We start from the raw sequence: 57,671 nt of genomic DNA, 5'->3' as shown, positions 1-57,671 counted from the left end.
ACGTACGGATGATTGCCGCCACCCACCGTAACCTGAAGGCGATGACCCGAACCGGCGAATTCCGCGAAGACCTCTACTACCGTCTGAACGTCATGCAGATCCGGATTCCGCCGCTTCGGGAGCGCCAGAGTGACATACTCGGCCTGGCCCGGCGCTTCCTCAAGCGGCAAGGAGAGCGAATGGGCAAGCCCGGCCTTAACCTGAGCCCGGAAGCCATGCGAGCGCTGGAACGGCACCGCTGGCCCGGAAACGTCCGGGAACTGGAGAACGCTATTGAACGGTCCACCATTCTGTGCGACGGCGATGTGATCACCCCTTCCCTGCTGGACCTGGACAGTGAGGGCGGCGAAGAACACATCCCCGAAACCCTGGTAGAGGGTAACAACGAACAGGCCCGTACCCGGGAAGTTGACGCTTCCAACGACCTCTCCCTGGAGGATTACTTCCAGCATTTTGTGCTCGAGAACCAGGACCGCATGAGCGAGACAGAACTGGCCCAGAAGCTGGGCATCAGCCGCAAATCGCTGTGGGAGCGCCGGCAGCGTCTGGGTATTCCGCGCAAAAAGTCATCAGGCAACTAGAAAGCCATAATGTGAACCCGCACTCAGTTGTTACCCCATGTTCCTCACGGTAACACTCTTCACAGCGAGAACGTGATCTCAGTAACACTTAGGTAGAATACGGGGTAACACTTATGGGCTAAAAAATTGTAAGGCGCTGTTAATAATAGAAATTCCAAAACTGGCACACGGTCTGCAATCTATTTGGCGCACAACAACAAAAACAAGAGTGACAACGCAGCGCCCAAACAAAAACAAAAAGCTGCAGGAAAACGTTCGGTAACAAAAACAACAACAGAACGTGAGCGAACTGAGTGTTTTGGGTACTTTGCTTTTTAGTGGTCCCACGGCACGTGCGAGTTGTAGATGTAGAGAAGAATCACCTTCCAGGTGACACTGCAGCTACTACAGACCCGCCCGATGTCTCTGACCGCTCTGTGTATTCAAAGCTTTCCGTTTGCGCTGCTCATTGCCCCGAAATTGGGGACATGCAGTGGGGTACAAAAACGAAGAAAAATCCCGGCAAAAACAACAACAATGCAGATCGTCAACGCTTTCAGGGCGGATTCGTGAGAACGGATCCGCCTTTTGATTTTCTGGCCACTGGAAAATCGTCAAATCACTCGCCCGGGAACCCCGAATTGAAGGCAAGCGTGTGCAAATCCTGTTCAAACCGTTAAACTCTCGGTTTTTGCTCATCGCAACCACGGATTTCAATGCCTAAATCAATTTTCACGTTCGTCGAGCAATCGGTCGAGAAGCTCCGTTCCATCATGCCCGGCAACGGAAAGAAGAAAGCCCATACCTACGAGCGTCGGGAAATCCCACGTGACCAGCACACCGTCTCTCGCTCTGTCATCAGCGAGCCGGCCAAAAAGGTTCTGCACCGACTGAACAAGTCGGGTTTCGAAGCCTACCTGGTTGGCGGTGGCGTTCGCGATATCCTCCTGGGCGGCCAGCCCAAGGATTTCGATATTGCCACCAACGCCACGCCCGAGGAGGTCCACGATCTGTTTCGGAACTCACGCCTGATTGGCCGCAGATTCCGTATCGTGCACGTGGTGTTTGGCCGTGAAGTCATTGAGGTCACCACCTTTCGGGGCAACGCCAGCGAAGCCGACAACGACTCGGTGGATGACGACCGCAGGACCAGCGAGCACGGCCTGCTGTTGCGCGATAACGTTTACGGTACCCAGGAAGAGGATGCCCTGCGTCGGGATTTCACCGTAAACGCCCTTTACTACTGCATCCGAGACTTCACGGTTATCGACTTTGCCAACGGCATCGAGGATTTGCGCAACCGTCAGCTGCGCCTGATCGGCGATCCGGAAACCCGGTATCGCGAGGACCCGGTGCGAATGCTTCGTGCCATCCGGTTCGCCGCCAAGCTCGGCTTCGAGATTGAGCCGGAAACCGAGGCCCCCATTCGCGAGCTGGCGTCCCTGCTCAATCATATTCCGCCTGCGCGACTGTTCGATGAAGTTCTCAAACTGTTCTCTGCCGGCCATGGCGAGGCCACCTACGATCTCCTGAAGCATTATGACTTGCTGGCGCCGCTGTTTCCGGAAACGGCCCGAGCGCTGGAGGCCGGCGAACCCGACGAACTGATCCGCCAGGCGCTTCGCAACACCGACGCCAGGATTGCCCAGGGCAAATCGGTAACCCCCTACTTCCTGTTTGCCGCCATGCTCTGGCCGGCACTTCAGGCGGAGTGGCACCGTCGGCAGGATAATGGCGAGCCGGTACAACCCGCACTGCACGGTGCTATTGGCAAGGTGATCGGGCGGCAGGTGCAGGCCACCTCCATCCCCAAACGCTTCTCCGGTCCCATGAAAGAGATCTGGGAGCTGCAGATGCGCCTGCCCCGCCGTCAGGGCAAGAGGGCCTTTGCCACCATGAGCCAGCCCCGCTTCCGCGCCGCCTATGACTTCCTGCTGGTGCGTGAAGCCGCCGGTGAAATCGAGCCGGGCCTGGGCCAGTGGTGGACCGACTTCCAGCAACAGGATGAGCGTGGCCAGGAGCGGATGCTGTCACAACTGAGCAGCGATGCGCCCAAGAAACGCCGTCGCCGCCGCAAGCCGGTCAAGCGCCCCGCCCAGCAATGATGACCGACGTCTTTATCGGGCTGGGCAGCAATCTCAAGGAGCCTGCAGCACAACTGGCCCGGGCGGTCGCCGAACTGGCATCCCTGCCTGACTGTACCCTTGTGGCACAGTCGCCTTTCTATGCCAGTCGTCCGGTCGGCCCCCAGGACCAGCCGGACTTTATCAACGGGGCGGTCTGGCTCAAGACTGCGCTCAGCCCCCACCAGCTTCTGGATCAGTTACAAGCCATCGAACAGGCCCATGGTCGGGAGCGTCTGCAACACTGGGGGCCGCGCACCCTGGATCTGGACATCCTGCTCTTCGGCAACCTGACCCTCAACGACGAACGACTGACCGTGCCTCACCGGGAGCTGGCCAACCGGGACTTTGCCCTGCAGCCGCTGCTGGATCTGAAGCCAGACCTGCATATGCCCGATGGCAAAGCCATCGCCGAACTGCGGCGGCAATGCCCCGACAACCGCTTGCGCAAGCTTCCGCCAGCGGATTACCCTTAACACTTCAATGCCGGCAACCCCGGCCCGGTCTTGGCCCATCCACCCAAAAGGCAAGGATTCTATGGCTGTTACCATCAATACCCTGCGTGAATACAAGCAAAAGGGCGAAGCCTTTGCCGCCCTCACCTCCTACGATGCCACCTTCGCGCAGGTGGTCAGTGAAGCCGGGGTCCCCGTGATCCTCATCGGCGATTCCCTGGGCATGGTGCTGCAGGGCCACGACAGTACCCTGCCAGTCACCATGGACCAGATGGTCTATCACGTAAGCTGCGTGGCCAAGGGCAACCGGGGCTCGCTGATCATGGCGGACATGCCGTTCATGAGCTACGGCACCGTGGAATCTGCCCTGGAGAACGCGGCGGAACTGATGCGCGCTGGCGCCCACATGGTAAAACTCGAGGGCACGGACTGGATGAAAGAAACCATCACTGCGCTCACCGAACGTGCAGTGCCTGTGTGCGCACACCTGGGCCTGACGCCTCAGTTCGTGAACAAGTTCGGTGGCTACAAAGTGCAGGGCCGGGACGAGAAAGCCGCGGAAATGATGATTGAGCACGCCTGCGAGCTGGAGGCCGCCGGCGCCGACGTTATCCTGCTCGAGTGCGTGCCCGCTCCCTTGGCCGCCCGGATCGCTCAGGCGGTCAAGGCGCCGGTGATCGGAATCGGCGCAGGCTCGGACACCGACGGCCAGATTCTGGTGCTGCACGACATGCTCGGTATCAGCACCGGTCGCAAGCCCCGCTTCGTGAAGAACTTCCTGGCAGAAACAGACTCAGTTCAGGAAGCCATCGAGGCCTACGTAAAGGCCGTGGCAGAGCGCACATTCCCCGCTGAGGAGCACACCTTCAAGGCATGAGAACCGTACATTCCCTCAAAGAACTGCGAACCATACTCCGCGGCTATCGCCAGCAGGGCAAGACCATCGGCCTGGTGCCCACCATGGGCAACCTCCACGACGGACACATTTCCCTGGTACGCAAGGCCGCCGAGATGGCCGACGTGGTGGTCACCAGCATCTTCGTGAATCCCATGCAATTCGGGGCCGGCGAAGACCTCGACCGCTACCCCCGAACGCTCGCCGAGGACCAGGACCAGTTGGCCGCTGCCGGCAACACCCTGGTGTTCGCCCCAACCGTGGCCGAAATCTACCCGGAGGGCCTGGCCAAGCAGACCCAGGTGGTTGTCCCGGATGTCAGCGATGGCCACTGTGGCGCCAGCCGTCCAGGGCACTTCGAAGGCGTTGCGACAGTAGTCACCATGCTGTTCAACATGGTGCAACCCGACGTTGCAGTGTTTGGCGAGAAGGACTTCCAGCAACTGGCTGTGATTCGCAAGATGGTGCGTGATCTGATGGTACCCGTTGACGTGATTGGCTCGCCCACCGTGCGCGAAGACGACGGCCTGGCCAAAAGCTCCCGTAACGGCTTCCTCAGCCCGGAGGAAAGGAAAATAGCGCCTGCCGTCTTCCAGACGCTGCAGGCGGTCTGCAAGGAGATCGCCAATGGTCGTACAGACTTCCCGGCGCTGGAAAGCGAAGCTGAAGCTCGGCTCGCCGAAGCCGGCCTTCGTCCGGACTACTTCAACATCGTGAACAGCCAGACGCTCAAGCCGGCAACCCCCGAAGACAGTGACCTCACGCTTCTGGTGGCGGCCTTCCTCGGTACCACCCGACTGATCGACAACCTGTCCCTATCGCGATAGACCAGCAGAAAAGGAAACTCTGATGCCCGCACAGCCTCACGTCCTGACCTCGACACCCGAATGGCAGACACTGGGGGAGCTTCGGGAACGCCTCGAAACCGTTGTCATGAAAGACCTTTTCAGGGACGATCCCGGGCGGGCAAAGCGCTATTTCATCCAGGGGGCCGGTCTGTCCCTGGATTTTTCCAAGAACCGGATCACCGACGGGGTACTGGACGCCTTACTGGCCCTGGCGGACCGCTGCAGCCTTGCAGACCGTCGCGACGCCCTGCTGCGGGGCGACCATGTCAATGTAACCGAGGATCGCCCCGCCCTGCACACGGCCCTGCGCAATCCCGGCAACGATTCCATCCTGGTGAATGGCCAGGATGTGGTGGCGGAAGTCCAGCGTACGCTGGCACGAATGGAAACACTGGTGTCGGGGGTGCTGGACCAAAGCCGCACCGGCTATACCGGCAAACCATTCACCGATGTGGTCAGCATTGGTATCGGCGGCTCGTACCTCGGTCCCAAGCTGGTGGGTGAGGCGCTGCAACCATACGCCCAGGGCGGCCTACGATGCCATTACGTGGCCAACATCGACGGCACGGAAATCTGTGAGACGCTTCGCCAGGCTAACCCGGAAACCACCCTGTTCCTGATCCAGTCCAAGTCCTTCCGGACCCAGGAAACGCTGGAAAACAGCAAGGTCGCCAGGTCATGGTTCCTGAAACAGGCTCAGGATTCCGAAGCCATTTCACGCCACTTCATGGCAGTGACCGCGAATGTGCCGGCGGCCCAGGATTTCGGCATCGACCCGGACAATGTGTTTCCCATGTGGGATTGGGTCGGTGGCCGCTATTCGCTCTGGTCTGCCATCGGGCTGCCCATTGCCCTGACCGTTGGCATGGACAACTTCCGGGAACTGCTGGCCGGTGCCCACGCCATGGATCAGCACTTCCAGGATGCGCCGGCGCGCGAAAACCTGCCGGTGATCATGGCCATGCTGGGCATCTGGTACAACAATTTCTGGGGCGCGGAGACCCACGCCATCCTCCCGTATGATCACTACTTGCGCAGCCTGCCGGACCACCTCCAGCAACTGGACATGGAAAGCAATGGCAAGAGCGTGACCCAGAGCGGTGAAGCGCTGGGCTGGCAAAGCGGTCCGGTGATCTGGGGTGGTGTTGGCGCCAACGGCCAGCACGCCTACCATCAGCTGATTCATCAGGGCACCCGACTGATTCCGGCCGATTTCATCATCCCTCTGACGACGCACAACCCGGTGGCCAACCACCACGCGGACCTGTTCGCCAACTGCCTGAGTCAGTCCCGGGCCATGATGGCCGGCAAGTCGCTGGACGAGGCGACGGCGGAATTACGGGCGGAAGGAATGCCGGAAGCCGAGGTGGCGCGGCTGGCCCCGCACAAGGTCATCCCGGGCAACAAGCCCAGCAACACCCTGACCATGGCGAAGGTTACGCCCCATTCGGTGGGCGCCCTGATTGCGCTCTATGAGCACCGGACCTTCGTGCAGGGGGTTATCTGGGATGTCGATTCCTTCGACCAGTGGGGTGTGGAACTCGGCAAGCAGCTTGGCAAGGGAATCCTGCCGCGACTTCTGGGCGAGGACACTGGCCAACAGGCCAGCGACAGCTCCACGGATCAGTTGATAGCGCTGTTCCGCTCAGCCGGCGGCGCTTGATATTCGACGACCGCGCCAGTGGAAGTCCACCGGCCAGAGCTTCTGGCCCGTGCGGTACTCACGCCAGAGCTCACCGTAGGTCTTGCCGCACACCGGGTGTGCGTCGTTCGGTGCAATGTCGGCAAGCGGCCGCAAGACAAAAGCATTCTTGAGGATCTCGCCCCGCGGCAGCTCCACGCCATCGATCGGCCCGGCCGCGTCGCCGTAGGTCAGAATATCCAGATCCAGGGTTCGGGCGCTGAATTTAGGCACATCACGACGCCGGCCGTTCTCCGCCTCCAACTGCTTGAAGCGCCGCGACAGCTCTGCGACGGACAGCTCGGTATCCACGCCCACTACCAGGTTGAGGAAGGGCGAGCCGTTGAAACCCACCGCCTCGCTGTCGTACACCGGCGATATCACGAGCTCGTCGAACCAGCTGTCCAGCGCCTCAAGGGCAGCCGTTACATAATGTTCGCGGTCCACATTGCTGCCAATGCTCAGGTAAACACGAACTGGGTTCGACACTACCGCACTCCCCGCTCAATACGCACACCCACCGCCGCAGCATCGGGAACGGCGCCTGGCTTGCGAATGGCAAGCCGTAACCAGCCCACACCAAACTCGGCCTGCAAAACCGCGGCAAGCTCTTCGGCAGCACGCTCAAGCAATTGCGGCTGGAGCCGCTTCAGGCAGGCATCCACGCATTCACTGACGGCGCCATAATCCAGGGCGTCGGCGACGTCATCCGAGCAGCCCGGGACCCGGTTATCCCAGGCCATCTCCAGGTCAATAACGAGACTCTGGGCGACTTCCCGTTCCCAGTCGTAGACGCCAACCACGGTCTCCACCACCAGGCCTTCAATAAAAACGGTATCTGCCACGGGGACTCCCGGGTTCTTCCACTGATTGGTGATTGAATAACGCACAACCTGCGGATACTGTGACTTTGCTGGCCGGCGATTTCAGGGCCGGCATTTTCGCACATTTTAACCAGGGACGTCTTTGCTTCCGAGCCTGCCACATGATTCCGAGTGACCCGGTATTGACCGTACTGCTCTGCGCTGCCGCCTACCTGGCCGGCTCGGTGCTGTTCGCCCTGCCTGTGTGTCGAGCCTGGCACCTGCCAGACCCGCGTGCCCAGGGCTCAGGAAATCCAGGCGCCACCAACGTATACCGCACGGGAGGCTGGGCGCCTGCATTGCTTACCCTGGCGCTGGATGCTGCCAAAGGCTGGCTACCGGTCTGGCTGGCCCACGAACTGGGGCTGTCGGTGATGGTGCAGGCGGTGGTTGCCCTGTGCGCGGTGACCGGCCATATGATCCCGGTGTTCTTCCGTTTCAAGGGGGGAAAAGGCGTGGCGACGGCATTGGGGGCCGGTCTCGCCCTGGCACCCTTCACCACCCTGTTAATGGCGGCCATCTGGGCGCTGGTGATCTGGCGTTGGCGAATCTCTGCGCTGGCGTCAATCATTGCAGTGGTCAGCGGCCCCCTCATCAGCGCCCTGATGGAGCCGGAAACACTGCCGCTATTCGGCCTGCTTGCGCTCCTGATTGTGGTTCGCCACCGGAACAACCTGATTCGGCTGGCCCAGGGCCGCGAAGCCGGACTGTGAGCAACGCAAAGTCAATCGACCAGGCCGGATGACCGGGGCTGGCTCAACGGTGGCAAGGTGTTCATTGGCCAGCGAGGTACAGCCACGATGCGCTCTCCGTCCTTCTGGCCCGCCAGCATCCGCTGGGCGCCCGCATAGGCAATCATGGCACCATTATCTGTGCAGAATTCTGGGCGGGCGTAGAATACGCGTGCCCTCAGCTTACCAGTCATGGCTTCCAGCGACGCCCGCAGGCGTTTATTGGCACTTACACCACCGGCAATCACCAGACGCTTGCAGCCGGTTTGCTCCAGTGCGCGGCGACATTTGATCACCAGGGTGTCCACCACCGCCGCCTCGAACGCCAGCGCGATGTCGGCCCGAGTCTGCTCGTCGAGCTCGCCCGAGTCCCGTGCGGCATTAACGGTGTTCAGAGTGAACGTCTTGAGGCCGCTAAAGCTGAAATCCAGACCCGGCCTGTCGGTCATGGGCCTCGGGAAGCGGTAGCGGCCCTCTGTGCCCTTTTCCGCCAGGGCCGCAACACGGGGGCCGCCCGGGTAATCCAGGCCGAGCATCTTGGCGGTTTTGTCAAACGCCTCGCCGGCGGCATCATCCACCGACTCACCCAGCATTTCATACTCGCCGATGCCGTCCACCCGCACCAGTTGAGTGTGGCCGCCCGACACCAGCAAAGCTACGAAAGGAAACGCTGGCGGGTTGTCCTCAAGCATGGGCGCCAGCAAATGTCCTTCCATGTGATGCACCCCGAGGACGGGCACGCCCAGGGCAAAGCCGAGAGCGTGGGCCACAGAACCGCCCACCATCAGCGCGCCAACCAGGCCCGGGCCCGCGGTGTAGGCAATCCCCTCAATGTCGGAGCGGCGCCGGCCGGCATCGGCGAGCACCTGATCGCACAGGGGCAGCAGTTTGCGTACGTGGTCCCGGGAGGCCAACTCGGGGACCACGCCACCGTAGTCGGAGTGCATGTCAATCTGGCTGAACAGCGCATGGCCCAGCAGCCCCTGTTCGGTGTCAAACAGCGCCACGCCGGTTTCGTCACAGGAGGTTTCAATACCAAGAATCAGCATAGTCCGGGCCACATCGGTCGTCAGAAATGAAAACGGCGCGTAGTTTAGCAGAAACCCGAAACCGGCAGGCAGAATCATCGAACAAACATTGACCTCGCCATCTGCCAGGCGCTATTATTGCCGCCCTAAATATGCACTGGTCGAGTTTTAGCCAATCTGACCAGGGATCGAGAACCGTCCTGGCGCGGCCAGGCGGACAACATTGAAACCGAATCTATCAGGTAGGTGATTTCCGAATGCCAGCTGTTAAAGTGAAAGAGAATGAACCGTTTGACGTAGCACTGCGTCGCTTCAAGCGTTCCTGCGAAAAAGCGGGCGTACTTTCTGAAGTACGTCGTCGTGAGCACTACGAAAAGCCCACCGCTGTTCGCAAGCGCAAAGCAGCCGCTGCCGTCAAGCGTCATCTCAAGAAGCTTCAGCGGGAACAGCGCAAGTTCGAGCGTCTGTACTGAGTTCCAGCAGACGCCGCTTGACTGCAAAGCACTGATTGCCTGTTCAGCCGCAGGCTGCACAGAGCGACTCAAAAATGCCGCCGAGGCCTGGCTTCGGCGGCATTTTTGGCTATTGGCCAACCCCGATGACGGCCTGATGTGGAGCCACCATGAGCGGACTGATTCCCCAACCGTTTGTTGAAAACCTGCTGGATCGAATCGACCTGGCAGAGCTGATCGGTTCGCGGATCACCCTCAAAAAGGCCGGCGCCAACTACAAGGCCTGTTGCCCGTTCCACGACGAGAAAACACCCTCGTTCAATGTCCGGCCCGACAAGGGTTTCTATCACTGCTTCGGTTGCGGCGCCCATGGCGATGCCATCAGCTTCGTGCGCGAGTTCGACGGCCTGGGCTTCACCGAAGCCGTGGAGGAGCTGGCCAAGCGAGTCGGCCTGGAAGTGCCCTACGACCGGGCGGCAAAACAGGAAATCCAGCAGGCGCGGACACTGACCGACGCCCTGGATTTCGCAAGCCGCTTCTATCAGTCAGCCCTCAACGGTCAGCAGGGCCGTTTTGCGCAGGACTACCTGAAGGGGCGGGGCCTGGACAGCGCCATCATCGAACGATACCAGGTGGGATTTGCGCCCGGTACCGGCACCGCGCTGTTCGATGCTGCCAGCAAGGACCTCAAAGGCCCGCTGATAGAAACCGGCACCGTATCAGACCGCTACGGACGGCCCCGGGACCTGTTCCGCAATCGGGTCATGTTCCCGATCAGGAACAGCCGGGGACGGACGGTCGCGTTCGGCGGCCGGACCCTTGGGGACGACAAGGCGAAATACATCAACTCTCCGGAGTCGGATGTGTTTCACAAGAGCCGGGAGATCTATGGCCTGTTCGAGGCCAAACAGGCTATCCGGCAGCTCGACAAGCTGCTGGTGGTGGAAGGCTACATGGATGTGATCGCCCTGGCCCAACACGGCATTCACTATGCGGTGGCAACCCTGGGCACGGCCACCAACCAGGACAGCCTGCAGGCGCTGCTCAAGCAGGTACGACATATTGTGTTCTGCTTCGACGGCGACCAGGCCGGTTTCCGGGCGGCTGACAAGGCGATGGAAAACGCACTGGAGTTGATGGCCGATGGGCTGCACCTGCAGTTCCTGATGCTGCCCGAGGGCGAGGACCCGGACACACTGGTGCGCAAGGAGGGCCCGGAGGCATTCCAGCAGCGTATAGACAGCGCCACGCCGCTGTCCCGGTTCCTGTTCGACCGCCAGAGCGAGGGCCTCGACCTCCAGCTGCCGGAGAATCGTGGCGAACTGAGGGCCAGGGTGGAGCCGCTGCTCAACAAGATGCCCCGAAGCACGCTTCGGGACGCCATGTGGCACGAGATGCTCCGCCTGTGCGGAGGCCGCAACCAGTGGCAACAGAGGGAACAGCAGCCTGGGCGTTGGCGGGATCAGCGCCGGGACCGGGTTAGTGAAGAACGCATTGATGTAAAGCTCAGCAAGGACAGCATTCTCTGCCTTGCCCTGCTGGAGGCCCCGGAGCTGGCGACAGAAGTTATTGAACTGGCCCGCAGCTCGCGGCAGTTTGAGCAGTCCAGGGCCTTTGCCGATTGGGTGCTCGCCAACAGCATTACGGACCGCAAGGTTCTGACCCGGGCACTGGCGCTTGACGCCGCCGCTCGCCAGCGGTTTTTCCACCTGTTCGACGGGATTGAACACATTCCGGCGCGGGACAAGACCCTGGCAAACGCCCGGGAAATCCTGGCCCCGGAAAACGAAACCAAGCTGATCCAGCGAAAGCTGGCCATGGTTCGCAGCGGCGAGATTGATTTGAAGAGCCTGTCCGATGACGAGCGACAGGCGCTGAAACGGCAACTTACCCTTAACCGGGCAGAGGATGCCACTTGAAACTTGGCGGGCTGATCACCATCTAACCATTCGGTGGCAGCGCGTCCACGCGACAGCTATAATGGCTGTTTAACTTTTTTCCTCATAAAAGCGAGTTCACAGGGTGTCTATGTCAGGCAATTCGCAAAAATCACGTTTGAAAGACCTCATTGCCCGAGGCAAGGAACAAGGTTACCTGACTTACGCCGAGGTAAACGATCACCTGCCGGAAGACATTGCCGACCCGGATCAGGTCGAAGACATCATCCGAATGATCAATGACATGGGTATCCAGGTGTGCGAAGAAACGCCGGACGCCGATACCCTGCTGATGACCGAGGGCGACTCTACCGCCGACGAAGCTGCTGCCGCCGAAGCCGCTGCTGCCCTGGCCGCGGTGGAAACCGACGCTGGCCGCACAACCGACCCGGTGCGCATGTACATGCGCGAGATGGGTACCGTTGAACTGCTCACCCGCGAAGGCGAGATCGTCATTGCCAAGCGCATCGAGGAAGGCATCCGCGATGTCATGGCTGCCGTTGCCCACTTCCCCGGTACTGCCGGCACGGTCATCCAGGCTTACGAGCGCATTATTGAGAACGAAGGCCGGATCAGCGACATCGTCACCGGCTTCCTCGACCCGGACGACGCCGAACCCTTCATGGGTGAAGACACCAGCGACAGCTCCGATGACACCGACTCGTCCTCTGACGATGACGACGACTCCTCCTCCAGCGAGGAAGAGACCGACAACGGTCCGGATCCGGAAGAGACCCGCCTGCGTTTCGAGCTGCTGCGGGAAAAACTGGATGCCGCCGACAAGGCTCTGGCAAAGCACGGCCGCGCCGACAAGAAGACCCAGGACGCGCTGAACGAACTGGGGCAGGTATTCGCTCCGTTCAAGCTCGCCAACAAAGCCTTCGACGAACTGGTCAACGTGGTGCGTTCCACCAACGACCTGGTCCGGGAGAACGAGCGCGCAATCATGCAGATCTGCGTTCGTGACTGCAAAATGCCGCGCAAGGACTTCATCAAGTCGTTCCCGGGCAACGAAGTTAACCTGGACTGGGCCGACAAGATTGCCAAGGGCAAGAAACCCTACGCCGCCCCCATGGCCGAGCGCGTTGACGAGATTGTGCGCCTGCAGAAGCGCATCCTGAACGTGCAGACCGAAGTTGATCTCGACGTCGCCGACATCAAGGAGATCAACCGCCGGGTCTCCATCGGCGAAGCCAAGGCTCGTCGCGCCAAGAAGGAAATGGTCGAAGCCAACCTGCGTCTGGTCATTTCCATCGCCAAAAAGTACACCAACCGCGGCCTGCAGTTCCTGGACCTGATCCAGGAAGGCAACATCGGCCTGATGAAAGCGGTGGACAAGTTCGAGTACCGTCGCGGGTACAAGTTCTCCACCTACGCCACCTGGTGGATCCGGCAGGCCATCACCCGCTCCATCGCGGACCAGGCGCGCACCATCCGTATTCCGGTGCACATGATCGAGACCATCAACAAGCTCAACCGGATTTCCCGGCAGATGCTGCAGGAGATGGGCCGCGAGCCGACACCGGAAGAGCTCGGTGAGCGCATGGAAATGCCGGAGGACAAGATCCGCAAGGTGCTGAAGATCGCGAAAGAACCGATCTCCATGGAAACCCCGATCGGCGACGACGAAGACAGCCATCTGGGCGACTTCATCGAGGACATCCAGGCCCTTTCCCCGGTGGATTCCGCCACCGCCGAAGGCCTGCGCGAAGCCACCCGCTCGGTTCTGGCCGGCCTGACCGCCCGGGAATCCAAGGTGCTGCGGATGCGTTTTGGCATCGAGATGAACACCGACCACACCCTGGAAGAAGTCGGCAAGCAGTTCGACGTCACCCGGGAACGGATCCGTCAGATCGAAGCCAAGGCCCTGCGCAAACTGCGCCACCCGTCACGCTCCGACCACCTGCGCGGCTTCATTGACGACCAGGGCAACGGATAATACCCACAACAGTAGCGGGCGCCACACCTCACCGGTATAATGGCGCCCGCTTTGTTTCCTACCGGAAACACCTCTCAAGACAGCGTTCGCTGAACGGGCCTATAGCTCAGTTGGTTAGAGCAGGGGACTCATAATCCCTTGGTCGCTGGTTCGAGTCCAGCTGGGCCCACCATATTTTAATAACTCACGATATCCTCAACCTTACCGTTACCGGTTAAATGAAGGTAAACACCTCTACCCCTAAATCCACATTTCCGGCCGCCACCCATTAGAGATTCGGTGCACCAGCAGCGCATGATTCCAACCGGCCAAGGGAGAGATCTTCGCTTCATCCTTGTTGGGAACCCCGATTTGCCAGCTCTTTTCACCATCCCAAAGGCTCCACCTCTCAATTCTTTTGGTTAGTGGTGAAGGAACTCCAGTCCTGAATAATGGAAATACAGAGAGACCTTCCGGAACATTACAGTGAAATGCAACGGAAACTGATTTCCGACGAATGGCGATAGAAACAGGGAAAAAGCAATTGAATCGAACCGCAGTATCAAGGATTTCCACCGGAGACCTGGGCCGCTCGTCGACGAGCACATTAAAGACTCTCAGTAACTCACCGTACTTCGAATGCTTATGAGTAAACAGTCCGTAGCCGATGCCGTTAGGCGTTTCTATTTCTATTAGGTCTCCTCTCCTTGCTATTGCCATCCCATCCTTCCCTTACTTTGAAACACCAATAATCAAAATATGCTCCCCCTTATCAATAGCTTCATTAAGACACTCAGGAGCAAGATGATCATACCGCATGGTCAGCTTGAGATCTGAGTGATCCGGCACTTCCGGAAGAGTCCGAATGTGCTCCACCATTCACAAGGAAGTGACAATCCATTGGTGGCCCTTGCCGAAGTCGAGAGTGCCTGCTGTCACACCTCTCGAACTCCTGCTTGCAAAGCAGCGTCGCGCTCAGGCAATGAAGTGGTTGTCAAGACTCCTCACCTTCTACCAGGCCTCTTGGTTCGGGGAGGCAAATAGGACGCGGCGATGTTGACCATGCCCCCCGACCGATCTTGAGTGAAGGCAGATGTCCTTTTTCGATCTGGCCCCTGACCTGCCCTTCCGTCAGGCCCGTAAGCTGGGCGTAGCGGTCCTGGGTCATGACAGGCGTTGCGATCAGAATGATTTGCTTTTGCTCGTCCACTGTTTTGCACTCTGCTACACTTATTTTCACATTTAGCTGCTCACATCCGAGCAGTTAACTATCATTAAACAGAATACAGGCCTTAAAACGCTCGCAGTCAACAGTATACTGCTAACTTTTTAAGCCTTTAACTGGTGACGACTTAGAATGCGTGAAGAGAAAAAGTCAGAAGAGCAGCAAACTGTTGATGACACAGGCTTCACTGAACGCTTGAGAGAATTAGTGGGCAACGGATCGGCGAGATCCTTCGCACACAAGGCGGGCATGGGGGACAGCACCTTTAGAAATATTCTGAATGGCGCCCTCCCTCGATTGGACAGTTTACTGCGCATCGCAAACGCTGCCGGTGCTTCAGTCGAGTGGCTCGCAACCGGAAAGGAACCAACAAAGTCCGATTCACAGTTTGAAGAGGAGTTTGCACTCATTCCTGGTTACAACGTACAGGTGGCCGCAGGGCATGGCTCCTTTGCTGGAGACGAGTCGCCAACTAGAGAGCTAGCATTCCGGAGGAAATGGCTGAGGTTTCGGGGATTCAATGAGGGGAATCTTGCACTGGTATTCGCCAAAGGCGACTCGATGGAGCCTACTATCTCCGATAATGAAACCGTGATGGTAGATACAAGTGAAAAGAAACTACGAGATGGTCATATTTACGTGATCCGGAATGGCGACCATTTACTCGTAAAGAGGGTTCAGACGCTCTGGAATGACGGAGTGCAACTACTAAGTGATAATAAAGAATATCCACCTCAGGAAATTTCCAGTGCTGATCTGGAAAATCTAGAAGTCATCGGGAAGGTTGTTTGGGTAGGGAAGGATCTTTAATACATGAAAAATCCAGATCACATCTACAAGCTAGCAGAAGAACTAGTCACAAAATATCAAGACAGAAAACTTGCTAATGCAAATGAGGCAACGACAAGGTTTCAAATTATTGACGTTATACTCAATGAAATTCTTGAATGGAACAAGGATGATATAGAAGTAGAAGAAACCCACCACGACGAAAATGGGACTGCGAGATATTGTGACTATATTATCAGGACTGCGAACACCGCAATTATTGTGGAAGCAAAAAAAGTAGGCGTCGCTTTTGATACAGTCCCTCAAAAAAGAAAGCAAAGGTTAAGAGGGGCATGGCTTGAGGGCAATACCGGAGATGCAATTAGGCAGGCCCGACAATATTGTATAGATAAAAATATACAATTTGCAGTTGTTACGAATGGAGGACAATGGATAATTTTTCCAGCATTCAGAGACGACGAAATATCGTTCAAGGATTCCAACGCAATAATATTTGATTCTTTACAGCAAACTCTTGGAGAGGACCTCAATTATTTCACAAGCCTTTTATCTAGAGAGGGAGTGATAAACGGGTACCTTCGAGAGGAGCTCCTGGGTAGGAAAGAGGATCAAATAGAAACTAGGCGATTAAATTCTTTTAAGTTAACCGACATACAGAGACCAGAAAACCCGATATACCCACTTATTGAAGAAGAAATAACACAAGCTTTTTCTGACACTTCAACAGCAGATCGAGAAACCTTGATTAACTGCTACGTACAAACGCCTGACAGAAAAAGATTCGACACCAAAATACAATTCCACATAAACAAAAGGGACTCACTTTTTCGTGTAGCTCCCAAAAACCCAATGAAAAGAAAACAAAGAGGAGCTCTGGATTCAGCATTAAATAAAACCACAAAATCAGCAAAACCTCTGGCGATGTTAATTCTAGGAACAGTAGGCTCTGGGAAATCTACTTTTTTGAAATATACCAGAGAGGTATCAGCCGCCAGTTTTTTTGCAAAGAAACGGAGCGAGGCGTATCCACACTGGATTGACATCAACTTTCTGGAATTCTCTCCGTCCGGAAATGTTTTAGATTTCATTTATGAGTCCATTTATAAATACATTGAGTCAGATGAATTCCTCTCCGATTATGATCTTTGCCAAAAACATGCTTACGAAAAAGATATTGAATCGATGAAGAGAGGCCCTTTAAAAAGGCTGCTCGAGGATGAAACTGAGCTAAACAGGGAAATTGCAAGAAAAATACTCAACGAACAGGAAAAGATTATTCCTTATGTTGAAAAGATATTGGAGTGGAGCGCAACAAAATCACCAGTTTTCCTGGTTGTAGACAACGTAGATCAAATGCCAAATGAAGAATTGCAATCAACCATATTCGCAGATGCAATTGCTCTGGCAAGCAAACTGGGCATAAACCTATTACTAAGCATGAGAGAGTCTACTTATGTGCAGCACAGAAACTCTCCCACCTTCGACGCCTTTGATTTCGATACGCTTCAAATTGACCCGCCAGATATTCACGCAGTTTTATCGAAAAGATTTACGCTTGCTAGCAAACTCTTAGAAAATAAAGAGGGTGAATTTAGAGCAGCTAACGGTGCTATTGTAAAAACCAAAAGTCTTGCTGACTTCATCGATATAGTTCAACGATCGGTATTAGGAACAGAGGTTGGCACACGCATTGAAGTCCTAGCAAACCGTGACATTCGGCTGGCCCTAAGAATGACTCGCTCATTCTTAGAAAGAGGGTACACAGATCCAGGAAAAGCCATGCAGGCTACTGATCAATATACCTTACCCAAGCACGAGGCGTTCCGATCAATTATTCTTGGCAACAGTCCAGTCTATGTCGAGCAACGTTCCGTGATAGGCAATCCATTTGATGCTCGACTTTCTATAAACAGTGCACAAATATTACGAATGTTTGTCTTAAGTGCGTTGGTAAAGTTGAACTCTCAGGACGCTGCAAAGAAGATGGACGGCGAAGAAATCAAATTGAATTTACTCGATATTGGTTATAGCGATGAGATAGCGTTGTCTGTACTTGAGGATCTATGTGACAAAAGGTTCGTTAGCACCTCATCTCACGGCAAGCCAACTCTCTCAAGCAATTTCTTCCCAACAATTCTCGGCGGTTACATTGTAAAAGACTTGCTGTCTGATTTGACTTTCCTTGAATGCATGATGATGGATACATTTATTGATAATTTTGAAACATGGAAAAGTCTTAAAAACAAACAACAGAGGCTAGACAGCGAGCGAAATAAACTGTCACGACTCCATATAAGAATGGAAATGGTAGGAGAATTCTATTCTTATGTAAGGACTCTGTTCGAAAATGTTTCAAGGGAAGCTCACAAGCGAAGCTTACCCTCAGAATGGCTGTCTAATCCGTTTAAGGAACTTGAACATAGTCTCAATCAAAACATTGAAAGAGCAGTAGCATCAGCCAACCGCCTCTACAAGAAGGGGCATAGGAGGTAGGCTATTAACTGACTACTTTTACGACAAGCGCGAAACCTTTGTATGGGAAAGTCAGTGCTCTCCCTGAAAGCACACCACTATGCAGGTGTCGCGCTTGCCAGGCATCCTTGCCGGCGGTGAGTCATGGTAGTCCTGACCGGATGGCTCGATCGCTAGTTTGGCGAAATGAGTGAGTGGTAACAGAAGATAAATCTTTATCAAGCATGAGAGATCGCTTACGACTCTAATTGTTGCGTAAGCATTCCCAGGCCCTTTTGCTGGATAATTCCCTGCGCTCTCCTCTCCACCGATTACCCTGAGAAACCGAATACCCTCCGGCCCTCAGACGGCTATCGATCCAATCGATCCTGGCCACGTAGTTGTCGCACTTCCATTGAAGTAACTCTGCCTGGCGCTTCTTGTGGTATTCCTCCCAGTAGGGTCTGGAGGAAGTCGGCTGAGCTGTTGGTGGTTTGGGAGGTTCAGCCGGTTTCGGGCGCCGGATATTTTCGAGCCTCTTCTGAGTGCGAATGTTCTCTCCCATAGCTATGACGCTCATACCGGATGGAGAAACACGCTGAGCACCGGATTCAGGTTCTTTGTCGGAGAAGTGAGTAATACCGTTCTCGTCCACCCAGCGATAAAGGGTTTGGGCATCAGCCAAGACAGGGAACAAGAGAATAACCAGGGCATAAAGCACAGGACTTCGAGCGACAGGCATGATTCAATCCTTTGAATAATCTGTTAGGAATCCGGAACAGATCCACTTTAAATCAAACGCACATCGACACCTAAGGGGATTACCGCAAAGGTGCAGACGTAAATTCTATCTCGAAGTTCGGGTAAATTAACCGTAAGCCCTTTTCCCTTCGCCATTATCAGGATCGTGATGCTCGTCGTCATCCAGGGACCGCATGTCAGCCGATTTCTCACGCAAGATCCGTCGCTTTTCTGAATCGGCAAACCGCTTGAGCACCTGGCGAATCAGGGGCTGATAACCGATGCCGTTGATCTCCGCGATCATCTTGAAGTCTTCGATCAATGACTTCTGCAGCCGAATGGAAATGGGCTGCAAACCGGCTGCTTCGTTCAATGCAGCGTCATCTACGTTTTTTGAAACGCGAACGAACTCCTCTTCCCGGCCGAGGGAACCGTCTTCCCAAGCTTCCGGGGTACCTTCAATTTTCTTTGCCATGATATATGCTCCCCGCCGCTGTCGTTCTTCTGTTTCTTTCTCTGCGACTTGTCTTAATTAAAATGCGTGCTTGGCGTAGATGGCTTCTTCTATCGGGTTCGGGCCATAGGAGGTTTTCAGCAGTATGTCGCCATTCTTGAGAATGAAAACAACCTTCAGGCGGCGACCGTAGTCCGTTTCTGCGATGAACCATTGGGTCGGAGGATCTGTCTTGTGGTCCTCCCTGGTATCTTCCAGTAGCCCACCCTCACGGTTGGCAAAACACTGCTGAACCTCTTCCAGGCTGACACCGTGCTTTTCAGCCAGTTTCTGCTTCACTGCAGATGAACATTTCAGCGCCATCGTATCCCTCAAGCCTTTTGTATATACAAAGTATATACGCCGCCAGATCACTATTCAACGGCGTCGACGTGTCAACGAAGTGACAACAGGCGCGCGGTTTTATGTGGTGAGCTGTGGTTCTGAATGTAGGTAACTTTCTGTTTTTTAGAATTATTGTGGTTTTCTGTGGTGCTCTGAAAACCCGCTACAAGGCTCTCATAATCCCTTGGTCGCTGGTTCGAGTCCAGCTGGGCCCACCATATCGCCATTACGTACCCGTCGATTTATTTTACACCCCCGCCAATCCCCCCTCTCCTGTCGTGATTCCATACCCATGAAAAGCGGAGAAAATCGGATTCTGGCCGCGCTTTTGCTTTGGTTCCACCGGTACCTGACAATTTCGTTCAGGCTTGGTATGAAGATCTGCGAGGGACGTCGCTATGAATATGAAAACTTTGGCGGCTTTGACAATTGGAATGTTGGGGGCCGGCTCTGCCTTGGCGGTGCCAACCCTGCAACTGGATATTGATGGCGGGACTTACGTCGGGGGCTCAGAAGAAAGCACCGTGACAAACTCGCCGACCTTTGACCTGTGGGCATTCGGTGTCGTGGGCGGTGTCGACACCTCTGTCGACTACTACCTGTCGATCGCTCTGCTGCCACAGACCGAAAATGTCGGGGATCCTGCAGGCCTGGGCAACATCACCGTAAATGGAGTTACCCTGTCGTCACTCGGGCTGTCAGAGTACGGCACACCGCCCGTTGAGACAGTGTCGAATGGCGGTGAGCTGGGTTCTCACGGCGTCTACGACACGTTCTACTATGAGCTCATGTTCAGCTTCGCCGGCTCGCCGACGATTGCTTCGTACAACGTCCAGGACGGCACCGCCGGTCCCGTGGGCGAGGAGCTCTATAAAAAGATATTCCAGATCGATGCTTCATCGCTGGCGTTTGGTTACGGTCTGCACTTCGACCTTTACACCTATGGCGAGACCAATGGCCGCCGTACTGCGATTACCGAATTCGCACCGTTCTCGAAAGACGCGGCCTACTGTACCAGTCTGGAATGCGACCCCGTAGAAGTCGCAGAGCCATCAACAATTGCGCTGTTCGGCATCGGGCTGATGAGCCTCGTAGCAATCCGGAGACGCTCATCGTCCAAGTGATGTCGAAAAAGTTGACACATTTTTAACATTCTCAAAGGTCCCGCTCTCGGGACCTTTTTTTATGCCAATAATGTCAACATCGGTAACAACTTAGGAATATCGCTCCCGCCCCGAACCAGTTCTGGCCCCCTCCTCGCTGGTTTTACAGACGCCATTTCATGTCAAAAAAGCCAACGTCCTAAAAAGACAAGCCGAATACACTAGCCCTGAACCACAATAACCGCCATGCGCCAATCACCCATCGCATGACGTCAGTACAACAACAAAGAAGTACAGGAGTGTATCAATGGCTATGCCTTCCCGGTTCTCAGTACGGGCCCTGTCCGTTGCCATCGTTTCAGTTGCAGCAGGTATTCCGTTTACAGCCACCGCCAGCATGGGCAACCTCGGCACCACCTACGGCGTCATGCCTGTCGATGTCGCGACCGCCCAATCCCTGTCCATGTTTAACGATCAGGTGTCTGCCACCTATTACAATCCGGCCTACCTGACCAAAGACACCCGCGGCGAGCTGACCACCGGCATTCTTCACGCCGAGCAGGAGCTCCGTTCCGCCAACCCCAACGCCAACGGCGATGTACTTTCGAATTCTCCGAGCCAGCACGTGCTGATCGGCATGAAGACTAACCTGGGCTCACTGACCCGTTTCAAGCATCCCCTGTACCTGGGCTTCATTGCCGGCGTTGAAAAGTACGGCAAGGAAATGCTGGCTTTCGACTCGCGCACTACCGAGAGTGGACAGTTCCTGCAATACGGCAAGGAACCGCTGTTCCTGAACGTGGGCGGCGCCACCCAGATCTGGCGAGGCATTTCCGCCGGGGCGTCTGTCCGGGTCACCCTGGACGCACAAGCCCAGCTGGATGCGGTCTCCACCCTGGGCGGCGAAACCAGCCGTGAGCGACTGGCGGTCAACGCAGAGCCCTCGCTGAAAACCATCCTGGGCACCAACATCGATCTCGGCAGCACCTTCTGCCCGGACAGCGACTGTTTCCTGAACGGCTGGGAAACCGCACTGACCTATCGAACCAAGTCTTCGGCTTCTACCTCGGTCAACTCCAACATCATCGTTACCCAGACCATTCCGGAGCCCGGCCTCAGCCTGGCGGTAACCACCATTGACTCCTTCCAGCCCGAGACCATTGGCATCGGCGCCCAGTACAAGGGCGAGAACTGGCGCGTGGGCGGCAGCATCGAACAGCAGAACTGGTCTGAGCTGGAGAAGGAGTTCGCCGCTGACACCATCAAGGATCAGCAGTCCGCAGCCCCGGCCAACCGCATCGGGTTTGATGACATTCTCATTCCGCGCATTGGCGCCGAATATACGCTGAACGAGCACTTTGCGGTTCGCGGCGGCATTGCCTATGAGGAATCCCCGCTGAAAACCACGCGCAATCCTGAAATCAACTATCTGGATACTGACAAGATTGTGGTTGGCCTGGGTATCAGCGCCACCTATAACCGCACGCGTCTGCTGGCGTACCCGGTACGCCTCGATGTTGGCTACCAGTACCAGCAGCTGCAGGAGCGGGATTTCACCCTGGTTGATTTCGAAGGCAACGAGACGCCGGTTACCGCCGACGGCGATGTTCATGTCATCAGCGGTTCCATTACGCTGAAGTTCTGAGGAGGGTTCGCCATGAAATATAACAAGACACTGGCACTGATTCCCGCACTTCTGCTTGCCGCCTGTGGCGGTGAAGAGCAGGCCATGAAACAGAATCTGGGGCCCGGCTCCGTCGTGTACTCCTACCCCTCAGATGGGCAGGAGGGCATCAGCCCGACCGCCGATGTCGTACTCCGTTTCTCTCACGCCATTACCGATGACGAAGCGACCATCCGCGACAAGATTGTGCTGTCTGGCGATGCCGGCGCCGTCGATTACACCGTGACCAAGGTGGATAACGGTCGCAGTCTCAAGCTGTCACCTACAGCCAATCTCAACGTGAGCTCCGGCTACTCCGTTACTTTCTCCACCCCCCTGGTCACCTCAGGATCCAACCCGGTCGGCACGCCCAATGCCCAGGGGCCTGACGGGATCCAGTTCACCACACGGGGCGGTTTCAGCGGCATCGCAGGGCTCGACAACCTGGCCACGGACTTCGCCGTGGCCCGGATGATTCCGGCACCGGACGGCGAGCTGCGCCCCACCGATTTCTCCACCTTCCGACTTCAACTCACCCAGCCAGTGCACCCGGACTGGCGGGCCATGGGCGGACAAATCGTGCTGGAAGACAGCAGCGGCAACGCGGTACCGGCCGAAGTCATTGTTGATCAGCGCCGGATTACCCTCGATCCATGCCTGACGGAAGAGCCGGTCGATTGCGGTTCGAAGGCTGACGAGCTGACTGCCGGCGCAACCTACACCCTGAAGGTGAAGGACCTGCCAAGCCTGACCAGCCCCGGCACCACGCTCAACTTCGAGAAGAGCTTCACCGCCCGGGAAACCGGCCCCACGGTTGTGCTGTTCCAGGAAGTGGTCGACTCTGGCCTGCTATCAGGCCAGGAACCACGAACCTCCAAGCTAAACGGCCAGATCATCAATGGCGTAACCCTCAACTCGGTGCTCCAGGGTAACGCCGGCCCCTCCCAGCAGACCGGCGGCCTGTACGCCGAACTGGCCTACGCACCATCGTTTGAAGCCAGCGAGCCTCTGCCGCTGCGGATTCCCAGGGGTAGCGTGCTGTCGAGCAGCAGCCTTGATGTGAAAATTAACGGCACCGTGCCGGTACTGAACGCCGAGTCGGGCCAACTGCAAACCACGGGCGACATCAAGGTCACCATGATCTCCGACGCCACCGGGTACTTGCTGCCGAACCCCTACACAGACGATCTCAGCGCCCCGCGCCACGTGAAGCTGTTCATGGATGTGTCCATGAACACCGAGAATGCACAGCCCAACGCGTCGCTGACCCAGGATCTGCTCGGCGTTGAACTGAGCGGTATCGCCATCGTCGAAAACGGCATGCTGACGATCGACGCCATTGGCATCGTAGAGCCGGAACTGCTTGGCCAGGAATACACCGACTCCACCATTGCCTTCCGGATTGAAGCGGCCACCGACGCCGATTCCGTGCTGGACGCCGAAGAGCTGCGTACCCTGGACACCACCGGCCCACAGCTGGTGAGCTGGATGCCCGGCCCGGACAGCGCAGCGCCCGGTGATCGCGACCAGATGCAGCGCCCGGGCGATCCGATTGTGCTGAACTTTGACGAGCCGATTGATGAGGATTCCCTGACGGATGGCTTGACCCTGGATGAGGGAGGCACGCCGCTGACCATCTCCGAAGGTACGCTCAAAGCCTACGTGGATGGAACGGCCGTGGTTATTAACCCGACCGGCGGTCTCGAACATGACATTGCCTACTCATTAAATATCAGCGGGAGTTTAACGGATCTGGCGGGTAACTCCGCCATGAGCCAGTCCCTCGACTTTGCACTGCCTGCAATTGACAACGGTGCATCCGGCTTGCCCATTGCGTCTCCTCTGGCACTGACGACCTATCCTGGTTTCCCCTGCGTAACCACAGGTGTCGATCTGGACGCGGGTACCCACGGACAGTGTGTTGATGCCGCACCTGGCGGCCCTCGAGGCCAAGTATTGCCTGTAACAACTCTGCCAGAAGATCGTCCTATCGTCGTCGTGTTCTCCCAATCGATGGATCTGGGAACAATCCGGAAAGGTGAAACCTTCAAGGTGGAAAAAGTAAACAGCGACGGTACTTTCTCCGAAATCGCCGGGCGCCTTGAGAAAAATAACCAGCGAATTCGCTTCTATCCAGATGAGCCATGGCAGGTTGGCACCCATTACCGCTACACCATGGCCTCAGTGGGTAGTCTTGATTGCGCCAGCGCTATTTGCTCCACCAAAGGCTATCCGCTGCAGACGGACTTGCTGGTTGATCCTGAGGACATTGGTGGTCCCAATATGGAGATCTACTTCAAGGGCACAGAATCGACCGGAACTGTGTTCACGCCGCTAAGGAATCTGCCGATTCGGGACGTGAACGCCAACTTTGTGGTCGATTGCGCCACATCAGATCAGAAAAATTGCCTCGAGCCATTCGATCACCTCTCTGACGGAGCAAATGGCTTCTCGCCGTCGGCCAACGCAGCAAAACTGGGCGTTGCCGGCAAACAGGCGACGGCACTTGGAGTTCCTGTCGGAGCCAGTGTTGGGTGCTCTGCCTCCGAGGACTGTCCGAAAAACAAATTCATCTATCAGACTTACGCCTTGAACACTGAAATCATCGGTCCGGAGATTGATGAGGAAACCGGCAAGAAAGGCGTTAGAGTTCTGCTCTATCCCACATTGCTAGCGACAACGTCTGCCAGCGTCTTCCTTGACGGGTTTGGCGAACAATCCACAGGCCCGCAGATCCTTCGAATGACTTATGGGGAATCCACTGAAGACAATTCTCTGGGCCTTGTGGAGGGGATCATCATTGAAGGCGAGGACGGCAGACCAACCTTCAAAACTACCGCAAAACTGACACTCGATGCCCCCAACCTGTCTTTACCCCTGGCTTCTGCACTGTCGCATGATTTGTACAGCAAAGAGTTTGAATTGAATCTCGCTGGACCGATTGTCTTCTTTGACGACGGACGGATGCAGATCGAGCAACGCAACAGCATAGCATCGCCAATTGATGTAAACGTTGAAGTCGAAGTCCCTCTGTTGGGTGGTTTCATCGACTTTTTCCAGTGCATCGATAATGGGAACTCTTTTACTGAATGCCTCAGCGGATCCGGTACTGATAGCGGAGACATCAATATTCCCTTAGAAATTCCGCAACAGGGCGTTTACCTCAATTTCATCTCCAATCCCATAAAGGAGATTCCTGCAGAGCAATAACTATTTAGCTCCACATCGAGGGCCAGTCTACGGACTGGCCTTTTTTCTTCAGAATGGGAGCCAGCCTTTTCACCTGAATCATCAAACCTGTTAATCTGGTTGCACAACGAAACCGCAAACCACAACAACAAGCCATCTGGAGAGCCCCGTCATGGAAAACGGCACCCACTACCGTACCTGTCACCTTTGCGAAGCCATGTGCGGAGTTGCGATCGACGTGAAAGACGGCCGTATTGCCTCAATCAAGGGTGATGACAAGGATCCCTTCAGTCGTGGCCACATCTGCCCCAAGGCCGTTGCCCTGCAGGATCTGCACGAGGATCCGGACCGCCTGCGCAAACCGGTCCGCAAAACCACGGCCGGCTGGCAGGAAATGGAGTGGGACGAGGCCTTCGACCTGGTGGCTGACAAGCTCCACCAGACCCGGAAAGACCACGGCCGGAACAGCATCGGCGTATACCTCGGCAACCCCAACGTTCACAACCACGGCTCTCTGGTAAGCACCATGCCGTTCCTGCGTGCCATCGGCAGCCAGAACCGGTTCTCGGCCACCTCCAACGATCAACTGCCACACATGCTGGCGAGCCTGGAGATGTTCGGCCACCAGATCCTGTTCCCCATTCCCGATATCGACCACACCGATCTGTTCATTTGCATCGGCGCCAACCCCATGGCCTCGAATGGCAGCTTGATGACCGTGCCGGATTTCCGGGGCCGGCTGAAGGCGTTGCAGCAGCGGGGCGGTCGCATGGTGGTGGTGGATCCGAGGCGCACCGAAACCGCCAAACTGGCAGACCAGTTCCACTTCATCCGCCCGGGCTCCGATGCCCTGATGTTGATGGCCATGGTTCACACGCTGTTCGAGGAGGACCTGGTGGACCTCGGGCCCGCAGAACGGCTGGTAAAGGATGTTGACCTGCTCCGCCTGGCCAGCCTGCCCTATACGCCGGAGGCGGTCAGCGAGCATACGGGGCTGGGCGCAGAGGATATCCGCACCCTGGCCCGGGACCTGGCCACAACCCGCAAGGCGGCCCTCTACACCCGCATGGGCACCAGCACGCAGCGCTTTGGCGGCGTAGCCACCTGGCTGGCCTACTGCCTGAACATTCTTACCGGCAAGCTGGACACCCCGGGCGGCGTGCTGTTCACCCAACCGGCCATCGACCTCGTCGAACTGGGGGCGATGTCTGGCCAGAACGGCCATTTTGCCAAGCGTCATAGCCGGGTGCGGAGCCTGCCGGAGTTCGCCGGCGAATACCCGGCCAGCACCATGGCCGATGAAATGCTGGCCCCCGGCGACGGCCAGATCCGCGCTTTCGTGACCGTGGCCGGCAATCCGGTGCTGTCGAGCCCGAACGGCCGCCGACTGGAAGAGGCCCTTGGCGGTCTGGATTTCATGGTCTCTGTGGACTACTACCTGAACGAGACCACGTGCCACGCCGACGTGATATTGCCCCCTACGGCGGCGCTGGAACGCAGCCATTACGACCTGATTTTCAGCATGTTTGCGGTGCGCAATTTTGCCAAGTACAGCGAGGCGCTCTTCGATGCCGGCCCCGACAGCCGTCACGACTGGCAGATTTTACTGGAGCTGGCGCATCGCCTGGAGAAACGTCGCAAGGGCGGCCAACTGCCCCTGCGCTCCGAGTTGGGCTGGCGCGCGTTCAAACAGATTGGTCCAGACCCGATCCTGGACATGTTGCTCAGGGCGGGCCCCTACGGTGCAGACGTCGGCCGGGTCCGTGGGGCCTTGCAACCGGCGATCGACCTGGCCATGGATATTTTGCCCAAACGGCACCCCCTGCGTGGACTGGCCCAGCTCAGCCCGCTGAACCGTCGCTGGCAGGAACTGCCAAAAGGCCTGTCGCTGAAAGCGCTGAAGGACAATCCCAACGGCGTTGACCTGGGCCCCCTGCAACCGTCACTTCCGGACCGCCTGTACACCCGCGACGGCAAGATCAACCTGGCGCCACGACGCTATCTGGAGGATCTGGGTCGCCTGCACGAGGCATTGACCGCCCCGTTCCCCGAGGCGCTGCAGTTGATCGGGCGGCGCCACGTTCGCAGCAACAACTCCTGGATGCACAACAGCCATCGCCTGGTGAAAGGCAAGGACCGCTGCACCCTGATGATCCACCCGAAAGACGCCAGCCGGCTTGGCCTGCAGGCATCCGACTCGGCGCAGATAAGCGCGGAGTCGCGGACAATCACCTTGCCTGTGGAAATCACCGAGGACATCATGCCCGGGGTGGTATCGATACCCCACGGCTGGGGGCACGACCGCGACGGCACCGGCCAGCGGATTGCTGCCGATCACGCCGGTGCCAGCATCAACGACGTACTCAGTGACGATAATGTTGATCCACTGTCCGGTACGTCCGTACTCAACGGGCAAACGGTGAACGTGAAGGTCTGGCGGCCGGAACGTCAACGCAAACGCGCCTGAACCGGGAGGAGTAGCATGCCCCAGTGGCTGCAATGGAGTCTGATCATCGCCGGCCTGGTGGCCATCGTTCTGCTGCTGGTGTTTATCCGCCGCCATGCGTCGCTTATTTCCGAGGGGCGCAAGCGTGACAACAAGGCCCGGGCATTCCAGGCCAGGCGCCGCCAGGAGATGATCGAGAGCGTTCAGGTGATTGCGATGGCCATTGAGGCGGATCAGGTCGAGTACTCGGAGGCGTGCCTCAGGCTCAAGGGGCTTCTGGACCACCTAGAGCCCGAGCTGCTCGACCGTTCACCGTTTCATGTGTTCCAGCAAGTTCATGACCAACTCCAGCACATGCCAACCCACCGGGCGCGACAGGCCACTGACACCCGGTTTGTGGAGAAGATGGACCGCGAGCGCTTCGCGGTGGAAAAGCAGCACGCCGATGAGATTCGAAGGGCGGCCACGGCTCTTCGCCTGCACCGGTTCCCCGCCGAACCGTAACCGGGCCAACATCCACTGGTCATACCGGAATTTTGTAACTTTTTGTAATCCCAAAGCCTCGGGAACCGACATTTATTTCTTTAAAAACAAATCACTGGGGCACGCGCAAAAAATGACACCAGGCTCATGGTGCGTTGCCAGCAACTGTTGACTTTTCTTTTCTCCCGCAGGGTCTAACTTAAAAAGTAGGGCAGCATCCAGATCTCTGCGGCGGACGCAGCCCTACGTTGTTTTCTCCTGATACGTTTGGACGACTCTGCGATAAGCGGGTGAGCTTGCCGGCCATTTGGCCGGCTTTTTTAGGTTCTGATTGCGGGGATTTCGGCTCGGGTTAGCGGTAGCGATCAGGGGTTACTGGTTCATCATGCCGGCCATGGCCATGACACTGTCCTTGCTCAGGACCAGTTCGTCGAATTGCTCCTCCACCTGCTCACGATCGAGGCCAAGCTCGTCATAGAAGGCCTGACTCACCTCTTCTCCGGCACCCAGCGCCACGCCCCTGGCTGTCAGCAGCTGGCGTCCGAGCCACAACAGTCGGGCGTAGACATTCTGAACGCCGCTGTAATCGGGATTTTTCTGATACCGGATGGCCAGGGTCACTTCATCGGGCATGCCCCAGTTTTCCATCAACTGGGCCGCGATCTGCTCTCGGGTTATCCCCAGCAGGTAATGCTCGATCACCGACGAATCAATGTCGGGATTGACTTCCAGGGACCGACACACAAGCTTGAAATGAGGCGGAAACACCTGCGCCAGTACCAGGTGCCCAAAATTGTGCAACAGCCCCGCCAGATACGCGAGACCAAACACCGGGCGCGCTCCCCGAGGCATCATGCTGGCCAGGATACCCGCAGACTGGGCCTGCCAAATGGCCTGCTGCCAGTAGTCCACGTAGCCATCCGGGTGATCCTGAGGCTGTTTCAGTGCTCGGCCAAGGGAAAGCCCCATGGCCAGGTTCATCACCAGATCAAAACCAAGCACACGGGAAACCGCATCATGCACTGACCGGACCTGACCGGCCGCGGCATAAAACGAAGACGAAGCCCAACTGACCACCTGCGCCGCCAGGCTGGGGTCGCTTTCGACGATATCCACCAGGTCTCCCATGACCGCGTTCGGGTTCACCCGAAGATGAATGATTCGCTGTGCGGTTTCAGGCAGTGGGGGCAGTTCGAGTGTATCCTCCAGCCTCTGCTGGATTCTCATGCCGGTGAATTTCTTGATGGCTGAATGGAGCTGGTCCCGGTCACGACCGTGGTCGGTGAGGTTCACGGCGATGGACTCGGGCGGCACCACAAAGCTGAAACGATCCGCCTTGGCAGTCAGCAGTCGAAAATCCTCCGCCGGCATTACCATGGCCAGATTCTGTTCGCCGAGCTCCAGGGCCACCGCCAGCAACTCGTCCACACGCGTGTCTACCACGGTGGGCCAGCCGGTCAGCGAGGGCAATGCCGGCAAGGCCTTGAGCCCCGCCCGTTCCCGCACGCGTACCTGCTCCCGTCGCTTCATCAGGCGCAAATCCCGCCCAAGTCTTTTGTTCAACTGCTCCAGGTCAATCATGTCGTCCTTTCGGCAAATGACCTGGAGGTTGCCCTGCCCATCGCTCAGCAGAACCATTCGAAGCAGTTCGCTGTGAGTGGCCTGGCCCGCATCCCGCAGTGATACTCCGGCCGCGGAATCACCCAGTGCCTGCTGAACCGCAACAGGTAAATCCATAGTTGTCTCCAGAATGTTGCTGTTTTCTGTCGGAAATTCCGTTCCTGATCGGTTTCTTAATGCTCAGTATAGGGCAAACTCACGACCCGGGTATTGATCGAACTCCATTTCCAAACCCAAATTACGCGCCGGAAACAGAAACAGACGACCTCAGACATCACCGTAACGGGTTTTCTCGCCCAACCAGCGCCGCACCAGGGCACGTACCACCTCCGGCTGCGCCATGAGCTCCGGTGCCATCTTCCGGACCGGCTCAATCCAGCCCTTGTCGCGCTCGAAATCCGCCAGCCTGAACTGCATCATACCGGTTTGCCGGGTGCCCAGAACCTCGCCCGGCCCCCGTATCTCAAGATCCTTCTCAGCGATGAAAAAGCCATCCTGACTATCTCTGAGCGCCTGCAGCCGCGCCCGGCCATTCTCAGAGAGCGGCGGATGGTACATCAGCACGCAAAAACTCGCCTGCTCGCCACGGCCCACCCGGCCGCGCAGCTGATGCAGCTGGGCCAGGCCGAGACGCTCCGGGTTCTCGATGATAATCAGTGAGGCATTAGGCACATCCACGCCCACTTCAATCACGGTCGTCGCCACCAGAAGGTCCAGGACCCCGGCCTTGAACTCGTCCATCACGGCCGCCTTTTCCTGAGCCTTGAGACGGCCATGCACAAGGCCGACTTTCAGTTCCGGAAGCCGCTCCGCCAGCTCGCCGGCGGTCACCTCTGCCGCCTGGCACTGCAGCGCTTCGGATTCTTCAATCAGGGTACACACCCAGTAGGCCTGTCGTCCGTCGCGGCAGGCGTTACGAACCCGATCAATGACATCGTCCCGGCGGCTGTCGGGTATTACAATGGTTTCTATAGGCTTACGGCCAGGTGGCAATTCATCGATCACCGATGTGTCGAGGTCGGCATAGGCGCTCATGGCCAGCGTACGGGGAATCGGCGTTGCTGTCATGATCAGTTGGTGCGGCGCCAGTGCTCCTCCCACACCCTTCTCCCGAAGGGCCAGCCTTTGATGAACCCCAAACCGGTGCTGCTCGTCGACAATGACCAACGCCAGACGCTGGAATGCTACCTCATCCTGGAACAGTGCATGGGTACCGATCACCACCGCCGCCTCGCCGGAACTGACAGACGACAGGGCCTCAGTCCTTGCCCTGCCCTTGACCTTGCCTGACAGCCACGCCAGCCGTATGCCCAGCGGCTCCAGCCAGGCGCTGAAATTCTGGAAGTGCTGTTCGGCGAGAATTTCCGTCGGCGCCATCAGAGCCACCTGGGCGCCAGCGCCAATGGCCTGCAGGGCCGCCAGGGCGGCGACCACGGTTTTACCGGAACCGACGTCGCCCTGCACCAGCCGTAGCATGGGCAGCGGCTGGCTAAGGTCCTGCCGGATATCGGCCAGCACGTGGCGCTGGGCGCCGGTGAGCGAAAACGGCAGGGCGTCGAGAAAGCGTTCCGGCAGGTCGCCGGTGGGCAGTAGCGGCAGGGCCTCACGGGCCTGGATCTGTTCACGTACCTGCAGTAGGCTCAACTGGTGCGCCAGCAGTTCCTCCATGACCAACCGCTGCTGGGCCGGATGGCGACCTTGCATCAGCAGGTGCACCGGTGCGTTTGCTGGCGGGGCATGCACCAGTTGCACGGCTTCTGTAATGGCTGGCAACTGGTACTCGGCCAAAAAATTTTCGGGTAGCCAGTCCCTGATCGGATAGCGCTGTAGATAGCCCAGGGCCTGCTGGCACAGGGACCGCACACGGGGCTGCTGAATGCCCTCGGTCAGGGGATAGACCGGTGTCAGGGTGGCCTGACCTTCCGGCGACATGGGCGGCGGGTTAACCTGGTACTCCGGGTGATAGAATTCGTAACCGGCCCGGCCTGGCCGAACCTCGCCGAAACAGCGCACCCTTGCGCCCTCGATCAGCTGATTCTTCTGTGCGGCATTGAAGTGAAAGAACCGCATGACCAGGAACCCGGAATTGTCTCTGAGCGTTACCTGCAGGCTGCGGCGTCGCCCCATCACCAGGTCCGACTTCATCACCTCGCCCTCCACCACAGCCACATCGCCGATGCGCAAGCTGCCCATCGGCACAATCCGGGTCCGATCCTCGTAGCGGTGCGGAAGATGGAACAACAGATCCTGAAGGGAAACTATGCCCAGCTTGGCAAGCTTGTCTGCCAGGGCGCTTCCTACGCCCTTGAGCTGGGTGACCGGGATGTCATCCAGTGACGTCATGGAGAGACTCAGGCGCTTTCGGCCACAGAAGCCGTGTCGGTCTTGGCTTTTTCGATAACCCGGCACTGGCTCGCTGCCAGTGAGAGCACGTCAATCGCCTTGGGCCGGGGGAAGGTTACCCGCCACGCCAGGGCTACCGTACGGAACGGCACCGGCGGGGCAAATGGCCGCACCGCCAGGATATCCTCGTGGTACTGCATGGCGGTGGCCGCCGACAACGGCAACACGGTTATACCGAGACCGGACGCCACCATGTGGCGAATAGTTTCCAGGGAGCTACCCTCGGTCACAAGAGCTGGCGAGCCGGTATCCACGCGATGGGTCACCGCTTCCACCAGCGGTGGACAGGATTCCAGCACCTGGTCACGGAAACAATGACCGGGGCCAAGCAACAAGAGCTGTTCGCGGGCGAGCTCATCGGCGGTTAACTGGCTTTTCTCGGCCAACGGATGGCCCGCTGGCAACAGCACCACAAAAGGCTCGTCATACAGCGGCAGGGTCACTACCTCGGGCTCTTCAAAGGGCAGCGCAATGATTATGGCATCCAAATCCGACTGGCGAAGCTTCTGCCGCAGGTTGGCCGTGTAGTTTTCCTCGATGTACAGCGGCATCTCCGGCGCCGCCCGCCTCAACTCTGGCAGCAAGTGCGGAAACAGGTAGGGACCGATGGTGTAGATAGCACCCACTTTCAAAGGCGAGTTGAGCTGGTTCTTGCCATCCTGAGCCATGTCCCGGATCAGACCAACCTGGTCGAGTACCCGCTGTGCCTGCTCGATGATCCGCTGCCCGGTCTCGGTGACCCGGATGCTGCTCTTGCTGCGCTCAAACAAGGGGATGCCCAGTTCATCCTCGAGCTTTTTCACGGCAACACTGAGGGTTGGCTGGCTGACATGACAGCGCTCCGCGGCCCGGCCAAAATGCCTTTCACGGGCCAGCGTAACGACGTATCGTAACTCGGTGAGAGTCATGGTGAGCTCCGGTCAGATCGATGCGGGTCGAAGTTTCACTTATTTATGAGCTAAAGCATAAGGATTGAAATTGTCTATGGCAATCACTGAACACAGCGAGCGACCCCGAATCCTGATTGCAGGTTGCGGCAAGCTCGGCGGGGCCATCGCCTCCCGGCTGGTGGGCAACGCCGACGTATTCGGCCTGCGCCGGAATCCCGCACAGGTGCCCGCCGGGGTGACCGGTATTGGTGCCGACCTGACCCGACCGGAAACCCTCGTCGGAAGGCTGCCCGGACGCCTGGATATCGTCCTGTACTGCCTGACACCGTCGAGCTATGACGAAGAAGGTTATCGCAATGCCTATGTGACCGGCCTGAAAAACCTGCTCGACGCCCTGAACGGCCAGTCGTTGCGACACCTGTTCTTTATCAGCAGCACCAGCGTATACGCCCAGGATGACGACAGCTGGGTGGATGAATCCAGTGTCACAGAGCCAGCGCGCTTCAGCGGCCAACTGGTACTGGCCGGCGAACAGGTGGCCCTTGAAAGCGGCCATCCGGCCACGGTGATTCGTTTCAGCGGTATCTACGGCCCCACGCGGCAGCGCTTCCTGGAAGAGGTAATTGCCGGGCGAATGGACCCGCAGTCACCGGCGCCGTTCAGCAACCGCATTCATGAGGAAGACGCGGCCGAGGCCGCCGCCTACCTGATCCGGCAGGCGCTTGCTGGCAGACAGCTTGAACCCCGATATATCGCCAGCGACTGTGAGCCCGTGCGGCTCGACGAAGTGGTCCGCTGGGTGCAGCAACAAACGCCATGCGCGGAGCCCACGCCCGATGCCCGCAAAGGCGGCAGGGCGGGCAGCAAACGCTGCTCCAATGCCCGCCTCCTGGCCACCGGCTTCACCTTCCAATTTCCGGATTTCCGGGCAGGTTACCGGCCGATGATCGACAAGCTCACCGGCTGAGAACGAAAAAAGGCGGCCAAAGCCGCCTTTTTTGTCTGCTGGCACCGGAATCTGGTATCAGCTGAGCACCATTACTGCTTCCATTTCAATGGGAACGCCTTTGGGCAGTGCGGCAACACCCACTGCCGCGCGGGCCGGGTATGGCTCCTGGAAGTAAGTCGCCATAATTTCATTCACCGTGGCAAAGTTCGCCAGGTCGGTCATGTAGATATTGAGCTTTACAATATCCTTGAGCTCACCACCTGCCGCCTCACAGACCGCCTTGAGGTTGTCGAACACCTGGCGGGTCTTGGCGGAGAAATCACCGGGCACCACCTCCATGGTTTCGGGCACCAGAGGAATCTGGCCAGACAGGTACACCGTGTCACCGGCTTTTACTGCCTGGGAGTAGGTACCAATCGCCTGGGGGGCATTCTCGGTCTGGATTACGGATTTGTTGGTCATGACCCTAGTATTCCTCGTTTGCAAAACGCCAATCGTCGCCCCTGGGCTGTGCGACTGTCAACCGGGCTTTGGTCGCGGTCAGTGCCGCACCCGACTGATGTGAGTGATGGCTCGGATGTTACGAATCCGCCGCATCACCCGGGCCAGGTGTTTGCGCCCGTTCACGTGAACCACCAGGCTGACAACCCCGAAGCGAGCGTTTTGCTCCTCCACATTGATGCGCTCGATGTTGCCGTCCGCCATGGCCACCGCATTGGCCATCTCGGCGATCACCCCACGCTGGCGCTCAAGCTCAACGCGGAGCTCCACGGAAAACTCGTCGGTAATGTCCTTGGCCCACTTGAGGTTGGTCAAACGGGCCCGCCCCTCATCGTCCTCCGGCAACCGGGAACAGGTGTCTGAGTGAATGACCATACCTCGACCAGAATCCATCACCCCCACCACTGGGTCGCCCGGGATGGGCTTGCAACAGCTGGCAAAGCGCACCAGCAGCCCTTCCGTGCCCCGAATAGTGACCGGACTGTGGTTGCCACCCTCGATATCCCGGGCTTCTCCGCTGGTTTCAGGGGCCTCGGAACCGGTCACCAGTTGCCGCGCCACCAGATACGCCATGCGGTTGCCAAGCCCGATATCGCTGATCAGGTCGTCAAAGCTGTTCACCTGGTTGTGATTGACCACCGCCTGCTTCTGGGCATCACTGATCTCGGAAAGCCGGGTGCCAAAACCCTTCAGGGAGCGCTTCAGTAGTGTGCGGCCAAGTTCCAGGGATTCCGCCCGCTTCTGGCTCTTGAGGACATGGCGGATGCTGCTTCGGGCCTTGCCGGTGACCACGAAGCTCAGCCAGGCCGGGTTCGGGCGGGCACCCGGAGCGGTGATGATCTCGACGGTCTGTCCACTTTGCAGCGGCTGACTCAAGGAGCCCAGATTACGGTTGATCCGGCAGGCCACCGTGGCGTTGCCGATGTCGGTATGGATGGCGTAGGCGAAATCCACCGGCGTCGCGCCGCTGGGCAGCTCCATGATGCGGCCCTTGGGCGTGAACACGTAGATTTCGTCGGGAAACAGATCCACTTTTACGTGCTCGATGAACTCCATGGAGTCATCCGCCCGCTCGCGCATTTCCATCAGTCCTTTCACCCAACGGTCCACCCGCGCCTGATTCACGCTGGTGACGCTGCTTGGCTCGTTCTTGTACATCCAGTGGGCGGCAATACCATTGTTGGCAATGTGCTCCATTTCCTCGGTGCGGATCTGGATTTCAATGTTCACATGCATGCCGAACAGCGTGGTGTGCAAGGACTGGTAGCCGTTGGCCTTCGGCATGGCGATGTAATCCTTGAAGCGGCCCGGCAGCGGCTTGTACAGGCTATGCACCGCGCCCAGGATGCGGTAGCAGTCGTCCTCGGTGTCGGTGATGATCCGGAAGGCATACACATCCATGATCTCGTGGAAGGATTTCTGCTTGAACTTCATCTTGTTGTAGATGCTGTTCAGATGCTTTTCCCGGCCCAGGATCCGGCCAGGAAGCCCCCTCTCTTCAAGCTTTTCCTGCAGCTTGCCGCGGATATCCTCAATGATCTCCCGATGGCTGCCCCGCAGTTTCTCCACCGCCTTGGAGATGTATTTGGAGCGCATGGGGTACAGCGAGGAAAAGCCCAGATCCTCCAGTTCGGTGCAGATGGAATGCATGCCGAGCCGGTTGGCGATGGGGGCATAGATGTCCAGGGTCTCGTTGGCAATACGCTGGCGCTTCTCGTAGGGCATGGGCCCGAGAGTGCGCATGTTGTGAAGACGATCCGCCAGCTTTACCAGGATCACGCGGATGTCCCGGGCCATGGCCAGGGTCATTTTCTGGAAATTTTCAGCCTGGGCTTCCGCCCGGGATCGAAACTCGATCTGGGTCAGCTTGCTGACCCCATCCACCAGTTCCGCGACATCCTCGCCAAACTGCTCGGCCAGGGCATCCTTGGGAATGCCGGTGTCTTCAATCACGTCGTGAAGCATGGCAGCCATCAGGCTCTGATGGTCCAGCCGCAGGTCGGCAAGAATATGGGCAACGGCCAGGGGGTGGGTGATGTAGCGGTCGCCGCTTTTGCGCATCTGGCCCTCGTGGGCCTGTTCGGCGTAATAATAGGCCCGTCGCACCTGATTGATGCGATTGGTATCCAGATAGGAGCTCAGCTCCCTGGCAAGCCCTTCAACCGTCGCCTCTGCCGACACCGCGCCTCCACAAGCTCATAAAATTCAGGGACAAAAAAACCCGAATGCACGCATCCGGGTCCTTCCATAGTCCTTCCAGCAACGCTCTATAGCTACACTATAAAACCGCGGGGACAGATTTCAACGGGTCTCACTTGCGCACAGGTACTTATAGACCTGTTTTGCGCAGATCGCTTACTCGTCGTCTTCTTCCTTGAGCAGATCCCGAGTAATCTTGCCTTCGGCGATTTCGCGCAGGGCAATCACCGTTGGCTTGTCGTTCTCTTCGGCCACCATCGGCTCGGCGCCCTTGGTCGCGAGCTGACGGGCACGCTTGGTAGCCAGCATGACCAGCTGGAAGCGGTTATCAACGTTTTCCAGGCAATCTTCTACGGTAACTCGTGCCATAACTTCCCCGACAAATAAAATGACTGATTCAGCAGACCGCACAGTTTACTGTGGCCGGTGCAATTTGTATACAGGAAAACCCCCTACAGCGCCGGGCCTGAGAGTCCCGCCAGCAGTTCCCGGTGTCTTGTTTGCTGCACTGTCATCCGAAGACGCTGGGCCCGTACAATGGCCAGTAAATCGGCCAGGGCGGTGGCAAAATCGTCGTTGACCACCAGGAAATCAAACTCGACCGCGTGGCGACATTCTTCCCTGGCCTCGGCCAGCCGGCGCTCCACCACGTCCGGCGCGTCAGTTCCGCGTCCGACAAGTCGCTCACGCAGAACTTCCGGCGATGGCGGTACGATAAAAATACAGACGCATTCGGGCATCAACCGGCGCACCTGGGCCGCGCCCTGCCAGTCGATCTCCAGGATGACATCCTGACCTCTGGCCAGAGTCTCCCGGACCCAGATGTGGGAAGTGCCGTAGTAGTTGCCAAACACGTCGGCGTGCTCCAGGAAATCGCCCCGGGCGATCATGGCCTCGAACTCGGTGCGATCGACGAAGTGATAATTCACCCCGTTCTGCTCACCCGCGCGCATCGCCCGGGTGGTGTGAGAAATCGAGACACCCAGTTGGCCATCATTGCGAAGCATCTCCGCCACCAGGCTGGTTTTGCCGGCGCCGGACGGCGCCGAAATCACATAGAGGGTACCCTTCTCAACTGCCTGCTCAACTGCCTGCTCAACTGCCTGACTCATAAGGCGAGAACTCCAAAACTGGCTCCAGCGGCCGCCCCTGCGCCAACCGCTAAAACACGGAATTATACGGACTTTGGCAAATCACCGCACCCCGGGCCGCCGTCAGCTGATACTATTGCCACCACTGACACCGGATCCAGAAACCACGCCATGCGCATCACCATTGACATTACTCTCACCGAACCCGGCAAAGCGATTGATGCCCTGAGCCAGGCTCCGAAACTCCCTAAGGAGCTTTCGAAACAGAAACTCAAGGATGCGATGACCAAAGGGGCCTGCTGGTGGACCCACAAGGGCAAACGGTTGAGACTGCGACGAGCGACCAAAGAGCTTAAGCCTGGCGTTCGACTGGAGCTGTTCTACGATGAGTCAGTCCTGGGCCGGAAACCGGCCGAACCGGTGCTGATCGCGGACTTCGGCCGCTACACCGCGTGGTTCAAGCCCCACGGCGTGCTGGCCCAGGGCTCACAGTGGGGTGACCATTGCAGCCTCCTGCGGATGGCCGAAATCCGGCTGAACAAACCCTGTTTTCTGATCCACCGGCTGGACGCCGACGCTGCCGGGCTGATGCTGATAGCCCACGACCCGAAGGCGGCGGGCGCGCTCTCAAAGCGGTTTAGCGAACGAGCCATGACCAAGCGGTATCGTGCCAGGGTGAGCGGATTACTGGACATACAGGACCAGTCTGTTGATGCGCCGGTCGAAGGTAAGCCCGCACTCAGCCGCGTCTCCACCCTGGAAACCCATCAGAACAACCAGACATCCCTGCTGTCGGTCACCATTGAAACCGGGCGAAAGCACCAGATTCGCCGCCACCTGGCGGGCCTGGGGCACCCCATCATAGGCGATCGCCTCTATGGGCGCCCCGCCAAACAGCCGCTACAGCTGCTGGCCGTTTATCTTGCCTTCGACTGCCCGTTGACCCGGCAGAAACGCGAGATCGAACTGCCAGCGGAGCTGGACACGCTCGAACATAACTGAGGCCCGGGCGAGCCTGCTTCACTCCAGGTTCTGCACCTGCTCACGCATTTGCTCGATCAAGACCTTCAGATCAACCGCGACTCGTGTCACGCCGGCATCAATGCTCTTGCTGCTGAGGGTATTGGCTTCCCGGTTCAGCTCCTGCATCAGGAAATCCAGCCGGCGACCAATGGCCTCGTCGCTTTTGAGAGTGTCAGTTACCTCACCAATATGGGCATCCAGGCGATCCAGCTCCTCGGCAACGTCGCTCTTCTGGGCCAGCATCACCATCTCCTGGGCCACCCGCTCGGCGTCCAGCTCAACGCGGGCTTTCTCGAAACGCTCCCGCAGATTCTTTTCCTGCGCTTCCAGTAGCCCCGGCATTCGCTGGCGCACGTCCGCCACCAGCTCTGCCATGGTGTTCAGACGTTCCTCGAACAATGGCCTCAGCCGCTCACCCTCGCGCTCGCGCACCGAAGCAAGCTCGGCCACGGTTTGCTCAAACAGACCAACGGCGGCCTCTTTGGCAGGACCATAGTCCTGCTCCGGCACCGAGAGCACGCCCGGCCATCGGAGAATATCCAGCGCGTTGATGTGGGCGGGGTTATCGAGCATCTTGTTGATGTGATTCGCGGCTTCGTTGACCGCCTGGGCCATATCCTCACTGACCTCGAAACTCTGGACGCCTTTTTCAGCGGACTGCAGGCGCATGGACACGTCCACCTTGCCGCGCTTCAGATGATTGCGCAGGGCCTCCCGAAACCGGTTTTCAAGCTCCCGGAACGCGTCCGGCAACCGGAAGGAAGGCTCCAGGTAGCGGTGGTTAACCGTCCGGATTTCGCAGGTGAGCGTACCCCACTCCCCCTGGACATCCTTTCGGGCAAACGCTGTCATACTTCGGATCATTTCAGTTCCGCTCCTGTTTGCAACATGCACTCGAGTTTAACAGGCTCTTAACGTCTTCCGCGAACCGGACAAACGGCCCGGACCAACGTGTTATACTCACGGGCCTTTTCGACAAACCACCAACCGGGCCGCGGCCCGGACATTCAATTCAGACTTTCAGGAAATACTATGCGTCCAAGCGGCAGAACGCCCGAGCAACCGAGAGATGTTCGAATCACCCGCAACTACACCCGGCACGCCGAGGGTTCCGTACTGGTGGAATTCGGCGACACCAAGGTTATCTGCACCGCATCCGTCGAAAACAAGGTTCCCCCGTTTCTGCGGGGCGAAGGCAAGGGCTGGATCACCGCGGAATACGGCATGCTGCCACGCTCCACCGGCAGCCGCATGGGCCGGGAAGCCGCTCGCGGTAAACAGGGCGGGCGCACCGTTGAAATCCAGCGACTGATTGGCCGCTCCCTGCGCGCTGCGGTGGATCTCGAGGCCCTGGGTGAGCACACCATCACCGTTGACTGCGACGTCATCCAGGCTGACGGCGGCACCCGCACCGCGGCCATCACCGGCGGCTGTGTGGCACTGGTGGACGCCCTCAACTATCTGGTGGCCGAGAAGCGGCTGAAGAAATCCCCGCTCAAGCAGATGGTCGCGGCTCTGTCCGTTGGCATGTATCAGGGCACACCGGTGGTAGACCTGGATTACCCGGAAGACTCCGAGGCGGAAACCGACATGAACGTGATCATGACCGACCGGGGTGGCTTCATCGAGATCCAGGGAACTGCGGAAGGCGCGCCGTTCGACCAGTCGGAGCTGGACAGCATGCTGACTCTGGCGAAGCAGGGTATTGAGGAGTTGTTCGGGATTCAGAAGGCGGCTCTGGAGGGCTGATTACTGCAGAGCAGGTCGCCCGCGTGCCCGGAGGAGGAGGTTTATCCGGGACACGCTACAAGCACATCCATGTGCGCTCGGCTCCGGCCTTCCCTGGCCGGAGACGGTCCCGGATAAACCTCCTCCTCCGGACCCGCTGCTGTTCGGGACCCCCGTAGGCTCGGGGCGCGTGCGCGGCGACGCTTTTCCAGACTGTTGAGGGCCAAGGATGGCCCGATGCAAGCGCACATGGATGTGCTCGTAGCGTGTCTGGGAAAGCGTTGCCGCGCACGCGCCTTCCCCAAAGCTTAAAAGCCGATTTCTATGTCGTAGTCCATGATCACGGGGGCGTGATCGGAGAAGCGGGTGGCGTCGTCGATCCAGCCGTCGCGAATGGTCTTGCGGATGCCTGGTGTCAGCAGCTGGTAGTCGACACGAATGCCGGCGTTCTTGCGGGAACCTTCGGCCTGCTCGGGCCACCAGGTGAACTGGTTGCTCTGCTTGTTGATCTCGCGGAAGCCATCCACGCAGCCCATTTCATCGAACAAACGATCCAGCCACGCACGTTCGTGGGGCAGGAAGCCCGAGAAGTCCAGCTTGTGATACAGGGGGCTCGCGTCGGTCACGTGATGGGCGGTCTGCAGGTTGGCGCAGAAGATGAACTGGCGGCGCTTGCGCAGGGTCTTCTGCATGTGCAGGCCGAAGGACTCCATGAACTCGTCCTTGTGGTCCAGCACCGTGAGGTCGTCTTCACCGATGGGCTCTTCCTCGCGCCCCAGGGCGCAAGGGGCCAGCACGCAAGCCACCGAGACCTTGTCGAAATCGGCCTGAATGAACCGCCCCTCACGGTCTGCCTGCTCGTTGGCAAAGCCGTACATGATGGCCTTCGGGAAATGCCGGGTGTAGATGCCTACCCCACCGTCCTCGTTCTTCTCGCCATCAATGAAATAGGCCTCGTAGCCCTCGGGAATCAGATTGTAGTCCTCAATCTCGTACGCCCGCATGCGGTGATCCTGCACGCAGACGACATCAGCATCCTGCCGCGCCAGCCAGTCGAAAAAGCCTTTTTCAACGGCCTGGGCGAGGCCATTGACGCTGATTGATACTACCCGCATACGTGTTCCCTGATTCGGTTTGTGTGTATGATACCGTTTTTACGCGCTAATTAAAGACGAACACCCGCCAGAAGCCTTGCCATGCACGACTATCAGCAGACATTTATCGAATTCGCCATCCGCCGGAACGTTTTGCGATTCGGCGAGTTCACGCTCAAGTCTGGCCGTACCAGCCCGTACTTTTTCAACGCAGGCCTGTTCAACACCGGGGACGACCTGCTTCAGCTAAGCAAGGCCTATGCCGCTGCCATAGAACGCAGCGGGCTGGATTATGACATCATTTTCGGCCCTGCCTATAAGGGCATTCCGTTGGCCACCGTCACCGCCATGGCCCTTGCTACAGACGGTAACAGCAAACCCTTTGCCTTTAACCGCAAGGAAAAGAAAGATCATGGTGAGGGCGGCAACATCGTGGGTGCACCTTTGCAGGGCAGAATACTGATTGTTGACGATGTGATTACCGCCGGAACGGCTATTCGGGAATCCATCGACCTGATTCGTGAGGCCGGTGCCGAACCTGCCGGCGTACTGATTGCCCTGGACCGGCAGGAGCGCGGCAACGGTGAATTGTCCGCCATCCAGGAAGTGGAAAAGGAATTCGGGATTCCGGTGGTCAGCATCATCCGCCTGGACCAGGTTCTGGACTACCTGCAGTCCAACACCGGGTTTACAGAGCACGCAAGCAGGGTAGCCAGTTACCGAGACCGTTACGGAGTCTGACTGATGACCAAACGCCTGACTGAACGCTCACTGAAAGCAACGGTGTTGGCGCTGGCCCTGGGAATGTCCTCCCAGGCTGCGGCCAACATGTACCGCTACACGGATGAGAACGGCCAGGTGGTGATCAGCAATACCATTCCCCAGGAAGCCACCAAACGCGGGTACGACATCCTTGGCAACAATGGCCGGGTGATTGAGACCATTCCGCCAGCGCCCACCGAAGAAGAAATCGCCGCCCGGGAGGCGGAAAAGCAACGTCAGAAAGCCCTGGCCGAGCAGAGGGAGCAAGACCGCCTGCTCCTCAAACGGTTTAGCCACCCCGATCAGGCGGTGAAGGCCATGCACCGCAAGATCCGCGAACTTGAGGGGCTTATCCAGCTGAAACGAGGCAATATCTCGGTCATCTCCAGCCAACTGGACGCCGAACAGAGCCGGGCCGCGGACCTGGAAAGGGCCGGACGGGATATTCCCGAGGCAACCCTGGAAAAGATCCGGCGTCTGGAGGCTCAGATTCGGGACATCGAGCGCGAAATTGCTGTTCAAACCCAGGAAATCGAAGCGCTACGGGACGCGTTTGAAGCCGACATCGAACGTCTTGAGGAAATCACTGAACAGGCTCGCACCCTTCCACTCGATCCGGAAGAGGCCACCGAATAAGAGCAAAGGGCCTGCCAGGGCAGTGCGCCCGCCAAGAAATGAATCCTGGAAAGATGAAACACAAAAAAGGGGCTCCGCAAAACGGAGCCCCTTTTTTAGCCTGGCAAACTGTCTTCGACAGCCGCCTCACCTCACTCAGGCAGAAGCAGTGCTCTTCTTGGCTGTAGAGGTGGATTTGCGGGCGGTGGACTTGCGAGCCGCCGGCTTTTTGGCTTCCACAGACTTCTTGGCGTCCTGGGCGGCTTCAGACACGTCTTCTGCTGCTTCAGAAACAGCGTCCGCGCCTTCAGCGGCTTCTTTTTCCAGCTTGGCCACCAGGTCTGCGGCAAAGTTGCCGAAGCGGCTGTTCAGGCTGCGCAGCTGATCGAAGAGGCTGTCGCTGTAGCCGTTGTAACGCTTGCGCAGGGTCTTCACGCTGTATTCGCGCGCTTCAGACTCAAGCTTTTCGGCGTAGTCAAACGGCTTGGCGGCCAGCTTCTTCTGCTGTTCTTCAGCGGCGTTGATGCCCTTCTCTACGATGTCCTGCAGTTGTTCCTGATAGCTCTTGAGCTTACCCATGTTGGTTCTCCTTGATTACCTGAAAATTCCAAGGCCGTATGGGTTGATCCGCACCGACCTTTCTTCAATTTCAGAATCAAAGTTACGGGTAAAAATTAGAATGTTCATACTAAAACCCGAAATCGTCGTTATACGCGGTTTTACGGATTATTCACTTGAACCGCTGATCGCGGCTGGCATAATTGCGCACTGGTTCGAGGCCCGTCTCCCCGTTTTATTCAGGCTCCATACGTTGTCAATCCGTTCGCCGGCCCCGTTGCCGCCCGTATGTGAGTAGTCGATGCTTTACGCTGCAACCATTTATCGCCGTACCGTAGTGTCTGCGCTGACGCTGCTTGCCTGCCTGGCTCTGTCCGGGTGCCAGGAAGATTCGAGAGCCACGAAAACCAGTCCCCAGCGAGCCTCAGAACTGGCTGATTCACGGCTGGACCAGGCGACCGATGGCCTGCTGAACACACTAGGACAGGCCCGCACCCATGCAGGCGGCGCGGCCATTGCTACCAGAGAATTACGTTGGAATGCACCACTGACCAGGGAAGACGGCTCAGCGTTGGCGCCGGGACAGATTGCCGGCTTCCGGATTTACTTCCGGCTGAGGCACCAGGCCAGTTACCAGGTCATTCGCATCGACAGCCCTTCCGTTACCCGGTACGCCCTGGACGGGCTCCCGGCCGGGGCCTACGAATTCACCATTACCACGGTGGACAACGAAGGACTGGAGAGCCGGCGCTCAGAGCCCGTGGCCGTCGATCTCATCTGAGATCGGGCTACCAGCGGAAAATGACCCAGCTCGGCACCAGCATGTCGGACTCGGTTTCCCGGATCCAGCCGCCGCCGTCCGCCGGCACCAGATAGTATTCCGCCCCTACTTCGGGCACCACCTTGATTTCCATGAGCTGGCCGTTGACCCGGTATTCATAGAAGACTTCATTCTCCCCGGGCCGAATCACGATCTGCGGGCCCTCACTGGCCGGCTGGTAGTCCGAAATCACCACCGGTTCCTTCGGCGTTGCCACAGGCGTCTCATCCAGCGCGCCGGAGTCCTGGGCGAGCGCGGCCAGAGGCAGGCTGGCGAGCAACAGAGCCGGGCAGGCGATTCGTTTCATTTTCGTGATACCCTCTTGTCCATTCATTTGATGACAGAGTTGCACAAGCCATTCCACGCTTCAATCAGATTCCGGACCTGTTTTGACATGACCAGCAAAAACACTCCCCCTGTGGTTCTTGTGGACGGATCGTCCTATCTTTTCCGCGCTTATCACGCACTGCCACCGCTGACCACAAGCAAGGACCACCCCACCGGCGCCATCAAGGGGGTAATCAGCATGATCCGCCGCCTGGAGCAGGATTTTCCCGGCTCCAAGATGGTGGTGGTGTTCGACGCCAAGGGCAAAACCTTCCGTCATGAGATGTACGAGGAGTACAAGGCCAACCGTCCGCCGATGCCGGAGGATCTGGCCTGTCAGATCGAACCAATCCACGAGATCGTAAAGGCCATGGGACTCCCGCTACTGACCGTCAGTGGCGTTGAAGCCGACGACGTGATCGGCACCCTGGCCAACGAGGCCACCAGCAAGGGTATCGACGTCGTGGTGTCTACCGGCGACAAGGACATGGCACAGCTGGTCAGCGATCACGTCACCCTGATCAATACCATGACCGAAACCCGTATGGACCGGGACGGGGTGGTGGAAAAGTTCGGCGTCACCCCCGAGCAGATCATCGATTACCTGGCCCTGGTGGGCGACAAGGTGGACAACATTCCGGGGGTCAACAAATGCGGCCCGAAAACCGCTGTAAAGTGGCTGCAGACCTACGACAACCTGGACAACCTGATCGAGCATGCCGATGAGATCAAGGGCAAGATCGGGGAATACCTCCGGGAGGCCACCGATTCCCTGCCCCTGAGCCGGGAGCTGGCCACCATCCGCACCGATGTCGAGCTGGATTTTGGCCTGGAGGATCTCAAGCTTCGGGAACAGGACGATGACCAGTTGCTTGAGCTGTTCCGGGAATACGAGTTCAAGACCTGGATAGCGGAACTGGAAAACGGCGAGGGCAATCCGGGCAACGCCAGTCATCCCGAAAACAGGCAGGAGTCCAGCCAGAAAGCGGGTTCCAGCTCCGGGCAGAACAGCGGTAACTCATCCGGCTCCCGCAACTACAGCGTGGTGACCGATCAGAAAACCCTGGATAGCTGGCTCAAGAGGCTGAAGGACGCCGACCTGTTTGCCTTCGACACCGAGACCACCAGCCTGCGCTACATTGATGCCGAGATCGTGGGTGTGTCCTTTGCCATCGAGCCGGGCGAAGCAGCCTATGTGCCTCTGGCTCACGATTACATGGGCGCTCCCGAACAGCTGGACCGGGATGAGGTCCTCAAACAGCTCAAGCCGTTGCTGGAAAACCCGAAACTCGCCAAGGTGGGACAAAACCTCAAATACGACAAGAACGTGCTCGCCAACCACGGCATCAACCTGGAAGGCATTGCCGAGGACACCATGCTCGAGTCCTACGTGCTGAACTCCGTGGCCACCCGCCACGACATGGACAGCCTGGCAATGTATTACCTGAACGAGAAAACCATCAGCTACGAGTCGATCGCGGGCAAGGGCGCCAAGCAACTGACCTTCAACCAGATCGAGCTGGAACAGGCCGCGCCCTACGCCGCAGAAGACGCCGACATCACCCTGCGGCTGCACGAGACCCTGAAGCCCAGGCTCGAAGAGACCGGCAAACTGGCCTCGGTGTACCGCGAGATCGACCTGCCACTGGTGCCGGTGCTTTCTCGTATGGAGCAACGCGGCACCCTGATCAACGCCAGCACCCTGCGCCAACACAGCCAGGAACTGGCCGAGCGCATGGCGGAACTGGAGAAAGAGGCTCACGAAGTGGCTGGTGAGACGTTCAACCTGGGCTCCACCAAGCAATTACAGGCGCTTTTCTACGACAAGCTTGGCCTGCCGGTGATCAAGAAAACCCCGAAAGGGGCCCCGTCCACGGCCGAGCCGGTGCTGCAGGAACTGGCCCACGAACATGAGCTGCCACGCCTGATTCTGGAACACCGGAGCCTGAGCAAGCTCAAGTCGACCTACACCGACACCCTGCCGGAGCTGATTCACCATCGAACCGGCCGCGTGCACACCTCGTATCATCAGGCGGTCACGGCCACCGGCCGGCTGTCCTCGTCGGAACCCAACCTGCAGAACATTCCCATCCGCAGTGAACAGGGGCGGCGCATCCGCCAGGCGTTCATCGCGCCGGAGGGCTTCAAACTGGTGGCGGCGGATTACTCCCAGATCGAGCTGCGGATCATGGCCCACCTGTCCGGCGACAAAGGACTGTTGAAGGCGTTCGAGAAAGGCGAGGACATTCACAAGGCCACGGCCGCCGAAGTCTTTGGCGTGAGCCTGGACGAGGTCTCCGCCGATCAGCGGCGCAGTGCCAAGGCCATCAACTTCGGCCTGATCTACGGAATGTCGGCCTTTGGCCTGTCCCGCCAGCTGGATGTGGAGCGTAAGCTGGCCCAGCAATACATCGACCGTTATTTCGAACGCTACCCCGGCGTGCTCAAATACATGGACAACATCCGCAAACAGGCCCACGACGACGGCTTCGTGGAAACCCTCTTTGGCCGGCGCCTGTACCTGCCCGAGATCAACGCCCGCAACAAGCAGATGCAGCAGGCGGCGGAGCGCACCGCCATCAACGCGCCCATGCAGGGTACGGCGGCTGACATCATCAAACGCGCCATGGTAGAGGTGGAAAACTGGCTCCTGCGCGAGCACGCGGACGACGCCCGCATGACCATGCAGGTGCACGACGAACTGATCCTCGAGGTCCGGGAATCAGCCCTCGACAAGATTCGTGACGGCCTGGTGCAACGCATGTCGGCAGCCGCCGATCTGCATGTCCCCCTGCTTGTGGAAGCCGGTGCCGGCGACAACTGGGACGAAGCCCATTAGCACACCAACTTGGGGCAAGAAAGCACCGGAGCGCACCGAAACAGGCCAATCCCGCCGCCATTCATCGAGCCTCCCGGTCGTCGCCGGGATCGCCCACGCGCGTTGCCACGGGATCCCGGGCGCGCCGCTAAGGGCGGAGGCGGGCACGGGGAAGCGGATAGAGAAGAGTGCGGCACGATATTCGCTTCTGTTACCCAGTCGGCGTCCGTTCCGCTTTACCATCGCGGGCGGCGCCATGCGGTGACACTTTCTCCGAGGCTCACACCATGACTTCTCTGGTATCTGAACGTAGCTGGCTGCTGGAACCCAGCGTGCTGAAACTGGTTCACCAGTGCCGACGCCTGATTCACACGGAATTTGGCGTCAAACTGCATCTCACGGATGAGCACTTGGAACAGCAGCTTGCGGAGTATGCGGGCAAAACCCGCTCCAGCCACCTGATCCGCACCTGGGAAACGCTCAAGCAGCAGGTTCCGCAGCTGAACATTGAGCCCGAAACCGAGGACGACGGCCTGAAACGGACGTACCGCGGCCAGGTGATCGCCGATGCGCCGGCGGCGTCATCGACCCCCGAGGCAAACGAGGCATTCCACCCGCCGCGAAAGACCAAAGTGATCTACCGTGGCCAGGTGGTAGGCTGACAGACGATATTGAAGGATCAAAATGCCTTGCTGACTTCAACCGCCGCACTCAGGGCGCTCAGGTCGTAGCTGCCCTGGTAACGGGCGGGCGTGGCTGGCTGTGTGGGGTTCTGGTGGGTGTATTCCCGGTCATCAACGTCGGCATCTCCGGAAAACAGCAGGGTGCCGACGGCCGCATCAACGGTCCAGCCGGTGCTGACATCTTTCCACTGAGCGCCGAGGGTCAGCCAGTGGCGGTCCTCTGAGGGAATCCGCGCCGTCACGTACTGCTCGTTCACCGGCGATTCATCCCAGGCATAACCGGCTTTCAGCGCCCACTCCGGGGTTGCCTGCCAGATGCCGCCTAAGTTGAACTGCCAGGTGTTCTGCCACTTCTCGGTGACGTGGTTGATATAGGGATACCCGGAAACCGAAGACACTTCACCCGGCGACTCCCGACGGCTGATGATATCCAGCTCTTCAAAGCGGCTCCATTTTGCGTAAGTGGCGCCAGCCAGAACGGTAAACTCATCGTTGAAGCGGTGGCGCAGACCCAGGGTTGCGCTCTCGGGAATCGCCAGGGGCACTCGGACCTTTTCTGTGAGCGTGGTGGTCTGGCCCGGAGAACTCAGCACGGGAAAATCGGAGATGGTAGCGTCGCCTTTGAGATCCAGTTCGGTGCCGGTCTGCGCACTCAGACCAATCTGGGTCATCTCTGAGATCTCGTACAGAAAACCCACCCGGAAGGTCGCGCCAATGTCATCGCCTTCGATATCGGCATACGGCTCGTCCAACGCGAGCGCGGCGGGGCCCGCAATGCCACTCAGGTCCTGGTATCGGGTGAGTCGACCTTCGGCATAGATCAGGTTGATCCCTGCGCCCATCGACAGTCCGTTACCGTTGCTGACGGAGATTGAAGGCGTGAAGGCAATGGCCGTCAATTCGGTCTTGTCTGCAAAGAACCGGCCGGCAAAACCGTCGTCGTAGTCTGCAGCCAGACCGTAAGGCGCGTGAATACCAAAGCCGACATCAATAGTGTCGCTGACTTCGTGGGTGAGGTAGAAATTGGGGAGCACGGCCGGGTCGGCAATGTCGCCCCCGGTTGTCGCTGGCTGCACAGGAACCGCCGGGTTTTGCCGCGTGGCAGAGATGGTGTTTTCCCGGGCCTCGGCATCAATATCCAGAACCGCTGCACCAAACGAAATGTTGGTGCCAGACAGCTGACTCATGCCGGCGGGATTGAACAGCACCGTGGTGGCATTCTCGGGGTTGGCAGCGGCACCCGCGTTGGCGGTGCCCATGGCGCTGGCACTCTGTTCATTCAGGGAAAAACCGCCTGCCAGTGCGGTGGCGGGGACTGCAACGGCAGCCAGAGTGGCGAAGCGTATGGCACGTGCAAGCATTGGCGATATCTGGCGCATGGTATCTCCTTGTTGATTTGCGCGGAGTATACGCACCACGACCAATTGGCCTCAAATGCCATCACTAACCGTTCAGGGCACTAACTTTCTACCACTAAAGTCGAACCCGGCAACAACCCTCAGTCATCCTGAATCGACAGCTTGTCCACGGTGGAAGACAACTTGTCGGCTCCCTGGGCATCAGCACCCAGCTTGATCATCAAGCGCAGATCGTTCGCGGAATCCGCGTGTGCCAGTGCATCCTCATAAGTAATCGAGCCCTCGGCGTACAGCCGATAAAGTGCCTGGTCAAAGGTCTGCATGCCGGATTCGTTGGATTTGGCCATCAGCTCCTTGAGCCGGTGCACCTCACCCTTGCGGATCAGATCCGCCACCAGCGGGGTGTTGATCAGCACCTCGATGACCGCTTTGCGGCCCTTACCGTCGGGGGTGGGCACCAGCTGCTGGGCTACAATGGCCTTGAGGTTCAGGGACAAGTCCATCCAGATCTGGTTATGCTGCTCCGGCGGGAAAAACTGGATGATCCGGTCCAACGCCTGGTTGGCGTTGTTGGCGTGCAGGGTAGCCAGACACAGGTGGCCGGTCTCGGCAAACTGCACCGAGTACTCCATGGTCTGGCGGGTCCGTACCTCACCGATCAGGATAACGTCCGGCGCCTGCCGCAGGGTGTTCTTCAGGGCCACCTCGAAGCTCTCGGTATCGATCCCCACCTCGCGCTGGGTGACAATACAACCCTGGTGCTGGTGCACGAATTCGATCGGATCCTCGATGGAGATAATGTGACCGCGACTGTTGCGGTTCCGGTGCCCCAGCATGGCCGCCAGTGAGGTGGACTTACCGGTGCCGGTAGCGCCCACGAACATGATCAGACCGCGCTTGGTCATGGCCAGGTCCTTGATAACCTCTGGCAGCGCCAGGTCATCAATCTGCGGAATCTTTACCTCGATCCGGCGCAGCACCATGCCGCACAGGTTGCGCTGGAAAAACGCGGATACCCGGAATCGGCCAATGCCGCGGGCGCTGATGGCAAAGTTACACTCGTGGGTTTCCTCGAACTCGGCGCGCTGTTTGTCATTCATGGCGCCGTAGACAAACTCCCTCGTCTGCTCCGGCGTCAGCGCGTTCTTGGTGACCGGCAGAACCTTCCCGTTCACTTTCATGCTCGGTGGCACACCTGCGGTAATAAACAGGTCTGAACCGCCCTTTTCCACCATCAGCCGTAACAGTTTTTCGAATTCCATTTTTTGTACCCAATCTTCATCGTCTGGTGCTTGGGTGGGGCGGGTTCCGCCTCCCGGGACACGCTGTGAATACGTCCGTGTACGCTTGACTGCAGCATCCATGCTGCAGACAGTCCCGGGAGGCGGAACCCGCCCCACCCGTCAAACTGTATTCGGGGAGTCTTTTGAATTCCCCGCCTGCTCCTGGCACCAACGACACGGCCGGGAGCAATCCAATTAAAAGTTATCAGGCATCTTGGCCTTGGCCCGCGCCGCTTCCCGAGAAATCAGCCCCTTCTGCAGCAGCCGCTCCAGGCACTGGTCGAGGGTCTGCATGCCCAGGGAACCACCGGTCTGGATCGACGAGTACATCTGCGCAATCTTGTCTTCCCGGATCAGGTTCCGGATCGCAGAGGTGCCGATCATGATCTCGTGGGCCGCAATCCGCCCGCCGCCCATTTTCTTCATCAGGGTCTGGGAAATAACCGCCTGAAGGGATTCAGACAGCATCGAACGCACCATGGATTTTTCCTCGGCCGGGAACACATCCACCACCCGGTCGATGGTCTTGGCCGCAGAGGTGGTGTGCAGGGTGCCAAAAACCAGGTGGCCGGTTTCGGCGGCGGTCAGCGCCAGGCGAATGGTTTCCAGGTCCCGGAGCTCGCCCACCAGAATGATGTCCGGGTCTTCCCGCAGAGCGGAACGCAGGGCTTCATTAAAGCCCAGAGTGTCCCGGTGCACTTCCCGCTGGTTGACCAGGCACTTCTTGGAGTCGTGAACGAATTCGATGGGGTCCTCAATGGTGAGGATGTGCTCGTACCGGGTGTCGTTGATGTAGTCCATCATCGCCGCCAGGGTGGTGGACTTACCGGAACCGGTGGGGCCCGTTACCAGCACCAGGCCCCGGGGCACCGAGGAGATGTCCTTGAACACCTGCCCCATACCGAGGTCTTCCATGGTCAGAACCTTGGAGGGGATGGTCCGGAACACGGCGCCCGCGCCCCGGTTCTGGTTAAATGCATTCACACGGAAACGGGCAACGCCGGGCACTTCGAACGAGAAGTCGGTCTCCAGAAACTCCTCGTAATCCTTCCGCTGCTTGTCATTCATGATGTCGTAGATCAGCCCGTGGACTTCTTTATGCTCCATGGGCGGGAGGTTGATGCGGCGCACATCACCATCCACACGAATCATCGGGGGCAGGCCGGCGGACAGGTGCAAGTCAGACGCGCCCTGTTTCGCCGAGAAGGCAAGCAGTTCAGTAATATCCATAGGAGTCCTCGGAAGGCGTTTTTCTTTTATTCCGGTTGCTTCCGCCCGGCGGGGACCCGGCGGGGTTCACTTGGCATTTCAGTGACCTGCGGGTAACGTGTCACCGTACAAGTGACAGACCGGGCGTGGCGATTTCACACTATGAGCAGCATAGCAGACAACATCGGGAGCGTAACCCGACGCATACAAAAAGCAACATTGCAGGCGGGCCGCTCGCCGGGCTCGGTGCGGCTGCTCGCGGTCAGCAAGACCCGGCCCGCCGAAGACCTGCGTGAGGCATTCGCCGCCGGGCAGGTAGCGTTCGGGGAAAACTATGTTCAGGAGGCCCTCGAAAAACAGGAGGCCCTCGCCGACCTACCCGACATGGAATGGCACTTCATCGGCCCCATCCAGTCCAACAAGACCCGCCAGATTGCGTCATCGTTCGATTGGGTCCACAGTGTCGATCGCCTGAAAATCGCCCGCAGGCTCAATGACCAGCGGGGTGACACCCTACCCCCGTTGAATATCTGCCTGCAGGTCAATATTAATGAAGAAGAGAGCAAGTCCGGGTGTCGGGTTGACCAACTGCCCGGACTGGTCGAAGCCGTCGGCGAACTGCCCAACCTCAGGCTCCGTGGTCTGATGGCCATCCCGGACCCGTCGCAACCGGAGGCCGAATTGAGGGCGAGCTTCCGCAAGCTGGCCAACACCCTGAAAGCATTGAAAGGCGACCACCCCGACGCCGGGCCACTGGACACCTTGTCCATGGGCATGTCGGGGGATCTGGAGCTGGCGATCGCCGAGGGAGCAACCTGGGTGCGCGTGGGCACCGCACTGTTCGGCGAACGCCCGGCGAAGAGCTGAACCGGCCGGTTCCTGCTATCATCAGGGCCGGACGTTTAACCGATCAACCCGGGAGTGAATCTTGAGCACATCACCAACCATTTCGTTCATTGGTGCCGGCAACATGGCCAGCGCCATCATTGGCGGTATGCTGGATAACGGCTACAAAGCCGGCAACATCTGGGTCAGCGCACCGGACGACGCGCACCTGCAGACCATTCGCAAGCGCTTCGGGGTGAGTGTTACCACCGACAACCGCTACTGCGCCCAACAGGCCGACATGGTGGTGCTCGCGGTTAAGCCCCAGGTGATGGCGGATGTCTGTCGCGACATCGCGCCGGTGGTGCAGAACACGCGTCCGCTGATGGTCTCCATTGCTGCCGGCCTGACTGCCGATACGCTCGACGGCTGGCTCGGCGGCGGCTTGCCGTTGGTTCGCGTCATGCCGAACACCCCCTCGCTGGTAGGCAAAGGCGCAGCAGGACTCTTCGCCAACAAAGACGTAAAGGACAAGCAGAAGAAGATGGTGGAGTCGGTCTTCGAAAGCATTGGCTCCGCCCTGTGGGTCGAGGACGAGAATCTGCTGCATGGCGTCACCGCCCTGTCCGGCAGTGGACCGGCCTATTTCTTCCTGATGCTCGAAGCACTCGAAGAGGCCGCGACCGACGCTGGCATCGCCGCCGATACCGCCCGGGAACTGGCCATCCAGACCATGGCCGGCGCCGCCGAAATGGCGGCTCGCAGCGAACACGATCCGGGCCAGCTCAAGCGCAACGTGATGTCTCCCGGCGGCACCACCGAACAGGCCATCAACACGTTTGAAGACGGCGGCATGCGCGATCTGGTGCGCAAGGCGTACAAAGCCGCCTTCAAGCGCTCGGAAGAAATGGCCAAAGAACTGGCCGGCAAACAGTAACCGATAACGGAGACACGGCTTCATGCTGGCAGACATTCTGATTACGATCCTGCTGATCGCATCCACCTTCTACATGACCATCGTGCTGTTGCGCTTCCTGCTGCAGTTGGCCCGGGCTGACTTCTACAACCCGATCTCCCAGTTCGTGGTAAAGGCCACCAACCCGCCGCTGCGCCCTCTGCGCCGTTTCATACCCGGCTGGGGCGGCATCGACGGCGCCTCACTGGTACTGGCTGTGGTCATACAGGCCATCACCTTCTTCCTGATCCTGGTGGCGCTGAACGGCGGCATTCCTTCGGTTAATCCCGTCACGCTGCTGGTGTGGGCCGTGCTCAACGTGCTGGATCTGATTGTGAAGATCTATTTCTGGTCGGTAATCGCCATCGTGGTGGTGAGCTGGATTGCGCCCCAGAGCGGGCACCCGGCGATTCAGCTGGTGGCGCAGATTACCGAGCCGGTCATGCGCCCGGTCCGCAACATCATGCCCTCCATGGGTGGCCTGGACCTGTCGCCGATCATTGTATTCCTGATCCTGAACGTCATTTCCGTGGTTATTGACCACATGAAACTGGCCGCGGGTCTCGGCTCCATCGGTCTGGGACTGTAAACAGTGTCTCAAATATACACTCTGTAACACTTATCCACGAAACACTGCAATCCAGGGCTTTGAATCTATATCAATGATTTCAAAGCCCTTTTTATTTTTTTCCTGCCCAAGAAACGGCTCTGCCGTCGCAGGCCTCGCCGCAAACATTGAAAGAACAGGATAGTATTACCGGTAATTAATCCGTCACCCGGGCGCAGCCCTTCCTGCCCCCGGAATACCCGGAAGTCGCGCAGAAGGAAAATCCGATGAATCAACAGGGAACTCTGTCGCAGCAGGTAGAGGCTTATCACAACTGGAAGAAAGAGCTGATCCGGCAGATTGGCCGCTACCGGTTGTGGCTGCAGGATAACGATCTGTTCTCCGACGATGTCAGCACCCGTATCCGCCACGGGCTGGAACTGCTGATTGAGGACGAGTTGACCATCGCCTTCGTGGGGGAATACTCCCGCGGCAAGACCGAGCTGATCAACGCTTTGTTTTTCTCGGAATACGGCCAGCGCATGCTGCCCTCCCAGGCGGGGCGTACCACCATGTGCCCCACCGAGCTCTTCTTCGATCGCAGCGCCAACGAAAACTACCTGCTATTGCTGCCCATTGAGACCCGCACCGGCGAACTCTCGCTGCAGCAATTGCGCAAGCAGCCGGAACGCTGGGTGAAGCACGAGCTCGACGAACGCGATCCGGAAATCATGCGCGAGGTGCTTGCGGAAGTGGCCCGGGTAAAGAGCGTGTCGCCGGAGGAAGCGCGGGGACTCGGCTTCGACGAAGGCATGCTCGAGCACGACCGCAACAATCCGGGCAACGTTCTGGTACCGGCCTGGCGCAACGCCCAGATCAGCATCCGACACCCGCTGTTCGAGCGTGGACTGCGTATTCTCGATACCCCGGGTCTGAACGCCCTCGGTTCGGAGCCCGAGCTGACCATCAGCATGCTGCCCCGGGCCCATGCCGTGATCTTTGTGCTCAGCGCCGACACCGGCGTGACCGCCAGCGACATGACCATCTGGAAAGAGCACATCGACACCCAGCACGCGGATCATCGGGCTGGCCGTTTTGCCGTGCTGAACAAGATCGACGTGCTCTGGGACGACCTCCAGGGCGAACGCCATACCCAGGAAGCCATCGACCGGGTTCGCAGCTACACCGCCGATCACCTGGGCATGCGCCAGCATGATGTCATTCCGGTCTCTGCCAAGCAGGGGCTGCTGGCCCGCGTGCGCAAGGACGAGACGCTGTTCGACAAATCCAATGTCGGCCAGCTTGAGCAGTTGATCATTCAGCGCATCCTGATGCACAAGGAACAGTTGATCACCCAGAGCCTGATCAACGATCTGCTGGGCATGCTGCAGAACAGTCAGGCGGCCATGCAATATCGACTGGAATCCCTCGAGGAGGAACTCCAGGCCTGCTCCGGAGTGACCATGGACAAGGCTGCTCTGAGCCGCCTTGCCGAGCGGGCACAGAAGGATTACGACTTTTACTACAAGAAGCTGATCACCCTGCGCTCCAGCCGTCGCCTGATGGACTCCCAGGGCGACATGCTGAAAAAACTGGTCAGCGAGGAGCGTTTCGAAAATCACGCCGAGCGGGTGCGGGCCAGCATGTCCAAGAGCTGGACCACCGCGGGCATGAACCGCGCCATGGACCAGTTCTTCGAGCTGCTGGAAAGCGATCTGACCAACCTGCTCAGTGAAGGCCACCTGGCGGAGAAAATGGTGGGCGCCATTTACCGACGCTACAACGAGGACAGTCGCGCCCGGCACCTGGAGCCCATTCCCCTGCGCGCCGGCCGGCATGTGATCGCCATACGGGAACTGCGCAAGAAGGCCCGTCGCTTTCGGATCAGCCCGAAAAACCTGCTCACCGAGCAGTCGGTGCTGGTGCGACGCTTCTTCAACGTGATGGTGAGCGAGACCCGCACCCTCCACGCCCGGGTACGCCAGGACGTGGAGCGCTGGCCCTCAGAGGCCCTGCTTCCCATCATGCAGTACTCCATGGAACAGAAGCAGCTGCTGGAACACCAGATTCGCCGTCTGAGGGATATGGTTCGCAACGACAGGGACAGCCGGGCAGAACGCCAGCGACTCAACAACACCATCGCCGATCTGCGCCGACAGCTTGAGCTGGCCGATGCCATGCAACGCCAGATCCGCAAGCCGGCCCCCACCCTGATCCAGCAAAAAGTGGTGAATATCTCCGGGGCGGTCTGAGCCCCGTCAGAGCAACCTTGCAGGCGGTTGCAGCCATCCCGCCCCGGCTTTAAACTGCTGGGCTGGCGATGGCTTTGTCATTGCTTTTCCAGACACTTACGGATCGAACCAGGAACCACGCGCGCCGATGCCCGATTCCCTGCCTGCGGACTCTGTTGGGATTGTCACCCCGCAGACCCATCATTTCGACGTTCCCATCGATCTGGCCTGCGGTCAGACCCTGGAAAGCTATGACCTTGTGGTGGAAACCTACGGCACACTGAACGCCGATGCCAGCAACGCCGTGCTCATATGCCATGCCCTGAGCGGGCACCATCATGCCGCCGGCTACCACACACCCGACGACCGCAAACCGGGCTGGTGGGACAGCTGCATCGGCCCTGGCAAGCCCATCGATACCAACCGCTTTTTTGTAGTCAGCCTGAACAATCTGGGCGGCTGCCACGGCAGCACCGGCCCCAACAGCACCAACCCCGCCACCGGTAAACCCTACGGCCCGGAGTTCCCCGTTATCACTGTGGGCGACTGGGTGAAAAGCCAGGCGCTGCTGGCCGACCGGCTTGGCATTGAGTGCTGGGCCGCCATTGTCGGCGGATCTCTGGGCGGCATGCAGGCGCTGCAATGGAGCCTTGATTACCCCGACCGGCTGCGGCACGCCGTCGTCATTGCCTCCACCCCGAGGCTGACCGCCCAGAACATTGCCTTCAACGAAGTGGCCCGCCAGGCCATCACCACCGACCGG

50 protein-coding genes and 1 tRNA gene (2 of these 51 only partly in view) are annotated in these 57,671 nt (G+C 58.5%); 31 read left to right on the top strand and 20 right to left on the bottom strand.

Going from position 1 to position 57,671, the window contains the following annotated elements:
- The 6 genes from BM344_RS12900 to pgi all read left to right on the top strand — a co-directional run.
- Positions 1 to 581, top strand: partial view of a sigma-54-dependent transcriptional regulator gene (locus BM344_RS12900; RefSeq protein ID WP_091990551.1) — the end only. Its footprint begins 823 nt before the window's first position; 581 of the gene's 1,404 nt are visible here — the last part of the coding sequence; the start codon falls outside the window, past its left edge; it ends in the stop codon at positions 579 to 581.
- A 752-nt stretch (positions 582 to 1,333) separates the two neighbouring features.
- On the top strand, positions 1,334 to 2,665 hold the full coding sequence (gene pcnB, locus BM344_RS12890; RefSeq protein ID WP_208603433.1) for a polynucleotide adenylyltransferase PcnB: 1,332 nt from the start codon (positions 1,334 to 1,336) through the stop codon (positions 2,663 to 2,665).
- A complete protein-coding gene (gene folK / locus BM344_RS12885) occupies positions 2,662 to 3,159 on the top strand; it encodes a 2-amino-4-hydroxy-6-hydroxymethyldihydropteridine diphosphokinase (RefSeq protein WP_091990546.1) in 498 nt (165 codons plus the stop codon). The genes pcnB and folK (BM344_RS12885) overlap by 4 nt, the downstream gene beginning before the upstream one ends.
- Positions 3,160 to 3,220: 61 nt before the next feature.
- On the top strand, positions 3,221 to 4,015 hold the full coding sequence (gene panB, locus BM344_RS12880) for a 3-methyl-2-oxobutanoate hydroxymethyltransferase (RefSeq protein ID WP_091990544.1): 795 nt from the start codon (positions 3,221 to 3,223) through the stop codon (positions 4,013 to 4,015).
- On the top strand, positions 4,012 to 4,860 hold the full coding sequence (gene panC / locus BM344_RS12875; protein WP_091990541.1) for a pantoate--beta-alanine ligase: 849 nt from the start codon (positions 4,012 to 4,014) through the stop codon (positions 4,858 to 4,860). The genes panB and panC overlap by 4 nt, the downstream gene beginning before the upstream one ends.
- 22 nt (positions 4,861 to 4,882) lie before the next feature.
- On the top strand, positions 4,883 to 6,544 hold the full coding sequence (pgi, locus tag BM344_RS12870; protein ID WP_091990537.1) for a glucose-6-phosphate isomerase: 1,662 nt from the start codon (positions 4,883 to 4,885) through the stop codon (positions 6,542 to 6,544).
- On the opposite strand, the gene folK (BM344_RS12865) is transcribed toward pgi, so the two are convergent.
- Both folK (BM344_RS12865) and folB read right to left on the bottom strand, forming a co-directional pair.
- Positions 6,527 to 7,051 (bottom strand): 2-amino-4-hydroxy-6-hydroxymethyldihydropteridine diphosphokinase, encoded by a 525-nt coding sequence (folK, locus tag BM344_RS12865; RefSeq protein ID WP_091990534.1) that lies wholly within the window; start codon positions 7,049 to 7,051, stop codon positions 6,527 to 6,529. The genes pgi and folK (BM344_RS12865) overlap by 18 nt on opposite strands.
- On the bottom strand, positions 7,051 to 7,407 hold the full coding sequence (folB, locus tag BM344_RS12860) for a dihydroneopterin aldolase (RefSeq protein ID WP_091990531.1): 357 nt from the start codon (positions 7,405 to 7,407) through the stop codon (positions 7,051 to 7,053). Before folB ends, folK (BM344_RS12865) begins: the two co-directional genes overlap by 1 nt.
- 140 nt (positions 7,408 to 7,547) lie before the next feature.
- Between folB and plsY the strand changes: the two genes are divergently transcribed.
- On the top strand, positions 7,548 to 8,138 hold the full coding sequence (gene plsY / locus BM344_RS12855) for a glycerol-3-phosphate 1-O-acyltransferase PlsY (protein ID WP_091991106.1): 591 nt from the start codon (positions 7,548 to 7,550) through the stop codon (positions 8,136 to 8,138).
- A gap of 11 nt (positions 8,139 to 8,149) precedes the next feature.
- Here the strand turns inward: plsY and tsaD are convergent, their stop codons facing one another.
- Positions 8,150 to 9,205 carry a tRNA (adenosine(37)-N6)-threonylcarbamoyltransferase complex transferase subunit TsaD gene (tsaD, locus tag BM344_RS12850; protein ID WP_091991104.1) on the bottom strand — a complete coding sequence of 352 codons (1,056 nt, stop codon included), beginning with the start codon at positions 9,203 to 9,205 and terminating at the stop codon, positions 8,150 to 8,152.
- Between the two features lie 236 nt (positions 9,206 to 9,441).
- Between tsaD and rpsU the strand changes: the two genes are divergently transcribed.
- The 6 genes from rpsU to BM344_RS12815 all read left to right on the top strand — a co-directional run bounded on the left by rpsU (position 9,442) and on the right by BM344_RS12815 (position 17,998).
- The gene (rpsU, locus tag BM344_RS12845) at positions 9,442 to 9,657 is read left to right on the top strand and encodes a 30S ribosomal protein S21 (RefSeq protein ID WP_007153483.1); all 216 of its coding nucleotides are present in this window, start codon (positions 9,442 to 9,444) and stop codon (positions 9,655 to 9,657) included.
- 149 nt (positions 9,658 to 9,806) lie between these two features.
- On the top strand, positions 9,807 to 11,555 hold the full coding sequence (dnaG, locus tag BM344_RS12840) for a DNA primase (RefSeq protein ID WP_091990528.1): 1,749 nt from the start codon (positions 9,807 to 9,809) through the stop codon (positions 11,553 to 11,555).
- A gap of 109 nt (positions 11,556 to 11,664) precedes the next feature.
- Positions 11,665 to 13,512, top strand: a complete 1,848-nt coding sequence (rpoD, locus tag BM344_RS12835) for an RNA polymerase sigma factor RpoD (RefSeq protein WP_091990524.1) — start codon at positions 11,665 to 11,667, stop codon at positions 13,510 to 13,512.
- Positions 13,513 to 13,607: 95 nt separating this feature from the next.
- A tRNA-Ile gene (locus BM344_RS12830) sits at positions 13,608 to 13,684 on the top strand.
- Between the two features lie 1,164 nt (positions 13,685 to 14,848).
- Positions 14,849 to 15,526, top strand: coding sequence for an XRE family transcriptional regulator (locus BM344_RS12820; protein WP_091990518.1), 678 nt, complete (start codon positions 14,849 to 14,851; stop codon positions 15,524 to 15,526).
- A gap of 3 nt (positions 15,527 to 15,529) precedes the next feature.
- Positions 15,530 to 17,998, top strand: coding sequence for a hypothetical protein (locus BM344_RS12815; protein ID WP_091990516.1), 2,469 nt, complete (start codon positions 15,530 to 15,532; stop codon positions 17,996 to 17,998).
- A gap of 223 nt (positions 17,999 to 18,221) precedes the next feature.
- On the opposite strand, the gene BM344_RS17775 is transcribed toward BM344_RS12815, so the two are convergent.
- From BM344_RS17775 to BM344_RS12800, 3 genes are all read right to left on the bottom strand, one after another.
- Complete coding sequence (locus BM344_RS17775; protein WP_091990513.1) at positions 18,222 to 18,698, bottom strand: DUF4124 domain-containing protein; 477 nt, start codon at positions 18,696 to 18,698, stop codon at positions 18,222 to 18,224.
- Positions 18,699 to 18,824: 126 nt separating this feature from the next.
- Positions 18,825 to 19,172: a hypothetical protein gene (locus BM344_RS12805; protein WP_091990509.1), complete on the bottom strand. Its 348-nt coding sequence runs from the start codon at positions 19,170 to 19,172 to the stop codon at positions 18,825 to 18,827.
- Between the two features lie 57 nt (positions 19,173 to 19,229).
- A complete protein-coding gene (locus BM344_RS12800) occupies positions 19,230 to 19,514 on the bottom strand; it encodes a BrnT family toxin (RefSeq protein WP_091990507.1) in 285 nt (94 codons plus the stop codon).
- A gap of 419 nt (positions 19,515 to 19,933) precedes the next feature.
- Here BM344_RS12800 and BM344_RS12795 point away from each other — a divergent pair, with 419 nt between their 5' ends.
- The 5 genes from BM344_RS12795 to BM344_RS12775 all read left to right on the top strand — a co-directional run bounded on the left by BM344_RS12795 (position 19,934) and on the right by BM344_RS12775 (position 28,440).
- Positions 19,934 to 20,659, top strand: coding sequence for a choice-of-anchor N protein (locus BM344_RS12795; RefSeq protein ID WP_091990504.1), 726 nt, complete (start codon positions 19,934 to 19,936; stop codon positions 20,657 to 20,659).
- Between the two features lie 286 nt (positions 20,660 to 20,945).
- On the top strand, positions 20,946 to 22,283 hold the full coding sequence (gene aupA, locus BM344_RS12790) for an alkane uptake protein AupA (protein WP_091990502.1): 1,338 nt from the start codon (positions 20,946 to 20,948) through the stop codon (positions 22,281 to 22,283).
- A 12-nt stretch (positions 22,284 to 22,295) separates the two neighbouring features.
- Positions 22,296 to 25,511, top strand: a complete 3,216-nt coding sequence (locus BM344_RS12785) for an Ig-like domain-containing protein (protein ID WP_091990499.1) — start codon at positions 22,296 to 22,298, stop codon at positions 25,509 to 25,511.
- Positions 25,512 to 25,662: 151 nt separating this feature from the next.
- Complete coding sequence (locus tag BM344_RS12780) at positions 25,663 to 27,957, top strand: molybdopterin-dependent oxidoreductase (RefSeq protein WP_091990497.1); 2,295 nt, start codon at positions 25,663 to 25,665, stop codon at positions 27,955 to 27,957.
- A gap of 15 nt (positions 27,958 to 27,972) precedes the next feature.
- Positions 27,973 to 28,440 (top strand): DUF2489 domain-containing protein, encoded by a 468-nt coding sequence (locus tag BM344_RS12775; RefSeq protein WP_091990494.1) that lies wholly within the window; start codon positions 27,973 to 27,975, stop codon positions 28,438 to 28,440.
- 351 nt (positions 28,441 to 28,791) lie between these two features.
- Here the strand turns inward: BM344_RS12775 and BM344_RS12770 are convergent, their stop codons facing one another.
- The 3 genes from BM344_RS12770 to BM344_RS12760 all read right to left on the bottom strand — a co-directional run bounded on the left by BM344_RS12770 (position 28,792) and on the right by BM344_RS12760 (position 33,350).
- Positions 28,792 to 30,156, bottom strand: coding sequence for an HDOD domain-containing protein (locus BM344_RS12770; protein ID WP_091990491.1), 1,365 nt, complete (start codon positions 30,154 to 30,156; stop codon positions 28,792 to 28,794).
- Between the two features lie 150 nt (positions 30,157 to 30,306).
- Positions 30,307 to 32,382 carry an ATP-dependent DNA helicase RecG gene (gene recG / locus BM344_RS12765; protein ID WP_091990489.1) on the bottom strand — a complete coding sequence of 692 codons (2,076 nt, stop codon included), beginning with the start codon at positions 32,380 to 32,382 and terminating at the stop codon, positions 30,307 to 30,309.
- A gap of 8 nt (positions 32,383 to 32,390) precedes the next feature.
- The gene (locus tag BM344_RS12760) at positions 32,391 to 33,350 is read right to left on the bottom strand and encodes a hydrogen peroxide-inducible genes activator (protein WP_091990486.1); all 960 of its coding nucleotides are present in this window, start codon (positions 33,348 to 33,350) and stop codon (positions 32,391 to 32,393) included.
- Between the two features lie 76 nt (positions 33,351 to 33,426).
- Between BM344_RS12760 and BM344_RS12755 the strand changes: the two genes are divergently transcribed.
- Complete coding sequence (locus tag BM344_RS12755) at positions 33,427 to 34,299, top strand: NAD-dependent epimerase/dehydratase family protein (protein ID WP_091990482.1); 873 nt, start codon at positions 33,427 to 33,429, stop codon at positions 34,297 to 34,299.
- Between the two features lie 57 nt (positions 34,300 to 34,356).
- On the opposite strand, the gene BM344_RS12750 is transcribed toward BM344_RS12755, so the two are convergent.
- The 4 genes from BM344_RS12750 to gmk form a co-directional block, all read right to left on the bottom strand.
- Entirely contained in the window at positions 34,357 to 34,743 is a 387-nt protein-coding gene (locus BM344_RS12750) for a RidA family protein (RefSeq protein WP_091990479.1), read from the bottom strand.
- 78 nt (positions 34,744 to 34,821) lie between these two features.
- Positions 34,822 to 36,963, bottom strand: a complete 2,142-nt coding sequence (locus BM344_RS12745) for a RelA/SpoT family protein (RefSeq protein WP_091990477.1) — start codon at positions 36,961 to 36,963, stop codon at positions 34,822 to 34,824.
- Between the two features lie 174 nt (positions 36,964 to 37,137).
- The gene (gene rpoZ / locus BM344_RS12740; protein ID WP_008169593.1) at positions 37,138 to 37,350 is read right to left on the bottom strand and encodes a DNA-directed RNA polymerase subunit omega; all 213 of its coding nucleotides are present in this window, start codon (positions 37,348 to 37,350) and stop codon (positions 37,138 to 37,140) included.
- A gap of 83 nt (positions 37,351 to 37,433) precedes the next feature.
- Positions 37,434 to 38,093 (bottom strand): guanylate kinase, encoded by a 660-nt coding sequence (gene gmk, locus BM344_RS12735; RefSeq protein ID WP_091990475.1) that lies wholly within the window; start codon positions 38,091 to 38,093, stop codon positions 37,434 to 37,436.
- Positions 38,094 to 38,243: 150 nt separating this feature from the next.
- Between gmk and BM344_RS12730 the strand changes: the two genes are divergently transcribed.
- On the top strand, positions 38,244 to 39,074 hold the full coding sequence (locus BM344_RS12730) for an RluA family pseudouridine synthase (RefSeq protein ID WP_091990473.1): 831 nt from the start codon (positions 38,244 to 38,246) through the stop codon (positions 39,072 to 39,074).
- Between the two features lie 18 nt (positions 39,075 to 39,092).
- On the opposite strand, the gene BM344_RS12725 is transcribed toward BM344_RS12730, so the two are convergent.
- Entirely contained in the window at positions 39,093 to 39,959 is an 867-nt protein-coding gene (locus BM344_RS12725) for a YicC/YloC family endoribonuclease (protein WP_091990470.1), read from the bottom strand.
- A gap of 168 nt (positions 39,960 to 40,127) precedes the next feature.
- Here BM344_RS12725 and rph point away from each other — a divergent pair, with 168 nt between their 5' ends.
- Positions 40,128 to 40,844 carry a ribonuclease PH gene (gene rph, locus BM344_RS12720; RefSeq protein WP_091990468.1) on the top strand — a complete coding sequence of 239 codons (717 nt, stop codon included), beginning with the start codon at positions 40,128 to 40,130 and terminating at the stop codon, positions 40,842 to 40,844.
- A 287-nt stretch (positions 40,845 to 41,131) separates the two neighbouring features.
- On the opposite strand, the gene BM344_RS12715 is transcribed toward rph, so the two are convergent.
- Positions 41,132 to 41,938 carry an exodeoxyribonuclease III gene (locus BM344_RS12715; protein ID WP_091990465.1) on the bottom strand — a complete coding sequence of 269 codons (807 nt, stop codon included), beginning with the start codon at positions 41,936 to 41,938 and terminating at the stop codon, positions 41,132 to 41,134.
- A gap of 81 nt (positions 41,939 to 42,019) precedes the next feature.
- Between BM344_RS12715 and pyrE the strand changes: the two genes are divergently transcribed.
- Positions 42,020 to 42,658: an orotate phosphoribosyltransferase gene (gene pyrE, locus BM344_RS12710; RefSeq protein WP_091990463.1), complete on the top strand. Its 639-nt coding sequence runs from the start codon at positions 42,020 to 42,022 to the stop codon at positions 42,656 to 42,658.
- A 3-nt stretch (positions 42,659 to 42,661) separates the two neighbouring features.
- Positions 42,662 to 43,315, top strand: coding sequence for a DUF4124 domain-containing protein (locus BM344_RS12705; protein ID WP_091990461.1), 654 nt, complete (start codon positions 42,662 to 42,664; stop codon positions 43,313 to 43,315).
- A 135-nt stretch (positions 43,316 to 43,450) separates the two neighbouring features.
- On the opposite strand, the gene BM344_RS12700 is transcribed toward BM344_RS12705, so the two are convergent.
- Positions 43,451 to 43,873: a hypothetical protein gene (locus tag BM344_RS12700; RefSeq protein ID WP_091990459.1), complete on the bottom strand. Its 423-nt coding sequence runs from the start codon at positions 43,871 to 43,873 to the stop codon at positions 43,451 to 43,453.
- Positions 43,874 to 44,153: 280 nt separating this feature from the next.
- Between BM344_RS12700 and BM344_RS12690 the strand changes: the two genes are divergently transcribed.
- Entirely contained in the window at positions 44,154 to 44,633 is a 480-nt protein-coding gene (locus tag BM344_RS12690) for a fibronectin type III domain-containing protein (protein ID WP_091990454.1), read from the top strand.
- Between the two features lie 7 nt (positions 44,634 to 44,640).
- Here the strand turns inward: BM344_RS12690 and BM344_RS12685 are convergent, their stop codons facing one another.
- Positions 44,641 to 44,979, bottom strand: coding sequence for a DUF2782 domain-containing protein (locus BM344_RS12685; RefSeq protein ID WP_091990451.1), 339 nt, complete (start codon positions 44,977 to 44,979; stop codon positions 44,641 to 44,643).
- An 87-nt stretch (positions 44,980 to 45,066) separates the two neighbouring features.
- On the opposite strand from BM344_RS12685, the gene polA reads away from it, so the two are divergent.
- Positions 45,067 to 47,838, top strand: coding sequence for a DNA polymerase I (gene polA / locus BM344_RS12680; RefSeq protein WP_091990448.1), 2,772 nt, complete (start codon positions 45,067 to 45,069; stop codon positions 47,836 to 47,838).
- A 266-nt stretch (positions 47,839 to 48,104) separates the two neighbouring features.
- Entirely contained in the window at positions 48,105 to 48,479 is a 375-nt protein-coding gene (locus BM344_RS12675; protein ID WP_091990446.1) for a hypothetical protein, read from the top strand.
- Between the two features lie 17 nt (positions 48,480 to 48,496).
- Here BM344_RS12675 and BM344_RS12670 read toward each other — a convergent pair whose 3' ends face one another.
- The 3 genes from BM344_RS12670 to BM344_RS12660 all read right to left on the bottom strand — a co-directional run bounded on the left by BM344_RS12670 (position 48,497) and on the right by BM344_RS12660 (position 52,371).
- The gene (locus BM344_RS12670) at positions 48,497 to 49,879 is read right to left on the bottom strand and encodes an OmpP1/FadL family transporter (RefSeq protein WP_091990443.1); all 1,383 of its coding nucleotides are present in this window, start codon (positions 49,877 to 49,879) and stop codon (positions 48,497 to 48,499) included.
- A gap of 119 nt (positions 49,880 to 49,998) precedes the next feature.
- Positions 49,999 to 51,120: a PilT/PilU family type 4a pilus ATPase gene (locus BM344_RS12665; protein WP_091990440.1), complete on the bottom strand. Its 1,122-nt coding sequence runs from the start codon at positions 51,118 to 51,120 to the stop codon at positions 49,999 to 50,001.
- A 216-nt stretch (positions 51,121 to 51,336) separates the two neighbouring features.
- A complete protein-coding gene (locus tag BM344_RS12660; protein ID WP_058091364.1) occupies positions 51,337 to 52,371 on the bottom strand; it encodes a type IV pilus twitching motility protein PilT in 1,035 nt (344 codons plus the stop codon).
- A 141-nt stretch (positions 52,372 to 52,512) separates the two neighbouring features.
- Between BM344_RS12660 and BM344_RS12655 the strand changes: the two genes are divergently transcribed.
- The 5 genes from BM344_RS12655 to metX form a co-directional block, all read left to right on the top strand.
- On the top strand, positions 52,513 to 53,217 hold the full coding sequence (locus BM344_RS12655) for a YggS family pyridoxal phosphate-dependent enzyme (RefSeq protein ID WP_091990437.1): 705 nt from the start codon (positions 52,513 to 52,515) through the stop codon (positions 53,215 to 53,217).
- Positions 53,218 to 53,278: 61 nt separating this feature from the next.
- Positions 53,279 to 54,112, top strand: a complete 834-nt coding sequence (gene proC, locus BM344_RS12650) for a pyrroline-5-carboxylate reductase (protein WP_091990435.1) — start codon at positions 53,279 to 53,281, stop codon at positions 54,110 to 54,112.
- A 22-nt stretch (positions 54,113 to 54,134) separates the two neighbouring features.
- On the top strand, positions 54,135 to 54,719 hold the full coding sequence (locus BM344_RS12645; RefSeq protein ID WP_091990433.1) for a YggT family protein: 585 nt from the start codon (positions 54,135 to 54,137) through the stop codon (positions 54,717 to 54,719).
- Positions 54,720 to 54,964: 245 nt separating this feature from the next.
- On the top strand, positions 54,965 to 56,929 hold the full coding sequence (locus BM344_RS12640; RefSeq protein WP_091990430.1) for a dynamin family protein: 1,965 nt from the start codon (positions 54,965 to 54,967) through the stop codon (positions 56,927 to 56,929).
- 127 nt (positions 56,930 to 57,056) lie between these two features.
- Positions 57,057 to 57,671: the 5' portion of a homoserine O-succinyltransferase MetX gene (gene metX / locus BM344_RS12635; protein ID WP_091990427.1), read on the top strand. Its footprint extends 534 nt past the window's final position; the window shows 615 of its 1,149 coding nt (coding positions 1–615); it begins with the start codon at positions 57,057 to 57,059; its stop codon lies off the right edge, out of view.

The organism is Marinobacter gudaonensis (genome assembly GCF_900115175.1).
Lineage (GTDB): Bacteria > Pseudomonadota > Gammaproteobacteria > Pseudomonadales > Oleiphilaceae > Marinobacter > Marinobacter gudaonensis.
This window is presented reverse-complemented; position numbering and strand designations above follow the sequence as displayed.

What these genes read in the sequence shown, in the direction of transcription:
- pcnB (WP_208603433.1), top strand. Translation starts at nt 1,334, where the DNA reads ATGCCCGGCAACGGAAAGAAGAAAGCCCATACCTACGAGCGTCGGGAA.
- folK (WP_091990546.1), top strand. Translation starts at nt 2,662, where the DNA reads ATGATGACCGACGTCTTTATCGGGCTGGGCAGCAATCTCAAGGAGCCT.
- panB (WP_091990544.1), top strand. Translation starts at nt 3,221, where the DNA reads ATGGCTGTTACCATCAATACCCTGCGTGAATACAAGCAAAAGGGCGAA.
- panC (WP_091990541.1), top strand. Translation starts at nt 4,012, where the DNA reads ATGAGAACCGTACATTCCCTCAAAGAACTGCGAACCATACTCCGCGGC.
- pgi (WP_091990537.1), top strand. Translation starts at nt 4,883, where the DNA reads ATGCCCGCACAGCCTCACGTCCTGACCTCGACACCCGAATGGCAGACA.
- plsY (WP_091991106.1), top strand. Translation starts at nt 7,548, where the DNA reads ATGATTCCGAGTGACCCGGTATTGACCGTACTGCTCTGCGCTGCCGCC.
- tsaD (WP_091991104.1), bottom strand. Translation starts at nt 9,205, where the DNA reads ATGCTGATTCTTGGTATTGAAACCTCCTGTGACGAAACCGGCGTGGCG.
- rpsU (WP_007153483.1), top strand. Translation starts at nt 9,442, where the DNA reads ATGCCAGCTGTTAAAGTGAAAGAGAATGAACCGTTTGACGTAGCACTG.
- dnaG (WP_091990528.1), top strand. Translation starts at nt 9,807, where the DNA reads ATGAGCGGACTGATTCCCCAACCGTTTGTTGAAAACCTGCTGGATCGA.
- rpoD (WP_091990524.1), top strand. Translation starts at nt 11,665, where the DNA reads ATGTCAGGCAATTCGCAAAAATCACGTTTGAAAGACCTCATTGCCCGA.
- BM344_RS12820 (WP_091990518.1), top strand. Translation starts at nt 14,849, where the DNA reads ATGCGTGAAGAGAAAAAGTCAGAAGAGCAGCAAACTGTTGATGACACA.
- BM344_RS12815 (WP_091990516.1), top strand. Translation starts at nt 15,530, where the DNA reads ATGAAAAATCCAGATCACATCTACAAGCTAGCAGAAGAACTAGTCACA.
- BM344_RS17775 (WP_091990513.1), bottom strand. Translation starts at nt 18,698, where the DNA reads ATGCCTGTCGCTCGAAGTCCTGTGCTTTATGCCCTGGTTATTCTCTTG.
- BM344_RS12805 (WP_091990509.1), bottom strand. Translation starts at nt 19,172, where the DNA reads ATGGCAAAGAAAATTGAAGGTACCCCGGAAGCTTGGGAAGACGGTTCC.
- BM344_RS12800 (WP_091990507.1), bottom strand. Translation starts at nt 19,514, where the DNA reads ATGGCGCTGAAATGTTCATCTGCAGTGAAGCAGAAACTGGCTGAAAAG.
- BM344_RS12795 (WP_091990504.1), top strand. Translation starts at nt 19,934, where the DNA reads ATGAATATGAAAACTTTGGCGGCTTTGACAATTGGAATGTTGGGGGCC.
- aupA (WP_091990502.1), top strand. Translation starts at nt 20,946, where the DNA reads ATGGCTATGCCTTCCCGGTTCTCAGTACGGGCCCTGTCCGTTGCCATC.
- BM344_RS12785 (WP_091990499.1), top strand. Translation starts at nt 22,296, where the DNA reads ATGAAATATAACAAGACACTGGCACTGATTCCCGCACTTCTGCTTGCC.
- BM344_RS12780 (WP_091990497.1), top strand. Translation starts at nt 25,663, where the DNA reads ATGGAAAACGGCACCCACTACCGTACCTGTCACCTTTGCGAAGCCATG.
- BM344_RS12775 (WP_091990494.1), top strand. Translation starts at nt 27,973, where the DNA reads ATGCCCCAGTGGCTGCAATGGAGTCTGATCATCGCCGGCCTGGTGGCC.
- BM344_RS12770 (WP_091990491.1), bottom strand. Translation starts at nt 30,156, where the DNA reads ATGGATTTACCTGTTGCGGTTCAGCAGGCACTGGGTGATTCCGCGGCC.
- recG (WP_091990489.1), bottom strand. Translation starts at nt 32,382, where the DNA reads ATGACGTCACTGGATGACATCCCGGTCACCCAGCTCAAGGGCGTAGGA.
- BM344_RS12760 (WP_091990486.1), bottom strand. Translation starts at nt 33,350, where the DNA reads ATGACTCTCACCGAGTTACGATACGTCGTTACGCTGGCCCGTGAAAGG.
- BM344_RS12755 (WP_091990482.1), top strand. Translation starts at nt 33,427, where the DNA reads ATGGCAATCACTGAACACAGCGAGCGACCCCGAATCCTGATTGCAGGT.
- BM344_RS12750 (WP_091990479.1), bottom strand. Translation starts at nt 34,743, where the DNA reads ATGACCAACAAATCCGTAATCCAGACCGAGAATGCCCCCCAGGCGATT.
- rpoZ (WP_008169593.1), bottom strand. Translation starts at nt 37,350, where the DNA reads ATGGCACGAGTTACCGTAGAAGATTGCCTGGAAAACGTTGATAACCGC.
- gmk (WP_091990475.1), bottom strand. Translation starts at nt 38,093, where the DNA reads ATGAGTCAGGCAGTTGAGCAGGCAGTTGAGCAGGCAGTTGAGAAGGGT.
- BM344_RS12730 (WP_091990473.1), top strand. Translation starts at nt 38,244, where the DNA reads ATGCGCATCACCATTGACATTACTCTCACCGAACCCGGCAAAGCGATT.
- BM344_RS12725 (WP_091990470.1), bottom strand. Translation starts at nt 39,959, where the DNA reads ATGATCCGAAGTATGACAGCGTTTGCCCGAAAGGATGTCCAGGGGGAG.
- rph (WP_091990468.1), top strand. Translation starts at nt 40,128, where the DNA reads ATGCGTCCAAGCGGCAGAACGCCCGAGCAACCGAGAGATGTTCGAATC.
- BM344_RS12715 (WP_091990465.1), bottom strand. Translation starts at nt 41,938, where the DNA reads ATGCGGGTAGTATCAATCAGCGTCAATGGCCTCGCCCAGGCCGTTGAA.
- pyrE (WP_091990463.1), top strand. Translation starts at nt 42,020, where the DNA reads ATGCACGACTATCAGCAGACATTTATCGAATTCGCCATCCGCCGGAAC.
- BM344_RS12705 (WP_091990461.1), top strand. Translation starts at nt 42,662, where the DNA reads ATGACCAAACGCCTGACTGAACGCTCACTGAAAGCAACGGTGTTGGCG.
- BM344_RS12700 (WP_091990459.1), bottom strand. Translation starts at nt 43,873, where the DNA reads ATGGGTAAGCTCAAGAGCTATCAGGAACAACTGCAGGACATCGTAGAG.
- BM344_RS12690 (WP_091990454.1), top strand. Translation starts at nt 44,154, where the DNA reads ATGCTTTACGCTGCAACCATTTATCGCCGTACCGTAGTGTCTGCGCTG.
- BM344_RS12685 (WP_091990451.1), bottom strand. Translation starts at nt 44,979, where the DNA reads ATGAAACGAATCGCCTGCCCGGCTCTGTTGCTCGCCAGCCTGCCTCTG.
- polA (WP_091990448.1), top strand. Translation starts at nt 45,067, where the DNA reads ATGACCAGCAAAAACACTCCCCCTGTGGTTCTTGTGGACGGATCGTCC.
- BM344_RS12675 (WP_091990446.1), top strand. Translation starts at nt 48,105, where the DNA reads ATGACTTCTCTGGTATCTGAACGTAGCTGGCTGCTGGAACCCAGCGTG.
- BM344_RS12670 (WP_091990443.1), bottom strand. Translation starts at nt 49,879, where the DNA reads ATGCGCCAGATATCGCCAATGCTTGCACGTGCCATACGCTTCGCCACT.
- BM344_RS12665 (WP_091990440.1), bottom strand. Translation starts at nt 51,120, where the DNA reads ATGGAATTCGAAAAACTGTTACGGCTGATGGTGGAAAAGGGCGGTTCA.
- BM344_RS12660 (WP_058091364.1), bottom strand. Translation starts at nt 52,371, where the DNA reads ATGGATATTACTGAACTGCTTGCCTTCTCGGCGAAACAGGGCGCGTCT.
- BM344_RS12655 (WP_091990437.1), top strand. Translation starts at nt 52,513, where the DNA reads ATGAGCAGCATAGCAGACAACATCGGGAGCGTAACCCGACGCATACAA.
- BM344_RS12645 (WP_091990433.1), top strand. Translation starts at nt 54,135, where the DNA reads ATGCTGGCAGACATTCTGATTACGATCCTGCTGATCGCATCCACCTTC.
- BM344_RS12640 (WP_091990430.1), top strand. Translation starts at nt 54,965, where the DNA reads ATGAATCAACAGGGAACTCTGTCGCAGCAGGTAGAGGCTTATCACAAC.